General features: G+C 70.3%; 49 protein-coding genes, 2 tRNA genes and 2 pseudogenes (2 of these 53 running past the window's edge). 34 read left to right on the plus strand and 19 right to left on the minus strand.

Annotation, left to right across the window (positions count from 1 at the left end):
* The 8 genes from LDL48_RS07800 to LDL48_RS07835 form a co-directional block, all read left to right on the plus strand.
* Nucleotides 1–631: the 3' portion of a sulfurtransferase gene (locus LDL48_RS07800; protein WP_225254338.1), read on the plus strand. 269 nt of this gene lie to the left of the window's left edge; only the last 631 of its 900 coding nucleotides appear in the window; its start codon lies beyond the left edge, outside the window; it ends in the stop codon at nt 629–631.
* A 73-nt stretch (nt 632–704) separates the two neighbouring features.
* Entirely contained in the window at nt 705–1,307 is a 603-nt protein-coding gene (locus LDL48_RS07805) for a TetR/AcrR family transcriptional regulator (RefSeq protein WP_225254339.1), read from the plus strand.
* Between the two features lie 13 nt (nt 1,308–1,320).
* Entirely contained in the window at nt 1,321–2,658 is a 1,338-nt protein-coding gene (locus tag LDL48_RS07810; protein WP_225254340.1) for an acetyl-CoA carboxylase biotin carboxylase subunit, read from the plus strand.
* On the plus strand, nt 2,655–3,536 hold the full coding sequence (locus LDL48_RS07815) for a hydroxymethylglutaryl-CoA lyase (RefSeq protein ID WP_225254341.1): 882 nt from the start codon (nt 2,655–2,657) through the stop codon (nt 3,534–3,536). The genes LDL48_RS07810 and LDL48_RS07815 overlap by 4 nt, the downstream gene beginning before the upstream one ends.
* 638 nt (nt 3,537–4,174) lie before the next feature.
* Nucleotides 4,175–5,320 (plus strand): chaplin family protein, encoded by a 1,146-nt coding sequence (locus LDL48_RS07820; RefSeq protein ID WP_225254342.1) that lies wholly within the window; start codon nt 4,175–4,177, stop codon nt 5,318–5,320.
* Between the two features lie 229 nt (nt 5,321–5,549).
* On the plus strand, nt 5,550–7,079 hold the full coding sequence (locus LDL48_RS07825; protein ID WP_225254343.1) for an acyl-CoA carboxylase subunit beta: 1,530 nt from the start codon (nt 5,550–5,552) through the stop codon (nt 7,077–7,079).
* 11 nt (nt 7,080–7,090) lie between these two features.
* Nucleotides 7,091–8,248, plus strand: coding sequence for an acyl-CoA dehydrogenase family protein (locus LDL48_RS07830; protein WP_225254344.1), 1,158 nt, complete (start codon nt 7,091–7,093; stop codon nt 8,246–8,248).
* An 81-nt stretch (nt 8,249–8,329) separates the two neighbouring features.
* Entirely contained in the window at nt 8,330–10,774 is a 2,445-nt protein-coding gene (locus LDL48_RS07835) for an ATP-binding protein (protein WP_225254345.1), read from the plus strand.
* A 228-nt stretch (nt 10,775–11,002) separates the two neighbouring features.
* Here LDL48_RS07835 and LDL48_RS07840 read toward each other — a convergent pair whose 3' ends face one another.
* Nucleotides 11,003–11,494 (minus strand): MarR family winged helix-turn-helix transcriptional regulator, encoded by a 492-nt coding sequence (locus tag LDL48_RS07840; RefSeq protein WP_225254346.1) that lies wholly within the window; start codon nt 11,492–11,494, stop codon nt 11,003–11,005.
* A 101-nt stretch (nt 11,495–11,595) separates the two neighbouring features.
* Here LDL48_RS07840 and LDL48_RS07845 point away from each other — a divergent pair, with 101 nt between their 5' ends.
* Nucleotides 11,596–12,174: a YceI family protein gene (locus LDL48_RS07845; protein WP_225254347.1), complete on the plus strand. Its 579-nt coding sequence runs from the start codon at nt 11,596–11,598 to the stop codon at nt 12,172–12,174.
* Nucleotides 12,175–12,338: 164 nt separating this feature from the next.
* A complete protein-coding gene (locus tag LDL48_RS07850) occupies nt 12,339–13,817 on the plus strand; it encodes a glutamate-cysteine ligase family protein (RefSeq protein WP_225254348.1) in 1,479 nt (492 codons plus the stop codon).
* 138 nt (nt 13,818–13,955) lie between these two features.
* Here the strand turns inward: LDL48_RS07850 and LDL48_RS07855 are convergent, their stop codons facing one another.
* Nucleotides 13,956–15,947 carry a hypothetical protein gene (locus LDL48_RS07855; protein ID WP_225254349.1) on the minus strand — a complete coding sequence of 664 codons (1,992 nt, stop codon included), beginning with the start codon at nt 15,945–15,947 and terminating at the stop codon, nt 13,956–13,958.
* Nucleotides 15,948–16,098: 151 nt separating this feature from the next.
* Between LDL48_RS07855 and LDL48_RS07860 the strand changes: the two genes are divergently transcribed.
* On the plus strand, nt 16,099–17,034 hold the full coding sequence (locus LDL48_RS07860; RefSeq protein ID WP_225254350.1) for a PASTA domain-containing protein: 936 nt from the start codon (nt 16,099–16,101) through the stop codon (nt 17,032–17,034).
* 9 nt (nt 17,035–17,043) lie between these two features.
* On the opposite strand, the gene LDL48_RS07865 is transcribed toward LDL48_RS07860, so the two are convergent.
* Both LDL48_RS07865 and LDL48_RS07870 read right to left on the minus strand, forming a co-directional pair.
* Nucleotides 17,044–17,343 (minus strand): hypothetical protein, encoded by a 300-nt coding sequence (locus LDL48_RS07865; protein WP_225254351.1) that lies wholly within the window; start codon nt 17,341–17,343, stop codon nt 17,044–17,046.
* Nucleotides 17,344–17,596: 253 nt separating this feature from the next.
* Complete coding sequence (locus LDL48_RS07870) at nt 17,597–17,830, minus strand: hypothetical protein (RefSeq protein ID WP_225254352.1); 234 nt, start codon at nt 17,828–17,830, stop codon at nt 17,597–17,599.
* Between the two features lie 327 nt (nt 17,831–18,157).
* Here LDL48_RS07870 and LDL48_RS07875 point away from each other — a divergent pair, with 327 nt between their 5' ends.
* The gene (locus LDL48_RS07875) at nt 18,158–18,382 is read left to right on the plus strand and encodes a DUF397 domain-containing protein (protein WP_372472073.1); all 225 of its coding nucleotides are present in this window, start codon (nt 18,158–18,160) and stop codon (nt 18,380–18,382) included.
* 156 nt (nt 18,383–18,538) lie between these two features.
* Nucleotides 18,539–19,000: a hypothetical protein gene (locus LDL48_RS07880; RefSeq protein WP_225254354.1), complete on the plus strand. Its 462-nt coding sequence runs from the start codon at nt 18,539–18,541 to the stop codon at nt 18,998–19,000.
* 6 nt (nt 19,001–19,006) lie between these two features.
* Here LDL48_RS07880 and LDL48_RS07885 read toward each other — a convergent pair whose 3' ends face one another.
* From LDL48_RS07885 to LDL48_RS07900, 4 genes are all read right to left on the minus strand, one after another.
* The gene (locus LDL48_RS07885) at nt 19,007–19,600 is read right to left on the minus strand and encodes a hypothetical protein (RefSeq protein WP_225254355.1); all 594 of its coding nucleotides are present in this window, start codon (nt 19,598–19,600) and stop codon (nt 19,007–19,009) included.
* Nucleotides 19,601–19,853: 253 nt separating this feature from the next.
* Nucleotides 19,854–20,660, minus strand: coding sequence for a WecB/TagA/CpsF family glycosyltransferase (locus tag LDL48_RS07890; RefSeq protein WP_225254490.1), 807 nt, complete (start codon nt 20,658–20,660; stop codon nt 19,854–19,856).
* Complete coding sequence (locus LDL48_RS07895; RefSeq protein WP_225254491.1) at nt 20,657–21,730, minus strand: NAD-dependent epimerase/dehydratase family protein; 1,074 nt, start codon at nt 21,728–21,730, stop codon at nt 20,657–20,659. Before LDL48_RS07895 ends, LDL48_RS07890 begins: the two co-directional genes overlap by 4 nt.
* A 347-nt stretch (nt 21,731–22,077) precedes the next feature.
* Nucleotides 22,078–22,160 (minus strand) — tRNA-Leu (locus LDL48_RS07900).
* A gap of 166 nt (nt 22,161–22,326) precedes the next feature.
* On the opposite strand from LDL48_RS07900, the gene LDL48_RS07905 reads away from it, so the two are divergent.
* The 7 genes from LDL48_RS07905 to pknB all read left to right on the plus strand — a co-directional run bounded on the left by LDL48_RS07905 (nt 22,327) and on the right by pknB (nt 31,225).
* On the plus strand, nt 22,327–23,112 hold the full coding sequence (locus tag LDL48_RS07905; RefSeq protein ID WP_225254356.1) for an FHA domain-containing protein: 786 nt from the start codon (nt 22,327–22,329) through the stop codon (nt 23,110–23,112).
* A gap of 5 nt (nt 23,113–23,117) precedes the next feature.
* The gene (locus LDL48_RS07910; RefSeq protein ID WP_225254357.1) at nt 23,118–23,600 is read left to right on the plus strand and encodes an FHA domain-containing protein FhaB/FipA; all 483 of its coding nucleotides are present in this window, start codon (nt 23,118–23,120) and stop codon (nt 23,598–23,600) included.
* Nucleotides 23,597–25,021, plus strand: a complete 1,425-nt coding sequence (locus LDL48_RS07915) for a protein phosphatase 2C domain-containing protein (RefSeq protein WP_225254358.1) — start codon at nt 23,597–23,599, stop codon at nt 25,019–25,021. Before LDL48_RS07910 ends, LDL48_RS07915 begins: the two co-directional genes overlap by 4 nt.
* Before the next feature lie 82 nt (nt 25,022–25,103).
* Nucleotides 25,104–26,558: an FtsW/RodA/SpoVE family cell cycle protein gene (locus tag LDL48_RS07920; protein WP_225254359.1), complete on the plus strand. Its 1,455-nt coding sequence runs from the start codon at nt 25,104–25,106 to the stop codon at nt 26,556–26,558.
* A complete protein-coding gene (locus LDL48_RS07925; RefSeq protein WP_225254360.1) occupies nt 26,555–28,057 on the plus strand; it encodes a penicillin-binding transpeptidase domain-containing protein in 1,503 nt (500 codons plus the stop codon). Before LDL48_RS07920 ends, LDL48_RS07925 begins: the two co-directional genes overlap by 4 nt.
* Before the next feature lies 1 nt (nt 28,058).
* A complete protein-coding gene (locus tag LDL48_RS07930) occupies nt 28,059–29,414 on the plus strand; it encodes a serine/threonine-protein kinase (protein WP_225254361.1) in 1,356 nt (451 codons plus the stop codon).
* On the plus strand, nt 29,411–31,225 hold the full coding sequence (pknB, locus tag LDL48_RS07935) for a Stk1 family PASTA domain-containing Ser/Thr kinase (RefSeq protein ID WP_225254362.1): 1,815 nt from the start codon (nt 29,411–29,413) through the stop codon (nt 31,223–31,225). The genes LDL48_RS07930 and pknB overlap by 4 nt, the downstream gene beginning before the upstream one ends.
* 173 nt (nt 31,226–31,398) lie before the next feature.
* Here the strand turns inward: pknB and LDL48_RS07940 are convergent.
* From LDL48_RS07940 to LDL48_RS07970, 6 genes and pseudogenes are all read right to left on the minus strand, one after another.
* Nucleotides 31,399–31,751 (minus strand): annotated as a pseudogene (locus LDL48_RS07940) (transposase); the annotation flags it as partial.
* Nucleotides 31,752–31,767: 16 nt separating this feature from the next.
* Nucleotides 31,768–32,989: pseudogene (locus LDL48_RS07945) on the minus strand (IS110 family RNA-guided transposase).
* Nucleotides 32,990–33,936: 947 nt separating this feature from the next.
* Nucleotides 33,937–34,587, minus strand: coding sequence for an aminodeoxychorismate/anthranilate synthase component II (locus tag LDL48_RS07955; protein WP_225254363.1), 651 nt, complete (start codon nt 34,585–34,587; stop codon nt 33,937–33,939).
* A 4-nt stretch (nt 34,588–34,591) separates the two neighbouring features.
* Nucleotides 34,592–34,885, minus strand: coding sequence for a hypothetical protein (locus LDL48_RS07960; RefSeq protein WP_225254364.1), 294 nt, complete (start codon nt 34,883–34,885; stop codon nt 34,592–34,594).
* A 5-nt stretch (nt 34,886–34,890) separates the two neighbouring features.
* Nucleotides 34,891–35,880 carry a class E sortase gene (locus LDL48_RS07965; protein WP_372472066.1) on the minus strand — a complete coding sequence of 330 codons (990 nt, stop codon included), beginning with the start codon at nt 35,878–35,880 and terminating at the stop codon, nt 34,891–34,893.
* Nucleotides 35,881–37,979: 2,099 nt separating this feature from the next.
* Nucleotides 37,980–38,789 (minus strand): DUF881 domain-containing protein, encoded by an 810-nt coding sequence (locus LDL48_RS07970; protein WP_225254365.1) that lies wholly within the window; start codon nt 38,787–38,789, stop codon nt 37,980–37,982.
* Between the two features lie 199 nt (nt 38,790–38,988).
* Between LDL48_RS07970 and LDL48_RS07975 the strand changes: the two genes are divergently transcribed.
* The 5 genes from LDL48_RS07975 (at nt 38,989) to LDL48_RS07995 (ending at nt 44,982) form a co-directional block, all read left to right on the plus strand.
* Nucleotides 38,989–39,252 (plus strand): cell division protein CrgA, encoded by a 264-nt coding sequence (locus LDL48_RS07975; protein WP_225254366.1) that lies wholly within the window; start codon nt 38,989–38,991, stop codon nt 39,250–39,252.
* Nucleotides 39,253–39,432: 180 nt separating this feature from the next.
* Entirely contained in the window at nt 39,433–41,559 is a 2,127-nt protein-coding gene (locus LDL48_RS07980; protein ID WP_225254367.1) for a (Fe-S)-binding protein, read from the plus strand.
* A gap of 123 nt (nt 41,560–41,682) precedes the next feature.
* A complete protein-coding gene (locus LDL48_RS07985) occupies nt 41,683–43,014 on the plus strand; it encodes a hemolysin family protein (RefSeq protein ID WP_225254368.1) in 1,332 nt (443 codons plus the stop codon).
* Entirely contained in the window at nt 43,007–44,038 is a 1,032-nt protein-coding gene (locus LDL48_RS07990) for a hemolysin family protein (protein WP_225254369.1), read from the plus strand. The genes LDL48_RS07985 and LDL48_RS07990 overlap by 8 nt, the downstream gene beginning before the upstream one ends.
* An 83-nt stretch (nt 44,039–44,121) precedes the next feature.
* The gene (locus tag LDL48_RS07995; RefSeq protein ID WP_225254370.1) at nt 44,122–44,982 is read left to right on the plus strand and encodes a LamG-like jellyroll fold domain-containing protein; all 861 of its coding nucleotides are present in this window, start codon (nt 44,122–44,124) and stop codon (nt 44,980–44,982) included.
* Nucleotides 44,983–44,985: 3 nt separating this feature from the next.
* On the opposite strand, the gene LDL48_RS08000 is transcribed toward LDL48_RS07995, so the two are convergent.
* Entirely contained in the window at nt 44,986–46,521 is a 1,536-nt protein-coding gene (locus tag LDL48_RS08000) for an MSCRAMM family protein (protein ID WP_225254371.1), read from the minus strand.
* Nucleotides 46,522–46,663: 142 nt separating this feature from the next.
* Between LDL48_RS08000 and LDL48_RS08005 the strand changes: the two genes are divergently transcribed.
* From LDL48_RS08005 to LDL48_RS08045, 8 genes are all read left to right on the plus strand, one after another.
* Nucleotides 46,664–47,944, plus strand: coding sequence for a hypothetical protein (locus tag LDL48_RS08005; protein WP_225254372.1), 1,281 nt, complete (start codon nt 46,664–46,666; stop codon nt 47,942–47,944).
* 348 nt (nt 47,945–48,292) lie between these two features.
* Nucleotides 48,293–48,754, plus strand: a complete 462-nt coding sequence (locus tag LDL48_RS08010; RefSeq protein WP_225254373.1) for a hypothetical protein — start codon at nt 48,293–48,295, stop codon at nt 48,752–48,754.
* A gap of 80 nt (nt 48,755–48,834) precedes the next feature.
* Nucleotides 48,835–49,239, plus strand: a complete 405-nt coding sequence (locus LDL48_RS08015; protein WP_225254374.1) for a hypothetical protein — start codon at nt 48,835–48,837, stop codon at nt 49,237–49,239.
* Nucleotides 49,240–49,433: 194 nt separating this feature from the next.
* Nucleotides 49,434–49,910, plus strand: a complete 477-nt coding sequence (locus LDL48_RS08020; protein ID WP_225254375.1) for a sugar O-acetyltransferase — start codon at nt 49,434–49,436, stop codon at nt 49,908–49,910.
* Nucleotides 49,911–50,186: 276 nt separating this feature from the next.
* The gene (locus LDL48_RS08025; protein ID WP_225254376.1) at nt 50,187–51,467 is read left to right on the plus strand and encodes an MFS transporter; all 1,281 of its coding nucleotides are present in this window, start codon (nt 50,187–50,189) and stop codon (nt 51,465–51,467) included.
* A 434-nt stretch (nt 51,468–51,901) separates the two neighbouring features.
* Nucleotides 51,902–53,374 (plus strand): hypothetical protein, encoded by a 1,473-nt coding sequence (locus LDL48_RS45435; protein ID WP_504785485.1) that lies wholly within the window; start codon nt 51,902–51,904, stop codon nt 53,372–53,374.
* A 960-nt stretch (nt 53,375–54,334) separates the two neighbouring features.
* Nucleotides 54,335–54,715, plus strand: a complete 381-nt coding sequence (locus LDL48_RS08040; protein ID WP_225254378.1) for a hypothetical protein — start codon at nt 54,335–54,337, stop codon at nt 54,713–54,715.
* Between the two features lie 139 nt (nt 54,716–54,854).
* Nucleotides 54,855–55,478: a TetR/AcrR family transcriptional regulator gene (locus LDL48_RS08045; protein ID WP_225254379.1), complete on the plus strand. Its 624-nt coding sequence runs from the start codon at nt 54,855–54,857 to the stop codon at nt 55,476–55,478.
* 530 nt (nt 55,479–56,008) lie between these two features.
* On the opposite strand, the gene LDL48_RS08050 is transcribed toward LDL48_RS08045, so the two are convergent.
* The 4 genes from LDL48_RS08050 to LDL48_RS08065 all read right to left on the minus strand — a co-directional run bounded on the left by LDL48_RS08050 (nt 56,009) and on the right by LDL48_RS08065 (nt 57,547).
* On the minus strand, nt 56,009–56,374 hold the full coding sequence (locus tag LDL48_RS08050; RefSeq protein WP_225254380.1) for a DUF5615 family PIN-like protein: 366 nt from the start codon (nt 56,372–56,374) through the stop codon (nt 56,009–56,011).
* A complete protein-coding gene (locus LDL48_RS08055; protein ID WP_225254381.1) occupies nt 56,371–56,598 on the minus strand; it encodes a DUF433 domain-containing protein in 228 nt (75 codons plus the stop codon). Before LDL48_RS08055 ends, LDL48_RS08050 begins: the two co-directional genes overlap by 4 nt.
* 226 nt (nt 56,599–56,824) lie before the next feature.
* Nucleotides 56,825–56,895 (minus strand) — tRNA-Gly (locus tag LDL48_RS08060).
* Between the two features lie 145 nt (nt 56,896–57,040).
* Nucleotides 57,041–57,547: a pyridoxamine 5'-phosphate oxidase family protein gene (locus LDL48_RS08065; protein ID WP_225254382.1), complete on the minus strand. Its 507-nt coding sequence runs from the start codon at nt 57,545–57,547 to the stop codon at nt 57,041–57,043.
* A 75-nt stretch (nt 57,548–57,622) separates the two neighbouring features.
* Between LDL48_RS08065 and dcd the strand changes: the two genes are divergently transcribed.
* Nucleotides 57,623–57,671 carry the beginning of a dCTP deaminase gene (gene dcd, locus LDL48_RS08070; RefSeq protein WP_225254383.1) on the plus strand. The gene runs 530 nt beyond the window's last position, so only the first 49 of its 579 coding nucleotides appear in the window; it begins with the start codon at nt 57,623–57,625; its stop codon lies beyond the right edge, outside the window.

Here is a 57,671-nt window from a genome sequence, read left to right on the forward strand (position 1 = left end):
CGACACCGTGGTGTTCTACGGCGACAACTTCAACTGGTGGGCGGCGTACGCACTCTGGGTCTTCAGCCTGTTCGGCCACGCCGACGTGCGGCTGCTGGACGGCGGCCGGCAGAAGTGGGCGGCCGAGGGGCGCGACCTCACCCGGGAGAAGACGGTCCGCCCGCCCGCGTCGTACCCGGTGCCGGAGCGCCACGACGCTGGCATCCGGGCGTTCCGCGATCAGGTGATGGGGCACATCTCGAGTGGCCGGCCGCTGGTCGACGTGCGCTCGCCGCAGGAGTACACCGGCGAACTCACCCACATGGCGGCGTACCCGCAGGAGGGCGCGTTGCGCGGCGGGCACATCCCGGGCGCGGTCAGCAAGCCGTGGAAGTCCGCGGCCAACGAGGACGGCACGTTCAGGCCGGCCGATGACCTGACCCGGATCTACCGCGACGAGCTGGGCCTGGACCCGTCCGACGACGTGATCGCGTACTGCCGGATCGGCGAGCGTTCCAGCCACACCTGGTTCGTGCTGCATCACCTGCTCGGTTACCCCCAGGTGCGGAACTATGACGGTTCGTGGACGGAATGGGGCAACCTGGTCCGGGCCCCGATCGTCCGCGGCACCGAGCCGGGCGGGCTGGGCTGACCCCGCCGCGGGCCGTCAAGGTCGACTGAACGTACGTTAAGTGCCCGGCTTGACAGCAGGTTAGAGTCTTTTCGTGACGGTAGAGCAGCAGCATCGGACCGGACCCCCCGCGCCGCGCCGTCGGTCGCGCCGGGACGAGATTCTGGAGATCGCGGTCGGTCTCTTCGCCTCCCGGGGTTACCACGGCGTTTCGATGGACGACATCGGCTCCGCCGCGGGCGTGACCGGCCCGGCGCTGTACCACCACTTCGCCGGCAAGGAGGCGATGCTGGTCGCGGCGCTGATCCCGGTCAGCGAGGGCCTGCTGCACGGCGGTCGGGAACGCGTCGCCCGGCACTCCGGTGACGCCCGCGCCGCGCTTGCCGACCTGATCGACTTCCACGTCGAGTTCGCCCTGGAGAATCCGGCGGTCATCGCGCTGCACCTGCACGAACTCGACCGGCTGCCGGAGGAGCCGCGCCGGCAGATCCGCCGCCTCCAGCGGTTGTACGTGGAGGAGTGGGTGGGTGTGCTGGCCACGCTGCGTCCGAAACTCGAACCGGCCGAGGCACGGGTGCTCGCGCACGCCGCCTTCGGCCTGATGAACTCCACGCCGTTCCTCGGCGGCGAGGTCGACCGCCGGCGGCGCGCCGCCCTTTTGCGGGATGCCGCGGCATTCGCCCTCGAAGGCAGATAGTAGAAAGGTGCCCATGATCGACTCGCTGCTCATCGCCAACCGGGGCGAGATCGCCCGCCGGATCGTCCGCACCACCAAGCGCCTCGGGATCCGGTCGATCGCCGTGTACTCGGAGGCGGACGCCGGCATGCCGTTCGTCACCGAGGCCGACGAGGCGGTGTGCGTCGGCCCGGCCAACCCGGCGCAGAGTTACCGCAACACCGAGGCGATCCTGGCCGCGGCCAAGTCCACCGGCGCGCAGGCCGTGCACCCGGGCTACGGCTTCCTCAGCGAGAACGCCGAGTTTGCCCGCGCCGTCGAGGCCAACGGCCTGATCTGGGTGGGCCCGTCGGCCGAGGCGATCACCGCCATGGGTGACAAGATCAACGCGCGCAACCTGATGGCCGCGGCGGGCGTGCCGGTCGCGCCCGGCACGCAGGACCCGGCCGCGACGGTCGAGGCGGCCCTGGCCGCCGCCGAGGACATCGGCTTCCCGGTGATGGTCAAGGCCGCGGCCGGTGGCGGCGGCATGGGCATGGCGGTCGCCGCCGACCCCGACGCGCTCCGCACCGAGTACGACAAGGTCCGCGCGTTCGCCGAGCGGATGTTCGGCGACGGCTCGGTGCTGATCGAGCGCTACTTCCCCCGGGTACGCCACGTCGAGGTGCAGATCCTCGGCCTGGCCGACGGCCGGGTGGTGGCGCTGAGCGAGCGGGAGTGCTCGGTGCAGCGGCGCAACCAGAAGCTGGTGGAGGAGGCACCGTCCCCGGCGGTCTCGCCGGAACTGCGGCAGCGCTTCCTGGCCGCCGCGGTCAAGGCCGGCGAGGCGGTGCGGTACCGCAACGCGGGCACCGTCGAATGCCTGCTCGATCCCTCGACCGGGGAATTCTTCTTCCTGGAGATGAACACCCGGCTGCAGGTCGAGCACCCGATCACCGAGCTGATCCACGGCCTCGACCTGGTCGAGGAGCAGCTGCGGATCGCGTCCGGAGAGGCGCCGACGTTCGACCCGGACGCCCTCACCACCACCGGTCACGCCATCGAGCTGCGGGTCAACGCGGAGGACCCGAAGCGGTTCCTGCCCGGCCCCGGCAAGGTGGCCACCTGGGTGGAGCCGTCCGGCGACGGGGTACGGGTCGACTCCGGCTACGCCCCGGACACCACGGTCACGCCGTTCTACGACTCGCTGATGGCGAAGCTGATCGTGCACGGCAGCGACCGCGCCGACGCGATCGCCAAGGCCCGTGCCGCGGTGGCCGGGTTCGAGATCGTCGGTCCCAAGAACAACCTGCCGTTCTTCGCCGAGCTGCTGGAGAACCCGGAGTTCCTCGGCGGCGACTACGACACGGGCATCGTCGCGCGGATGAGGTGAGGTCGATGGTCTCGATCCGCGAGGTGGCGCCGCGGGACGGCCTGCAGAACGAGGAGCCGATCCCGACGGATGCGAAGGTGCGTCTCATCGACGCGCTGAGTGGCACCGGCGTCCGGCGGATCGAGGCCGTCTCGTTCGTCCACCCGAGGGCCATCCCGCAGATGGCCGACGCGGACGACGTCTGGGCCGGGATCACTCGCAACCCGCGGGTGCGCTACTCGGCCCTGATCCCGAACACCCGCGGTGCCCAACGGGCGATCGCCGCCGGGTTCACCGAGATCGAGGTCGTGGTGTCGGCCAGCGACACGCACAACCGGCGCAACCTGAACCGGTCGACGGACGAGTCGCTGGACGACATCACCGGTCTGATCTCGCTGATCCACCAGGCCGGCGCCACCGTCGAGGTGATCGTGGCGACCAGCTTCGGCTGCCCGTTCGAGGGGGACGTGGCCCCGGCGCGGGTGGCGTCCATCGTGGAACGGGTCCGCGCGGACGGCGCGGACCGGATCGCGTTCGGCGACACCACCGGCATGGCGACCCCGCGCCGGGTCCGTGACCTGCTCGCCGAGGTACGCCCGGACCTGTTGCACTTCCACGACACCCGGGGCACCGGCCTGGCCAACATCATCACCGCGCTGGACCTCGGGGTGACCGAGTTCGACGCCAGCGTGGGCGGCATCGGTGGCTGCCCGTACGCGCCGGGCGCCTCCGGCAACGTGGCCACCGAGGAGGTCGTGCACATGCTGCACGACATGGGCATCGACACCGGTATCGACCTCGATGCGCTGATCGAGGTGGCGGAGCTGGCGGAGAAGCTGCTGGGGCGGATGTTGCCGTCCGGAGTATTGCGCGCCGGGCCGCGTACCCGACTTGTTTGATCATTTAGTAATTGCTCTGCCGAATATTCTTTCCCATTCGTCGGCGTGACCCTGACTGAGTCGCTTCGTTACCAGTACCGAGTGGCCGATATCGCCTAGTCCTTTCGACGGCGATTGGTCACCGGGTCGGAGTCGACGACGAAGGGTTGGACCAATGACGGGATGGACGGTCGAGCGCATGCCGCGCACGGCGTTCCCGTCACCGGGTCCGCGGGTCGGCGCTCCCCCGGCACCGACGCGGCACCGGGTCCCACAGGCGGCCGCCCGGCCGCTGGTCCCGGATCGTCCAGCCGGGCCGCATCACCGTCACCGACCGGACCCGGACCGAGGCTGGTCCCCGGCGGCACGGCGCGGAGGCACCGACCGTCTCACCCGACCAGTGGCGGCCGCCGGCGTTCGGCACCGGCACGCCTGAACAGGCGGATCAGGCCGGATTCCTCCACCCGTTTGCGCACAAGCGGCGAATCCCGTACGGCCTCATCCATGACGCACCGCTGTGGGCGCACGTCGACAAGCGGAGTCCGGTCACGCGAAATCACGCCAGGCTCCGCTGCGCCCTGATGCGCCGCGTTCCGGAAAGCCCAACCGCACAGCCGTACTCAATTCTGCTGACATTTCTGAAAGGCTTTTCCATCCTCATGAAGACTTGGGTTCGCAAGACTCTCAGCGTCGGTGTACTGGCCGCCGGCGCCCTGCTGTTCGCTCCGGCCGTCGCGCAGGCCGACGCGTCGCAGCACTCGTCCGACAACAACGGGCTGGCCAACGGCGCTCAGATCATCGCGCCGATCAGCATCCCGGTGAACGCGGTGGGCAACGCGATCGGGGTGGCCGGCGAGGCCAACGCGGCCGGCTCCGGTGCCAACTGGCTGGGCGGGAGTGGCCAGGGCGCGCACCAGTACTCGTCGGACCACAACGGTGCGCTGAACGGGACCCAGGCGTACCTGCCGATCGACGTGCCGGTGAACGTGGTCGGCAACGCGGTCGCGCTGCTCGGTGAGGCCAACGCGGCCGGCGCGGGGCTGAACGGCCGGCCGCACACCGAGAGCGCGCGCACCGAGACCGGCGGCGGCGACGGCCAGCACTCGAACGACCACAACGGTGCGCTGAACGGCACCCAGCTGTACGCGCCGGTCGACGCCCCGATCAACCTCTGCGGCAACGCGATCAGCCTGCTCGGCGAGGCCAACGCGCAGGCGGTCTGCGTCAGCGCCCACGGCGGCGCGGAGAGCGGCGGCGCGGCCCAGCACTCGAACGACCACAACGGTGCGCTGAACGGCACCCAGGCGTACGCGCCGGTCAGCATCCCGCTGACCGTCGCCGGCAACGCGATCGGCGTGGCGGGCGAGGGCAACGCGGCCGCCGCGACGGCCGGCGAGTCCGGCCACGCCGGCACGGTCGGTCAGCACTCCACCGACACCAACGGGGCCGGGAACGGCACTCAGATCGCCGCGCCGGTGCAGGTGCCGGTCAACGTCTGCGGCAACGCGCTGAGCGTCCTGGGCGAGGCCAACGCCTCGGCGGCCTGCGCGACCGGCGGGGCGACCGGCGACGGCGCCGAGAACCCGCACCAGCCGGGTACCGGTGACGACACCGAGGTCGACTCCGGCCAGGGCGGCACCGACGACGAGGGCGACGCGCCCGGCTACGGCGACCGGGTCCGCACCCGGACGGCGACCGAGGCGACCCCGCTCGACGGTGTCACCCGGAACCTGACGGACGCCGGTGGCCTGAACCCGGGTGGCCTGAACGCGGGTGGCCTGGACGTGCTCCGCACCCTGCGCTGACCTGGGGAACGCGGGTTCGCGGGCTGCGCCGTCCCGGGCGTGACCCGCGCCGACGCCATCCGGCGTCGGGCACCACCGGCGCTCCTCCACAGCGCCGGGAGTAAGGAAACGGACGGGAGTCTCCGCCATCGGCGGCGGCTCCCGTCCGCGTTTTCCGGACCGCTGGTCGGGCGGTGCGCCGATGCGCTACCCTAACGATCGTTCAGGCGCGACGACGCGGGGAGACGACGTGACGGTGGACGGCGAGGCGCTGGCCGCGGTGCACAAGCGCGTGCTGGCCGGCGGGGCCGAGCGATACCACGCCGCCAACGCCGCGAAGGGCAAGCTGTTCGCCCGCGAGCGGATCGCTCTGCTGGCCGACGAGGGCTCGTTCGTCGAGGACGGGCTGTATGCGAACAACCTGGCCGACGGGCTGCCGGCGGACGGCGTGATCACCGGCAACGCCCGGATCGGCGGGCGGGACGTGTGCATCATGGCGAACGACTCCACGGTCAAGGCGGGTTCGTGGGGCGCCCGCACGGTCGAGAAGATCATCCGGATCATCGAGCGGGCGTATGCGAACGGCGTACCCATGATCTATCTGGTCGACTCCGCGGGCGCGCGCATCACCGACCAGGTCGACCTCTTCCCCGGCCGGCGGGGTGCCGGCAAGATCTTCCACACCCAGGTCCGGGCGTCCGGCTCGATCCCGCAGGTCTGCGCGCTGTTCGGGCCGAGCGCGGCGGGCGGGGCCTACATCCCGGCGTTCTGCGACGTGGTCGCCATGGTCGACGGCAACGCGAGCATGTATCTCGGCTCCGACCGCATGGTCGAGATGGTCACCGGCGAGAAGACCACGCTCGAGGCGATGGGCGGTGCCCGGGTGCACTGCGCGGAGTCCGGCGTCGGGCACTTCCTCTGCAAGTCCGAACAGGACGCGCTGGACGTGGTCCGCGACTACCTGGCCTACCTGCCGGCCAACTGGCAGGGCGCACCGCCGGTGGCCGCGGCCGCCGAGCCGCCCGAGGTGGACCTCGCCGCGCTGGTCCCGGCGAGCGAGCGCCAGGCGTTCGACATGCGCCGCTATGTCAAGGGCATCCTCGACGTCGGCTCGTTCCTGGAGATCCAGGCGCTCTGGGCCAAGGAGCTGACCATCGGCTTCGGCCGGTTGAACGGCGAGGTGGTCGGCGTCGTCGGCAACAACTCGATGTTCAAGGGCGGCGTGCTGTTCGTCGACTCGGCGGACAAGGCGAGCCGGTTCGTGCAGCTCTGCGACGCCTTCAACGTGCCCTTGCTGTTCCTCTCCGACGTGCCCGGGTTCATGGTCGGCACGGCGGTGGAGAAGCAGGGCATCATCCGGCACGGCGCCAAGATGATCAGCGCGATCTCCGAGGCCACCGTGCCGAAGATCTGCGTGGTCGTCCGCAAGGCGTACGGCGCCGGGCTGTACGCGATGGCCGGTCCCGGCTTCGACCCGGACGCCACGCTCGCCCTGCCCACCGCGAAGATCGCGGTGATGGGCGCGGAGGCCGCGGTGAACGCGGTCTACGCCAACAAGATCGCCGCCATCGCGGACGAGGCCGAGCGGGCCGCGTTCGTCGAGGCCCGGCGCGCCGAGTACGAACGCGACATCGACCTCATGCGGCTGGCGTCCGAGCTGGTCATCGACGCGGTGGTGGAGCCGGCCGACCTGCGCGGCGAGCTGATCCGCCGGTACGCCGCCGCCAAGGGCAAGGACCGCACCTTCTCCCGGCGCCGGCACGGCGTCACCCCTGTCTAGAAAGGACCGTCATGGTCGACTTCCGGCTCAGCGAGGAGCAGGAGGCGCTGCGTACCAGCGTGCGGGACTTCGCCCGCGAACAGGTCGCGCCGGTCATCGCCGAGCACTACGAGCACAAGACCTTCCCGTACGACCTGATCCGGCAGATGGGCAAGATGGGCCTGTTCGGCCTGCCCTTCGCCGAGGAGCACGGCGGCATGGGCGGCGACTACTTCGCGCTCTGCCTGGCCCTGGAGCAACTGGCCCGGGTGGACTCGAGCGTCGCCATCACGCTGGAGGCGGCCGTCTCGCTGGGTGCGATGCCGATCTACCGCTTCGGTACACCGGCCCAGAAGGCCGAGTGGCTGCCCCGGCTGACCAGCGGCGAGGCACTGGCGGCGTTCGGGCTCACCGAACCGGGCACCGGCTCGGACGCGGGCGGCATCACCACCCGTGCGGTCCTCGACGAATCGACCGGGGAGTGGGTGATCAACGGGTCCAAGGCGTTCATCACCAACTCCGGTACCGACCTCACCTGCCTGGTCACGGTCATGGCGGTGACCGGCCGCAACCCGGACGGCTCCAAGGAGTTGTCCACCATCATCGTGCCGTCCGGCACCCCCGGCTTCAGCGTGGCGCCCGGCTACTCCAAGGTGGGCTGGTGCGCGTCGGACACCCACGAGCTGGCGTTCGACGACGTCCGCGTCCCGGCCGACAACCTGCTCGGCGAGCGCGGCCGGGGCAACGCGCAGTTCCTCCGGATCCTGGACGAGGGCCGGATCGCCATCGCCGCGCTCGCCACCGGCCTGGCCCAGGGCTGCGTGGACGAATCGGTGAAGTACGCCCGGGAACGCACCGCGTTCGGCCGGCCGATCGGCAACTACCAGGCCGTCCAGTTCATGATCGCGGACATGGAGGTGCGGGCGCACACCGCGCGGCTGGGTTACTACGACGCGGCCGCCCGGATGCTCGCCGGCGAGGACTTCAAGCGGTACGCCGCGGTCGCCAAACTGCACGCCAGCAACGCGGCGATGGACAACGCCCGGTACGCCACCCAGGTGCACGGCGGCTACGGCTTCATGAACGAGTCCGCGGTCGGCCGCTTCTACCGGGACGCCAAGATCCTCGAGGTCGGGGAGGGCACTTCGGAGGTCCAGCGCATGCTGATCTCCCGCGGCCTGGGTCTGTAGCTTTCGGCACGCTCCGTCCGATGCCCGACAGTCGGGTCTCTGAGCTGGGCGTTCGTCGGCCTGGTTGCTTAGCTTCATGCAATGACGTCTGATCACCGGGCGGACCGCAGCGGTCCGGGATTCGACGCCGTGCTGCGCCACCACCGGTTGCGCGCCAACCTCACCCAGGACGAACTCGCCGCGCTCGCGCACGTCGGCGTCCGGACGGTCCGCGATCTGGAACGCGGCCGGGTCGCCCGGCCGCAACGCACCACCGCCGGGCTGCTCGCCGACGCGCTCGCCCTCACCGGGGCGGACCGGAACGCGTTCCTCGCCGCGGCCCGCGGGCAGCCGTCCACTCCGGCCCGGCCGGCTGCCGCGGCGACGACGCCCCCGCGGTACCTGCCGCTGCCGCCGGCCACCGACCTGATCGGCCGCGACGCCGACGCCGACGAACTGGTCGCGCTGCTCACCACGCCGCTGCCGGCCGGCCCGCGCGGCGTGACGCTGGTGGGTCTGGCCGGCGTCGGAAAGACCGCCCTGGCCCTGGTGCTCAGCCACCGCATCGCGGCGGCCCATCCCGGCGGCGTGGCCGGCATCGTGGTCACCGAGGGTTTCACGGCGGGGGAGATCCTCGGTACGGTCGCCGCGGTGTTCGGCCTGGGGCGCGCCGACGACCTGCCGTCACGGTTCGCCGGCACCTCGGGGATGCTGCTGGTCGACGCGGTCGAGCGGTCCCCGGAGGCGGTGGCCGAGGTGCTGTCCCGGCTGCTGGAGCGCATTCCTACGCTGCGGTTCCTGGCCACCGGCCGGCATCCGGTCGGCCTGCCGGCGGAACGGGTCTGGCCGCTGGCGCCGCTGGTGGTTCCACCGGCGGACGCGCCCACCCGGCCGGCCGACGTGGTCCGGTACCCCGCGGTGGAGCTGTTCCTGGACCGCCTCGCCCGGGTCCGCCGCACGCCGCCCGAGCCCGAGGAACTGACCGCCTCGGCCACCCTGGTGCGCCGGCTCGGCGGGATGCCGCTCGCCATCGAACTGGCCGCCGCCCGGGGCCGGGTGCTCACCGTCCCGGAGATCCTCGACCGGTACGGCAACCGGGTCCTGGATCTCACCGGCCGGCCCGGCGACGCGATGGTCTCGCTCCGGGACGCGGTGGCCGCCAGCTACCGCCTGCTCTCCCCGCCCGAGCAGTACGGCCTGCGCCGGCTCGCCATGTTCCGGTTCCGCTGGTCGCTGGCGCTGGCCGAGCAGATGATCGGCGACGACGCCGACGTGGTGCTTCTGCTGGACCGGCTGCTCGAACTGGGCCTGCTCAACGTGCGGGGAAACCGGGCGTTCCGGTTCCGCCTGCTCGACGTGGTCCGCGACTACGCCACCGAACGCGCCGCCGCCGAGGGGGAACTCACCGCCGGGCGGCGCCGGCACGCCCTGGTGCTGGCGGACCTGGCCGAGCAGATCGCCCCGGACCTGGCCGGCGCGAACCTCGCGGAGGCGGCGGCCCGGCTGGACGTGGTGGCGGGTGACCTGGGCGCGGCCCTGACCTTCGCGGCCACCGAGGACCCGCACACCGCGCTGCGCGTCGCGACCGCGTTGCCCCGCTGGTGGCGGTTCCGCGGGCGGGACGTCACCGGGCGGCAGTGGCTGCGGCGGTTGCTGGACGATCCGCGTACCGCCGACGCCGATCCGTTGCGGCGGGCCTGGGCCAAGGTGGGCCTGGCCCAGCTGGCCCGGGAGCACGGCGCCGGTGCGGAGGAGATCGCCTCGGTGACCACCGCGCTGTCCGACTTCCGCCGACTGGGCACCGTGGACGGACAGCTCACCGCGCACACGCAACTGGCCGGGTTGTGGATGAGCACCGGCCGGTACGACGAGGCCCGCCGCCACGGCGAGGCGGCGCTGGCACTGGCCCGCGACAGCGGCCGGGTCCGGGACATGGCGGTGGCCGAGAACAACCTGACCTGGCACGAGATCCGGGAGGGCAATCTGGCCGCCGCGCGCAGCCGGCTCGCCGCGGTGGACCGGCACGCCGCGCGCAGCGGGGAACACCGGTTGCGGGCACTGGCGGTGGCGAACCTGGCCGACGTGGAGCGGCTGGACGGTCATCCGGAGAAGGCGATCCTGCTGGGCCGCCGGGCGATCGCCGAACTGGAAGGTCTCGGTGATCCGAACCACCGGCGCCGGGTGCTGGCCATCGTGGGTCTCGCGCTGGCCGAGACGGGCCGGGTGGCGGAGGCGGCCGAGGTGCTCGACGAGCTGCGGCCCTCCTCGGAAGCGGACGTTCCGCCGGACGGACCGGCCGCGATGGTGGCGGGTGCGGTGGCGCTCCGGCGCGGGGAGCCGAAGCAGGCCGCCGAGAGCTTCGCCCGGGCCGCCGAGGCGTACGCGGGCGGCCTCGATCCCCGCGACGTGGTCGCGGCGCTGGTCGGACTGGTGATCAGTGCGCCGGACCGGGACGTCCGGCAGGACGCGCTGCGGCGCCTGGACGAGTTCTGCGAGGCGGGCGGAATCGTGCTGCTGCCGCGGGAGCGGGCGCTGCTCGGCCGGTAGTGGCGTGGACGACCGGCGTGCGTGCCCCCCACGCGCCGGTCGCCGCAACGCCCCACCGGTGTTACACGGCGAGAACGATGGCTCCCCCGTAACCGTGCACATCGCCTCGGTCGCGCCGCGTCCCCCTGCGTGATCACTTTAGCGACGTGGGATGGGTGGTTTAGGGGGGTACGAGTGCTTTCGGGCTAAGCGATCCGGGTGTTTCTGCCGGTACTTCTGCCGGTTCTGTTACGCCGCGTTTTCTGACTCATCCGTACCGCTGCCGGCGGTGGCGCACGGGTTGACCGCGTCGCGGATCAGCCGCAGCGACTCCAGCATGTCGGCGAGCTGCGCGGGGGTGAGCTGGCCGACGAACCACTGCTGCACAAGCTCGAGGTGTCCGGGCAGCACCTCGTCCAGCCGGGTCAGGCCGGCCTCGGTGATCACCGCGTACGAGCTGCGCCGGTCGCTCGGGCACGCCTCGCGCCGGACCAGGCCGTTGCGGTCCATGCGGTCGACGACCCGGGTCACTCCGCTGGTGGACAGCGTGGTCTGGCCGGCCAGGTCGGTCATCCGGAGCCGGCGCCCCGGCGAGCGGGCCAGCCGCATCAGCACCTCGAACTCGACGGCGGAGAGGCGGTGCTCGTCGAACTGGGCGTTGAAGCGTTGCTGCAGCCCGGTGAACGCCTCGGCGAAGAGGCCGGCGGCGGTGAAGCGCGGGTCGTTCAGGTCGGTACGCACTCCACCATGGTAGCAGCGGTCACTTGACAAGCGGAATATTGCGCTGCGTATAATTGCTACGTCAGACAACATTCCAGCACCGCTTCTTGAGAGGAACCGTCATGACCGACTCCATCGCCGCCACCCGCGAGTACCAGGGCCTGCAGATCCCCGCCGCCGGCACCTACCTGCTCGACGCCGCGCACAAGCGCGTCGGGTTCGTGGTGAAGCATCTGATGGTGTCCAAGGTCCGCGGACAGTTCGCCGAGGCCGAAGCCACGATCACCGTGGGCGAGGATCCGCTGCAGTCCTCCGTCACCGCCACCATCCAGACCGCGAGCGTGCACACCGGCCAGGCCGACCGCGACACCCACCTGCGCAGCGGTGACTTCTTCGAGGCCGAGAAGTACCCGACCATGGAGTTCCGCAGCACCGGCGTCACCTCGTTCGAGGGCAACGAGCTCGTCCTCGCCGGCGAGCTGACCATCAAGGACGTCACCCGTCCGGTCGAGCTGCTGGTCGAATTCGAGGGCGCCGGCCGCAGTCCGTACGGCTTCGACCTCTTCGGCTTCAGCGCCACCACCGAGATCGACCGCGAGGACTGGGGCCTCACCTGGAACCAGGCGCTGGAGACCGGTGGCGTCATGGTCAGCAAGAAGGTCAAGATCGAGATCGAGGGCGAGGCCATCCGTCAGGCCTGATCATCATCGATTTAGCAGTAAGGCCCCGTCCGGTCCGGACGGGGCCTTTGCCGGGTCCGCCGGACCGGTAGCGCGGTGCCCCCAAGGATGGCAAGGTGGACCGAGCGCGTGCGCCCGGTCACGGAGCGGTGATCGTTGCGCGGCCGTATCCGCCGGGAGGATTGATGGGCAAGGACCTCGCCGAGGTCGTGTTCTCCGCGCAGGACCGCACGTTCTACCGGCAGAAGGTACGCCGCTGCCTCGACGTGCTCGCCCTGATGCTCGACGACGCCACGTTCGACACGGAAAGCCGGATGACCGGGCTGGAGATCGAGCTCAACCTGATGGACGCGGACGCCGAGCCCGCCATGCGGAACGCCGAGATCCTGGCCAACCTCGCCGACCCCACCTTCCAGACCGAACTCGGGCAGTTCAACCTCGAACTCAACGCCCGGCCGCGGCTCATCGCCGGTGCCGGATTCGCCGACTACGAGTACGACATCCTGGCCAGCCTGGCGCGGGCCGAGGACCGGGCCGGCAAGTCGGACAGCACCATCGTGCTGATCGGCAGCCTGCCGACGCTCACCCGCGAGCACCTGGTCCTGGCCAACCTGTCCGCCAACGAGCGGTACCGGGCGCTCAACGACCAGCTCGTCGGCGCCCGCGGCGAACAATTCCAGGTGGACATCCGCGGCGTCGAACGGTTGCAGACCGCGAACGACTCGATCGCCCCCGAGGCCGCGTGCACCAGCGTGCAGTTCCACATGCAGGTGCCGCCGGACCGGTTCGCCGCGCACTGGAACGCCTCCCAGGCCGTGGCCGGGATCCAGGTCGCGCTCGGGGCGAACTCGCCGTACCTGCTCGGCCGCCGGCTCTGGGCGGAGACCCGGATCGCGCTCTTCGAACAGGCCACGGACACCCGTCCGGACGAGCTCAAGACCCAGGGGGTACGCCCGCGCGTCTGGTTCGGCGAACGGTGGATCACCTCGGTGTTCGACCTGTTCGAGGAGAACGTCCGCTATTTTCCGCCGCTGCTCCCGGTCCTCGACGACGAAGATCCGATCGCCGTGCTGCACGCCGGCGGGGTACCGCGCCTCGGCGAGTTACGCCTGCACAACGGCACCGTATACCGCTGGAACCGGCCGGTGTACGACGTCATGAACGGCCGTCCGCACCTGCGCGTGGAGAACCGCGTACTGCCGGCCGGGCCCACCGTCGCCGACATGCTGGCGAACGCCGCGTTCTACTTCGGGCTGGTCCGGCAGCTCGCCGAGGAGGACCGCCCGATCTGGTCCCAGTTGCCGTTCGCCGCGGCGGAGGACAACTTCCACGCCTGCGCGCGGCAGGGCATCGAGGCGATCGTGTACTGGCCCCAGACCGGCGAGGTGCCGGTCACCGACCTGGTGCGGGACATCCTGCTCGCGAAGGCCCATGCCGGCCTGGCGAAGTTCGGCGTCGACGCCGCGCAGCGGGACCGGCTGCTGGGAATCATCGAGGAGCGTTGCCGGCTCCGCCGCAACGGCGCGACCTGGCAGACCGAGATGGTCGGGGCGGCCGAGCACGGGCGCGGGCGGGACCGGGGCGGCGCCCTGCACGACATGTTGCTGCGCTACAGCGAACTCCAGCGTAGCAACGCCCCGGTGCACTCCTGGCCGGTCGGCTGACCCTCGCTTGTGGAGATCTGTGGTCAGCTCCGCGCCAGAGGTGCACACACCAGCGGTCGCCTCGTGACGCGTGGGGAGTTTCGGTGCGCTCCGAGCCGGATTTCCCCACGTGTGCCGGGCGTCGCCGCCTGGTGATGATTAGCCGGCGTCCGGTTCGGGCGATTTTGTGCGCCTGCGCGGGGCGGGTGGGGGCGGCGGGTCGGCTGCGCGCGGTGGATTGATCTCGGCCACCGGCGGCTTCGCGGGCGGGGCACTGACCGTGGAGCGTCGCGCGGGGGCCGGTTGTGCCGGCGGTTCCACGGGTGCCACGGGTGCGGGCGTCCGGCGTGCCCTCGGCGTTCGCGCGCCTCTGCTGCTGGACGTCTCCGATGCCGCGTCCGTTCCCTGCCTCGCCGCGCTGCCTGCGCCCGCCGCGCTGCCTGCGCCCGCCGCGCTGCCTGCACCCGCCGCACCGCCTGCGCCCGCCGCACCGCTCGCGCCCGCCGCACCGCCTGCGCCCGCCGCACCGCCTGCGCCCGCCGCACCGCCTGCGCCCGCCGCACCGCCTGCGCCCGCCGCACTGCCTGCACGCGCCGCACTGCCTGCACCCGCCGCACTGCCCGGCTGTGCCGCGTCGCCCGGTCGCGCTGCATTACCTGGCCGTGCCGCGCCCGGCGCCGCCGCTTGGCTCGGCCGAGCTGCGCCGGGGCCTGCCGCTTCGCTCGGCCGTGCCGCGCCGGGGCCCGCCGCTTCGCTCGGCCGAGCCGCATCGCGTTCACGACTGATGGGCTGATCTGGTCGGTCCGCGGAGCCGGCTGTCCGCGGCGTGGGGGTGAACTGGTCCGGTCGAGCTGCGGTTGCGCTGGTGTTCCGCGACGGAGAGTTCGGCCGGTCCGGTCCGCTCGCGGTCAAACCTGCGGCCCGGGTCGACGGCGTGTCCCGGTCGGGTCGGACCGCGGTTGCGCCCGCGGTCCGGGGCGCCGGCCTGGTTTCGTCGGATCGGGCGCCGGTGGTTCGGGTTGTTGGTGTGGGTTCGTGGGATCGGGCGCTGGTGGTTCGGGTTGTTGGTGTGGGTTCGTGGGATCGGGCGCTGGTGGTTCGGGTTGTTGGTGTGGGTTCGTCCGGGCGGGCCGCCGCCGTTGCGCCGGCGTTGCCGGAACGCGTGTCGCCCGCCCCCGGGCCGATCTCCTCGGTCGGCTCATCGGCCGCTCCGGCACCGTCTCCACCCAGATCGTCCGCGGGCGCCGGATCGCCGCCCCCGCGCCGGACCCGCCCGCCCCGGCGGCGTTCCGCCCGCCGCCCGGCCGCGACCGCCAGCGCCGACCCGGCCAGGCCGGCCAGCACCCCGTAGGGCGCGATCAGGTAGGCCGACTCCAACTGTCCCATCGCCCGGGTGAGCTGCGGCGCCAGCGTGAGGAACGCGGCGGCCACCAGCAGCGGGCCGACCGCGCCGGACACCGCGGTGCCGAGTCCGAGTTCGCCGCGCCGGGCGGCCGGCCAGGCGGCCACCGCGCCGAGCAGCAGCGCCACCAGCAGCGTCAGGAGGGCGCTCGGCCAGTAGATCGTGCCGTACCGCAGATTGCCGTCCAGCTCGGCGAACTGCCAGCTGTTCAGGTAGGTGGCGGAGGGTCGGCCGGCGAACAGGTCCACCGCGATCGCGGCCGCGGCGAGCAGCCACAACCAGACCGCGGTCGCCACCAGGTTCGCGGCGACCGGACGGGACACCACCGCCCAGTACGCCACCACCAGGCCGAGTGCGATGCCGGCCAGGGCGTACCCGGCGGCCATGGCCTGGGGTGTCGCGGCGTCGGCGCGTACCGCTGCTCCGCGGGCCGGCAACGCGATCAGCGCGACCGTCAGGAGCGCGCCGATCGCCGCGGCGGCGGCGACGGCGAACCGCCACAATCCGCCCGGCCGGCCGGTCCGGGTGTCGCGGAGCCGGCCGGCGACGACCGCGCCGATCACCGTCGAACTGGCCGCCGTCCACGTCGCCCAGCTCAGGCTGCCCAGCCAGACGCTGTCGTCGGCGCCCGGGATCTCGGGCCACACCACGACGCCCAGGCCGTAGCCGAGGCCGAGCTGGGCCGCACCCGCGCCCGCGGCCACGGCGGCGGCGGCGCCCAACGACGTGGTCCATTCCTTCCCGGCCATGGCGGGCACTGTAGCCCTCCCCGACGACACCGGCGAGCCGATGGACGCAGCGTGAGGGGCATGCGCCCGGACGTGGGCCGCCGGGCGGGGATCCCACGGCTCCGTCAAGATTGGATACGTTGACCGGCGAGCGCGAGCGAGAGGATCGGCGATGTCCGACGAGCACGAGCAGCGTCGCGATCCGGCCCGGGGCGGAGCCGAGCCGGACGACACGCGGCAGTTCTCCCCGTTCGACAACGAGCCGCAACCGACCGCGCCGAATCACCCGAACGGTGACCCTCAACCGGGCGAGCCGGCCGGGGACGAGACCCGATGGGTACCGCCGGCCGACGATGCGACGGTGGTCACGCCGGTGCCGCCGGCCGACGATGCGACGGTGGTCACACCGGTGCCGCCGGCCGACGATGCCACGGTGGCCACGCCGGTGTCGCCGCCGCGCGACGCCACCGCGGTCATGCCGGCGGCGGATGGCGGGGCGGCCGACCCGGTGTGGGCCGGGCGGGCCGAGGTGCGCCCGCCCGGGCCGGCCCCTCTCGACGACACCGCGGCGGACTGGAGCACGGTGTCGCCGGCGGAGCCGACCGGGAAGTGGTGGATGCCGATTCTGGTGGGGTTCGTGGCGTTGGTCCTGCTCGGCGCGATCATCTGGGGCTTTTATCTGATCGCGCAGAACATGGGCGACGACGACCCGGCGTCACCCGCGCCGGCGTCGGCGCCTGCGGTGCCGCTGGTGCCGACCACGACCGAACCCACCACCACGCCGCCGACGACCACGCCCACCACCACCGAGCCGACCGGACCCACCGAGGTGACCGTGCCGGCGCTGATCGGACTGTCCCGGGCGGAGGCTCAGCAGGCCCTGGAACGCCGCGGGCTGTCGTTCCGGGAAATCGTCCGGCCGAGTGACGCGGCGCCCGGCACCGTGATCGACAGCGATCCGACGGAGGGCCAGGAGGTGCCGCCGGACACCCTGGTCACGCTGGTGATCGCGGCGGAGCGGACCACGACGGCCACGCCGCCGACCACGACTCCCACCACCACGCCGCCGGGTGGGTCGGACGAGTCGGACGAGTCCGGCGAGAACTGAGCGACGGACTCAGCGGTTGGCGCGGAGCGCCCGCACCTGCATGCCGCCGGTCTTGAGGCCGTGCGGCCGGTTGTTACGGGTGCGCGGGTCGGGCGCCTTGCCGATCTGGCGAAGGCCGCTGACCTGCACGAAGATGGATCGTCGCTCCACGGCGTCGCCGGTCGAGTTGAGTTCGTAGCCGTCCAGCCAGATCCAACCCTCGTACGTCGGCCAGTCGTGGACCCGGATGACGCGGAAGAGCATCGGCGCCGTGAACTGGACGCTCGCCGCCTTCGTCACGTGAATGACATCACCGGACCGAGGAAGCACGTCATCTCCTGTCCTGGAACTCGTGTCGGCTGAACTTGTGGGCATGGCCGTCGTTGATGCACCAGTCTGCCCGGCTCGTACACCTTTGTAACCTTCCGATGGTGCCAATCATCGGGAAGGTCTCGGCGAACGTCTTCATGCCGACCCCTTCGCCGGCGCCACTCCAACGTGGACGCGCGGCGGAACGGCGCCCCCCGCGATGTGGCGTCGCTTTTGGTGTGTTGCGTCAGGTTGGCTCAGTCGCTCAAGAACATTAAGTGACGTGGGCCATACGGAAAGGTTGCACCAGTAGCGCCATCGATGCAAGTTGCATGTCAGCCGTCCGTGACTGGTTGATCACCGTCAACGGAAGAACGACGAAGGCGTCGATGAAGAAACTGGTCTTTTTGATGATCTGTCGTACGCCGGATCGTTCGGCCTGGTTGGAGGGCGACTGCCCGCTCCGCGGCAGACCGTCCATCGTGGCCGGTTGCGGGGCGTGGTGCATCTATCGGCAAGATCACCTTTAACTCGCTAAGGGATTATTTAGGACATTCACGGCGTCATACCTTTTCGGTCGAATCTGCACAACCGAAAGGTCATCGGTGTTCATCGAATGGCTTTCCGGGTACGCAGCGTATGCGGCCACGAGCCAGACGTAGTTCTGCGGCAAATAGGTGTGGATGACCCTCGATTGAGCGACACTTCGGCGGAATGGCGTACCGGAGGCACGTCCCTCTTGGCGCGGCCGTCGTTATTGATTCAGGATGATCCATCGTTCCGGTCGCACGAGCGGCAGTCGCCGTCGGCCGGGTGGATGACCGAAGGAGCCATGGTGGAAGTCGTGACCAAGGGGTACCGGATCGACCTGAGCAACGCCCAGTGGACCAAGAGCACGCGCAGCGACCCGGGCCAGGACAACTGCGTCGAGGTGGCGTTCGTCGAGGACGCCATCGCGGTACGGGATTCGGAGCGCCCGGACGGTCCGGTGCTGATCTTCACGCCGGCGGAATGGGACGCGTTCGTCGGCGGCGCCAAGGACGGCGAGTTCGACCTCTAAGGACGCACTCGCGGCCGGTTGCGCGTACGAATGTTACGCATTTCGCCCCTTTTTGCCGTCGCCCGCGGGCGATCGCCTCGTTGAAAGCTCTAGGCGCGGACCGGGACCGCGCGGACCGGGCGGGGACGAACACTTCAGCGAGGCAAGGCGAGACAGATGACGATTGGTTCCGAAAACCTCAGCAACGGGTCCTCCTCCGCGCAGGACCGGTTCAGTGGGGGCGTGAGCGCGTACCGGCAGAACCGGCGGGAGGCCATGACTTCCGACAACAGCGACGCGGATCTGATCTCCCGTCGAGACAGCTCGCCGCTGCCCACCCGGTCGCCGGGTCTGTCGCCGCTGTCCGGCAGCCTCGAGCCGACCGGCCCGCTGGACCGCGCCGCCAAACTGCCATCGCTCGACCTGCAGGGACTCACCGAGCCGGTCTTCTCGCCGAGCAGCTGGGCGGACACCGGCACGTCCACCTCGATGGCCGACCACCCGCTGCTGCGCGGGCTGCTGCTGGAACTGCCGGCCCGCGGCACCATGCCGCCGTCGGACTGGCTGGACCGCTGGTTCGAGGCGGCCCGGTCGATCCTGGAGCTGCTCTACGTGCAGGAGGCCAAGCGCAAGAACTGAGGGCGGTCAGCCGGCCTTGCTCAGGCTCCGCGGGGCCCGGGCGAGCGGGGCGACCACCCGCAGGCTCAGCCGGCTGTGCCGCAGCGCGTGCCGGATGCCGATCGCCAGCACGCCCAGGCCGACCAGCGTGATCGCGATGCCGGCCAGGTCGGCACCGGGCACCGTGACCACCCGTCCGGCGATCGGCAGGCCGACCAGTGCGGCCAGTCCGGTGATCTGCAGCGGCGCGCCGATCAGCGGGTGCGCGGCGGCCGCGCGCAGGCCGGGCGGTACCGGGGTCAGCGGCGCGGTGGCGAACGCGCCCGCGCCGAGGCGGACCTGGGTGAGGCGGCGCCGGGTGGCGGTCAGCACGACCAGCGCGGGTACGGCCGGGAGCAGCGCCGCCATCGGTGCGGCCGAGGTGCCGGTGAGCGCGCCGGCCACGACCGGGACGGCCACGAACACCGCTGCGCCGCCACCGACCAGGTAGGACAGGAGGCCGGCACGCCGGCGCAGCTCGGCGGCTGTCCGGGCGACCGGCAGGCCGTCCGCCAGCAAGCCGGCGGTGAGCCAGATCGCGGCGAGCGCGCCGATGAGGATGAGGTCTGCAGCGGTGTTCACATTGAACAGCGTTCACCGATCGCGCAACTCGCAAAACCGGGTTATCACCGGAATCCCGCCCCGTAGGGGTTGGGACGTCACGCACAGTCAGGCAATAGGTGCGGATCGTTTTCACACCGCCGGGCGAAGGGGACATTCACCCTGTTGCTGTGGTGACGCGCATCCTATTGTCTAGTCACGGACTCGACCTGGGGAGGTCGGCCGGGGTCCCGGCGACGGGGCCCCGGCGCCAGGTCGAACCGGCGCGATCCGGTCAGACCGGAAAGGCATCCAGGGGTACGTGCGCCGGCTCCGCCGGGGTCGCCTTCCACGCGCCCGACTTCTGCGCCGCCAGTCTGGCCAGATAGGCGGGGTTGAGCAGGACGTACCGCCGCCACAGCCGCTTCGGCTCCAGGCCGAGCCGCCACAGCCATTCCAGCGCGTACTTCTGCATCCAGGCCGGCGGGTTCCGCAGCAGGCCGGCGTGATAGTCGAAGGCGGCACCCACCGCCAGCAGCGGCATGTCGAGCAGCGGGCGCATCGCGTAGGTGAAGATCTCCTGGCGGGGGCAGCCCAGGCCGACCAGCACGATCCGCGCACCGGACGACTTGATCCGTTCGGCGATCTCGGCCGCCTCGCCGGGCTGCGCGGTGCGGAACTTGGACGCCTCCACGCCGGCCAGCTTCAGCGCCGGGAACATGGTCTCCAGCGCGGGCACCAGTTTGTCCAGCGTCGGCTGGGTGGAGCCGTACAGGTAGACGGGGAGGCCCTCGGCGGCCGCCGCGCGCAGCACCCGCAGGGTCAGTTCCGGGCCGTAGACGCGATCCGCCAGCGCCGCCCGGTGCAGCAGGTTGAGCGCGCCGCGTACCGGCTGGCCGTCCGGGGTGACCAGGTCGAACGAGTTGAGCCGGGCGTTGTGTGCCGGGTCCTGGACGCCGGTCATCACCCCGTGCACCGCGAGGGCGGTGACCGCGTACGGCCGCCGCTCGCGGGCCGCCGCGAGGATCTGCGCGGTGGCGGCCTCGTAGTCCACCGCGTCCACCAGGACGCCGAGGACGTTGCGCTTGCCCTGCGAGATCATGCCTGCGGTACCCACCGCTCGACGTTGGCCTGGTAGATCTCCCGGAGGATCATCGGCACGTCGTAGACCTGCTTCCAGTCGGGGTAGTCGGCCTGGAAGGCGGCGTTCGAGCCGATCCACCACTTGTGGTCGCCGACCCGGTTCTGGTCGACGTACTCGGTGATCATCTCTTGGCCGCTGATCTCCTGGGCGATGGCGAACGCCTCCAGGTGTGAGCTGTTCGAGAACCGCCCGCCGCCGAGGTTGTAGACCGCCGCCGAGCGCGGGTTGCGGAAGAACGCCTCGAACGCGGTCAGCACGTCGTGGCTGTGGATCGAGTCACGCACCATCTTCCCCTGGTACCCGAAGATCTTGTAGGTGCGGCGCTCCATGTTGCAGCGCATCACGTAGCCGAGGTAGCCGTGCAACTCGGTGGCGGAGTGCGCCGGGCCGGTCAGGGTGCCGCCGCGGAACACCGCCGTCTTCATGTCGAAGTAGCGGCCGTACTCCTGGACCATGATGTCCGCGGCCACCTTCGACGCGCCGAACACCGAGTGCAGGCACTGGTCGATCGACATGTCCTCGGTGATGCCGTTGAAGTAGGGGTGGGCCGGTTCCAGCTCCCAGCGGGTCGGAAGCTCGACGTACGGCAGCGAGTTCGGCCGGTCGCCGTACACCTTGTTGGTGGAGCAGTGGATGACCGGCGCCTCGATGCAGTGTTCCCGCACGTTCTGCAGGACGTTGAGGGTGCCGACCGCGTTCACGTCGAAGTCGGTGAACGGGTCCCGCACCGCCCAGTCGTGCGACGGCTGCGCCGCGGTGTGGATGACCACCGCCACGTCCCGGCCGTAGTTCGCGAAGATCTTGCCGAGGGCGTCCCGGTCCCGCAGGTCGATGCCGTGGTGCGTGTACGTGTCGCCGAGGTCCTCGGTGAGCTGCCGGACGTTCCAGGCGGTGGACGCCTCGGGCCCGAAGAACTCCTGCCGCATGTCGTTGTCGATGCCGACCACATCGAGACCGAGGCCGGCGAAGTGCCGGACCGCCTCGGAGCCGATCAGTCCACCGGATCCGGTTACCAGCGCGACAGCCACGTACGACACTCCAGGGTCCTAGGCGACGAAATCAGCCGCGAGCATAACGCGACCCCGGTCACGCAGACGGTTTCACCCGATGGAGCAGACCCAGCCGCCCACCCACCGCGGGCCGACCCCAACACCACGGGTTGCGGGTTGACCGCAACCACGCGGGTGGCGGGTGGACCGCAACCACGCGGGTGGCGGGGTGACCGCAACCACCGCGGGTGGCGGGGTGACCGCAACCACCGCGGGGTGACCGCAACCACCGCAACGTGGGGCTTCCGGGGGCTCGGCCCCCGGAGCCAACATGACGAGGCGACCTGGGTTCGCGCTTTCCGCGAACACAGGCCGCCGTCGACTCGTGGGGATGGGGGGAGTTGAACCCCCACGTCCTTTCGGACACACGGACCTGAACCGTGCGCGTCTGCCATTCCGCCACATCCCCGTGGCTACTCACTGGCTGCGACAGACTACGCTGTCACAGTCACATCGCGAGCATAGAACGCCTCGCGACGCCGAGAAGACTAACACGGCGCCGCAGGCGGCTATACGAGGGTCAGAAGTGCCGGCGGCTCTTCGCAGAGATGCGCAAGCGGCGGCCGGATACCATCATGTCCTCGGAACCCGAGGAGGAGCCGGTGAGCGTGCTGCAGCGCTTTGAGAAGCGGTTGGAAGGCCTGGTCGAGGGGGCCTTCGCGAAGGTGTTCAAGGGTGTCGTGCACCCGGTGGAGATTCTGAATGCCATGCAGCGGGAGGCTGAGGCACACAAGGCTATCCTCGCTGGTGGTCGCACCCTGGTGCCGAACCGTTACGTCATCGACCTGTCGCCGTACGACCACAGCAGGCTGGCGCCGTATGCCGCCGCGCTGGCCCAGGAGCTGGCCCAGTCGCAGGCGGAGTTCATCGGCGAGCAGGCGTGGACCGTGTACGGCGACGTGATCGTCGAGATCGAGCGCGGTGACGGGCTCGACACCGGCATGTTCCGGGTGACCGCGGAGGTCTACACCGGCGGCGAGGTCGCCCCGGTGCAGCAGCCGGCGTACGACGCCGGCCCGCAGTACTCGCCGTACGACCAGCAGCCGGGTGGCGGCTACCCGCCGCACGGGGTGAACGGCCGGAACGTCGGCCTGGTCTCCGGCGACGGGCGGACGTACCCGTTGCAGATGGGATCGACGGTGATCGGCCGCGGCGATCAGGCCAACCTGCGCCTGCCCGACGTGGGCATCTCGCGCCGGCACGCCCGCCTGGACTACGACGGCAGCCAGGTGGTGCTGACCGATCTCGGGTCCACCAACGGCACCATGGTCAACGGCCAGCGGGTGTCGGCCGTGGCGCTGAACCCGGGCGACATGATCCAGTTGGGCACCACCACGCTCACGTTCCGAGTGGACGGTTAGCCACCTTGCCCGAATTTGTCCTGACCGTCGCCCGGTTCGGGTTCCTCGTCCTCCTGTGGATTTTCGTGTTCACGGTGGTCGGCGTGATCCGCCGGGACCTCTTCGCCGGGACCCGGTCCAAGAGTCTCGTCGCGGCACCCCGTGGGGTGGGCGGCGCGGTGATGCCGGGTCGCCCGGCGAAGGCGAAGCGCGGTAAGGCGGCGCGACAACTGGTCGTGACCGCTGGTCAGCTGGCCGGCACCCGGATCACGCTCGGTGAGGCACACATCACGATCGGTCGGGCGGAGGACTCCACGCTCGTCATAACGGACGACTACGCCTCGGCCCGGCATGCCCGGCTCGTTCCCCGGGACGGCCAGTGGTTCGTGGAGGACCTCGGCTCGACGAACGGGACCTACCTTGATCGGGGTAAGGTCTCCGGACCCACTCCCGTCCCCCTCGGCGTGCCGATTCGCATCGGCCGCACGTCTCTTGAGTTACGGCCATGACCCTGACCCTGCGCTATGCGGCCCAGAGCGACCGCGGTCTGATCCGAGACGGAAACCAGGACTCCGTCTACGCCGGACCGCGGCTCCTTGCTGTCGCCGACGGTATGGGCGGCATGGCAGCCGGTGACGTCGCCAGCAACATCGTCATCGCGGCCATGGCGCCGCTCGACGAGGACGTCCCCGGCGATGCGCTGGTCGACGCGCTGAGGCACGCCGTCGGCCAGGCGAACCAGCAGCTGCGCGACACGGTCGACGCGAACCCGAGCCTGGAGGGCATGGGTACGACGTTGACCGCGGTGCTCTTCTCGGGCAGCAAGATCGGCATGGTGCACATCGGGGACTCCCGCGCCTACCTGCTGCGCAACGGCGAGTTCGCCCAGATCACCAAGGACGACACGTACGTACAGATGCTGGTCGACGAGGGCCGGATCAGTCCCGAGGAGGCGAGCAGCCACCCGCAGCGGTCGTTGCTCACCCGCGCGCTGGACGGCCGGGACATCGACCCCGAGTACTCGGTCCGCCAGGTGCTCAAGGGCGACCGTTACCTGCTCTGCAGCGACGGCCTGTCCGGCGTGGTGAGCGCCGAGACCATCGGCGAGAGCATGCGCGACATCGTCGACCCGAGAGCCTGTGTGGAGCGGCTGGTCCAGCTTGCGCTGCGTGGCGGCGGCCCGGACAACATCACCGTGGTGATCGCGGACGCGACCGACGCGGACATCGTCGAGCAGGCGCCGATCGTGGGTGGCGCGGCCGCCCGGGACCGCGGCAACTCCACCGTCGCGGACAGCTCCAGCGCCGCCGCCCGCGCGGCCGCCCTGCAGACGCCGCGCCCGGCCCAGCCGGACTCCCCGGCGTACGAGCGCGACGAGCCGGAGCCGAAGCGGCACCCGATCCGGACCAGCCTGCTGGTGCTCCTGCTGCTCGGGGTGCTCGGCGGCGGCCTGTACACCGGCTGGCGGTACACCCAGGGCCAGTACTACGTCGGTGCCACCGAGTCCGGGCAACTGGCCGTCTTCCAGGGCGTACCCGGTCAGATCGCCGGACTGGACCTGTCCAGCATCAACGAGACCAGCCCGGCCCGCCTGGACGACCTCACCTCGGTCGCGCAGGACCGGGTCAAGCAGGGCATCCAGGCGGACAGCCGGCCGGATGCGCAGCGCCGGCTCGCCGAACTGACCAGCGACGTCCCGTCCAACCCGAACCTCAAGCCGATCTGCCTGCCGTCCGGCACGCCGCCGTCCGTACCGGCGCCGACGGTCGCGCCGACGTCCGTGCCGTCCCTGGCCGGACGTACCTCGACACCTCCCGGTCGGACCGCCTCCTCGGCACCGGCTACCGCGCCTGCCATCTCGCCGGACGCTCTGCCCTCCGACCCCGCCCCGCCGCTCAGCGAGCCGGTCGGGTGCCGGAACGTCGACTGAGCGTCCCGCCCGACCGAAGTCTGGGGACCCCTTCTTGACCGCGCCCGCCGTACCGACTCCCACACCCGCCACCACGGGTGAGATGTCGCGTATCCCCGGGGTGAAGACCCGACGCAACGCCGAGCTGGGACTGCTCGGGTTCGCGATGGTGCTGGTCGCCATCTACGGGGCCACGGTCGAGGCCAACCAGCTCGACAGCATCTCGCCGTCGTTCTGGGTACCGGCCGCGCTGCTGAGTGTGCTGTTCTTCTGCCTGCACCTGGTGGTGCGGTTCACCGCGCCGTACGCCGATCCGGTGCTCATCCCCGCGGTCGCGCTGATCAACGGCCTGGGTGTCGGCTTCCTTCGCCGGCTGGACATCGCCCGGGCGCTGGCCCGCGACGAGCCGGTGCCCGGCATCTTCGCCGGTACCGGCGGCCGTCAGCTGGCCTGGACCCTGGCCTCGCTGATCCTCGCCGCGGTCCTGCTGGTCGTGGTCCGCGATCACAAGAGCGTCTCCCGGTACGCCTACACGCTCGGCCTGATCGGCATCGTGCTGGTGATGATCCCGGCCGTGCTGCCGAGTAGCATCTCCGAGGTCAACGGCGCGAAGCTGTGGATCCGGATCGGCTCGTTCTCGATCCAGCCCGGCGAGTTCGCGAAGCTGGCGCTGGTCTCCTTCTTCGCGTACTACCTGGTCCGCAAGCGTGAGGTGCTGTCGCTGGCCAGCCGCCGGTTCCTCGGCGTCGACTTCCCGCGCGGCCGGGACCTCGGCCCGGTCGTCACGGTCTGGCTCCTCAGCCTCCTGGTACTGGTCTTCGAGAAGGACCTGGGCACCGCGCTGCTCTACTTCGGCCTGTTCGTGGTGACGCTGTACGTCGCCACCGAACGGGCCAGCTGGCTGATCATCGGCCTGCTGCTCTTCTTCGGCGGCGTCTACCTGGCGTACGTGCTCGGTGCGTCGGTCGGCGGCCCGTTCGCCAACTTCTACGACCGCGCCGAGGTCTGGCTCGACCCGTTCGACAGCGACCAGTACGAACGCATCGGCGGCAGCTACCAGCTCGTGCAGAGCCTGCTCGGCCTCGGCACCGGCGGACTGTTCGGCACCGGGCCGGGCGCCGGCTCGCCGCTGCTGGTGCCCGAGGTCCGCACCGACTTCATCTTCGCCGGGATGGGTGAGGAGATCGGTCTGTTCGGACTCACCACGCTGCTGGTGGTCTACCTGTTGATCGTCGAGCGGGGTCTGCGGGCGGCGATCGGGGTGCGCGACTCCTTCGGCAAACTGGTCGCCGGTGGGCTCGCGTTCACCCTGGGCTTGCAGGTCTTCGTCATCGTGGGTGGTATCAGCGGGCTGATCCCGCTGACCGGACAGACCACACCGTTCCTGTCCGCCGGTGGTTCCTCCCTGATGGCGAACTGGCTGCTGATTGCGATGCTGCTGCGAATCTCGGACGCGGCCCGCCGCCCGGCGTCCGGCGGCCCGGCCGAACGGAGCGCCGGACCGAAGCAACCCCCCGCCCAACTGCACGGCGCCATGACGGAGGTGATCAAGCCGTGAACGCACCTCTGCGCAAGGCCGGCGTGGTCCTTCTCGTCCTGTTCGGGCTGCTCTTCGCCAACCTGAACTGGGTACAGGCGTACAAGGCGGACGACTACCGCACCAGCGACTACAACCGCCGGGTGCAGGTCGCCGAGTACGAACGGCCGCGCGGTGTCCTGGAGGCGGGCGGCAAGGCGCTGGCCCAGAGCAAGCTCACCGACGGCACCCTCAAGTACCTCCGGACGTACCCGGAGAAGTTGAAGTATGCGCACGTGATCGGCTACAAGCCGGTCAACAACGCGGAGACCGGCCTGGAACGCAGCGAGGACGACTTCCTGGCCGGCACCAGCGACAAGCTGTTCGCGGACCGGCTCAGCGACATGTTCACCGGCGACAACACCGGCGGCGGCAACGTCATCCTCTCGCTGAAGACCAAGGCCCAGGACGTGGCCTGGAAGGAACTCACCCAGAACGAGCGCGGGGTCAAAAAGGGCGCCGCGATCGCGATGGATCCGCGTACCGGGGCGATCCAGGCCATGGTGTCGATGCCCAGCTACGACCCGAACCCGCTGGCCAGCCACGACGAGGACACGTTCGACAAGGCGTTCGACAAGCTCAACGACGACCGCGACAAGCCGCTGCTGAACCGGGGTATCGCCGACACCAAGCCGCCCGGCTCGACGTACAAGGTGCTGATCGCCGCGGCCGCGCTGCAGGCCGGCCGCACCCCGGAAACCTCGATCAAGGCCGGTCCGAGCTACACCGCACCCGGCACCGGCACCCCGATCCGGAACTCCAGCCCCGGCGTGTGCCCGGAGGACCAGAGAACCCTGAAGGAGGCGCTCACCGAGAGCTGCAACACCGGCTTCGCCCGGCTCGGCGTCGACCTCGGCGCGGACGCGGTCAAGAAGATCTCCCAGGATTTCGGCTTCGGCCAGACCGACCTCACCGTCGGCAACCTGCGCGGTGGCGGGCTCCCCGTGGCCAGCAGCGACACCGGGCCGATGACGAACCCGGACGGCGGCGTCGACCGGGCCGCGCTGGCCCAGTCGTCGATCGGCCAGCGGGACGTCCGGATGACCGTGCTGCAGGGCACGATGATCGCGGCGGCGATCGCCAACGACGGCAAGCAGATGCGTCCCTACCTGGTGCAGCAGCTGCTCAGCGCGGAGCGCCGGCCGATCTACAACGCCGATCCACAGGTGCTGCGGACGCCGGTCAGCAGCCAGGTGGCCGGCGACCTGCGGGAGATGATGGACAGCGTCGTGGAGAACGGCACCGGCCGCGCTGCGCAGGCCGAGGGCCTGAAGATCGGCGGCAAGACCGGTACCGCCGACAACGCCGAGGGCGCCGAGCCGCACGGCTGGTTCCTCGCCTACGCCTTCAACGACAAGGGTGAGCCGGTCTCCTCGGTCTGCGTCATGCTGGAGAACGTCCCCGGCGGCCACGCCAGCGCCGAGGCCGCCCGGATCGCCGGGCTCATTCTGAAGGCGGCGGCCGGCGGGGGAAGGGACTGACATGATCAGCCCTGGAGTGACCCTCGGCGGCCGGTACCGCCTGGACGAGCGGATCGCCGGCGGCGGCATGGGTGACGTGTGGCGCGGCACCGACGAGGTGCTGGGCCGGACCGTCGCGGTCAAGATCCTGCTGCCCGCGCTCCTGGACGAGCCCGGCTTCGCCGAGCGGTTCCGCGGCGAGGCGCGCACCATGGCCACCATCAACCACCCCGGCGTGGTGGACGTCTACGACTACGGCAGCGACAAGCAGCTGGCCTTCCTGGTCATGGAGTACGTCGAGGGCGACGCGCTGTCCCGCACCCTGAGCCGGGTCGGCCGGCTCACCCCGGCGCGGACCATGGCGCTGGTCGCCCAGGCGGCCGACGCGCTGCAGGCCGCGCATGCGAACGGCATCGTGCACCGCGACGTCAAACCCGGCAATCTTCTGGTACGCCCGAACGGCACGCTGGTGCTCACCGACTTCGGCATCGCCCGTTCCGCCATGGTCGGGCAGCTCACCGTGGCCGGCTCGGTGCTCGGCACCGCCTCGTACATCTCGCCCGAGCAGGCGTCCGGTGCGGTGGCCACGCCCGCCTCCGACGTGTATGCGCTGGGCGTGGTGGCGTACCAGTGCCTGTCCGGACACCGGCCGTTCGACGGCGCCACGCCGCTCGAGATCGCCATGAAGCACGTGCGCGAGGCGGCCCGCCCGCTGCCCGGCGACATCCCGCCCCCGGTCCGGGCCATCGTGGAACGCGCCATGGCCAAGGACCCGACGTCGCGCTGGCCCACCGCGGCGGCGATGGCCGGGGTGGCCCGGCAGGCGGCGTCGTCGTTGACCACGTCCGTACAGCAGCCGGTGGTGAACGGTGCGCAGTTGAACCGGCCGCACTCCGGTGGCCCCACGATGAACCGGCCGCACCCGGCCGCGCCCGCCTCCGGGCCGCCCGGCCACCCGGCCGCCGGTCAGGCCCGGCCGCCGTACCCGCCGGTGCCGCGACCGGTCTCCGGCGGACAGGCCCGCGGCGCGGCGTCCGTGCCGCCGGCCCAGCAGCAGCAGCCGTACCGGCACCCGTCGGCGCCGCCGATGGGCGCCCAGCCGATGGTGCAGCAGCCGGTGCCCGGCAAACCGGAGAGTTCCGGCGGCCGGCAGGTGCTCATCGTCCTCGCGGTCGTCCTCGCACTCCTGGTCCTGCTGTGTGCGGGTGTGATCTCGTTCCTGTTGAAGCAGAGTGACACGACTGCGCTCGGCTCTTCTCCGGCACGAGCCACGGGCGTGGTCGACGAGGGAACGTCGGCGGCGTCGTACCGTCTTAGAAAGCAGGTTGGCGCACCGCGCTACCCGGACCGGACGAGCGAAGGACGACAGACGCTATGACGGCGCAGGCCCGCCTGCTCGGAGGCAGGTACCAGGTCGGCGAGCTCCTGGGCTACGGCGGCATGGCCGAGGTGCACCGGGGGCGCGACCTTCGACTCGGCCGCGACGTGGCGATCAAGATGCTGCGGACCGATCTCGCCCGCGACGCCACGTTCCAGGAGCGGTTCCGCCGCGAGGCGCAGAACTCCGCGGCGCTCAACCACCCGGCCATCGTCGCGGTGTACGACACCGGCGAAGAGGTGTCGGCGGCCGGTGAGAAGCAGCCGTTCATCGTCATGGAGTTCGTCAACGGCCGCACCCTCAAGGAGGTGCTCGCCGCCGAACAGCGCATCCAGCCACGTCGCGCGCTGGAGATCATCGCGGACATCTGCGCAGCCCTGGAGTTCAGCCACCGGCACGGCATCATCCACCGGGACATCAAGCCCGGCAACGTGATGATCACCCAGAACGGCCAGGTCAAGGTGATGGACTTCGGCATCGCGCGGGCGCTGGCCAGCGGTGCCACCACCATGACACAGACCAGCGCGGTCATCGGTACGGCCCAGTACCTCTCCCCGGAGCAGGCGCGCGGCGAGTCCGTCGACGCCCGCTCGGACGTCTACGCCGCCGGCTGTGTGCTGTTCGAGCTGCTCGTCGGGCACCCGCCGTTCGTCGGTGACAGCCCGGTCAGCGTGGCCTACCAGCACGTCCGGGAGGACCCGCGCTCCCCGAGTTCGATCAACCGTGAGGTGCCGCCGGACGTCGACGCCATCGTGCTGAAGGCGCTGGCGAAGAACCCGCTGAACCGCTACCAGAGTGCGCAGGAGATGCGCGCCGACGCGCTGCGCGCGGTGGCCGGGCGCCCGGTCATGGCCACGCCGGTGATGAGCGAGGCCGAGACCATCGCGATGTCCGGGCCGGGGTCGCGTCAGCCGATGGCCGCCACCACGATCACCCGCCCGGTGTCCGGTGGCCCGCCGCCTCCTCCGCCGGAACGTAAGTCGTCGTCCTGGGTGCTCGCCGTGCTGGCCGCGCTCGGCGTCCTGGCCGTGGTGGCGCTCGGGGTCGGGCTGGCGCTCTCCCGCGGCGGTGACGAAGAGCCCACGACGCCGCCGGTCCAGACGGTGGCGATGCCCAAGATCACCGAGTTGACCGCGGAAGAGGCGCGGGACCGGCTGGGCGAGCTGAAGCTCACCAACGTCGACGCCGGCGAGCCGGTCGAGGACGAGGACTGCCCGGACCCGCCCACCGTGGCCAAGCAGAGCCCGGCGCCGAACACCCAGATCCCGATCGAGCAGCAGGTGTCGTACCAGCTGTGCCGGGGCCCGAAGCTGGTGCGCGTGCCGTCCGACCTGGAAGGCAGCACCGAGCAGGCGGCCCGGCAGGCGCTGGAGGCCGTCGGCCTGAAGGTGAGCGTCGACCCGGTGGACAGCGACCGGCCGGCCGGCCAGGTGCTTGAGGTGGAGAAGGCCGGTGAGCAGGTCGAACCGGACGAGACCATCACCGTGAAGACGTCGCGCGGCAACCTGGTCGAGGTGCCTGACGTTTCTGGCCGAACGGAGGAGGCTGCTAAGGCGATCCTCAGTGAACGCGACTTCAACGTCAGCGTCGTGGGGGTTCAGCGTGAGGACGGCGTTGTCGGCAACGTGGTAGACCAGAACCCGGCAGGGGGCGAGAAGCGGAAGCGCGGAGCGAAGATCACCATTACTGTGATTGCGGAGCCCGATCCGGATCCCGACAACACCGGCGATCCGGACCCCACCGGAACCACTACGCCACCTGACGGCGGCGCCGGATCTGAGGGCAGCATCGGCAGCGTGCTGGGCGGCTAGCTGGGCAAAGCGTTTATCGCTAGGTCGGGCGGCGTCGCTAGACAGACTGTTGGTGGGCAGTGCGTCTACTCTTGAGTCGATTGCGAGACAGGGTCGATGCCCCCAATACAACCGTCTACCCTGGAGCTGGCTGAGCTTTAGTGGTGTTGCCGCGTGTCTAGTGTCCTGGGTGCGCGCACTGAGCGGTGGGTGCTGCGTTGTAGTTTCTTGGTGATCTGTTCCCCGAGCCAGGGCTAGACCAGGTTCAGTCACGACGAGCTGGTCGGGTGAAGTGCAGGACGAAGCGTGGGTGCGCGGCGAGTCAGCGTTTGATGGCTGGGGTTTTGTGGGTGGAGGCGTTGTCCAGCACTACGTGCACGTCCAGGCGTGCGGGGACTTCACGGTCGAGGGTCTGCAGCAACTTCTTGAACTCGATCGCCCGGTGCCGGGCATGCAGACTGCCGATGACTTTGCCGGTGGTCAGGTTCAGGGCAGCGTAGAGGCTGGAGGTGCCGGCGCGGACGTAGTTCGTGGCTGGCGCGGGGGTGTCCCTATGGTTTCTGTCAAGCAGCCAACGCGAGCTTTTCTGCTGGTTTACGCTGGTAAGGCGTATGGGTGCGGAGCATGGCGTGCAGGACGTCGACGCGGCGGCGGGCGAGGCAGATGAGGGCTGCGTTGTGTTTCTTGCCTTCGGCTCTCTTGCGGTCGTAGTAGGCCCTGCTGGCCGGGTCGGCCAACGCTGCGAACGCGGACAGGAAGAACGCGCGTTTGAACTGCTTGTTGCCGCCTTTGGGCGGGTGCTCACCTCGGATGCTGGTGCCGGAACGGCGGGTGACCGGTGCCAGCCCGGCGTAGGCGGCCAGGTGACCGGAGGTCGGGAACGAGGCGATGTCGCCGACTTCGAGCAGGATCCGGGCCGCGGTCCTGACCCCGACGCCGGGCATCGAGATCAGGATCGGGGAAAGAGGGTGAGCATCAAGCATCCCTTCGACCTGCTCAGCGATCTGTTCGCGCTGTCTCAGCAGGTCACGTAGGCTGTCCGCCAAGCGAGGCAGGATGGTCTCGGCCGCAGTGGTGCCGGGAACGACCACGGTCTGAGCGTCCAACGCCGTGAAGATCTGCTCAACAAGGCGAGCACCCATGCGCGGCGCCTGGGGCTTGACGAGCTCGGCCAGCTTTGACCGGCCGGCCTTGCGCAGCCCGGCCGGGCCCCCGCATCGCGACTACAGCTCCAGTACGGCGGCGTGCTGCACCTTTCGGGCCCAGCACGCGCTCCAACGGCGGGTGGATCTGGGTGAGCAGGCCGCGGATGCGGTTGGCGATGCGGGTGACCTCGCCGGCCAGGTCGTCGTCGTATCCGACCAGGACTTCCAGCTCGGCGAGGGTGTCGTCGCCGGCGTCGACCCGGCGCAGCGTCTGCGGCAGGGTCCGCGCGGCGTCGGCGATCACGTAGGCGTCGCGGGCGTCGGTGTTGGCGGTGCCAGGGTGCAGGTCAGCGAGCCGGCGCATGACCAGGCCGGGCAGGTAGCCGACCTGGTGCCCGCAGGCGCGGGCGACCGCGACCGGCAGGGCGCCGATCGAGGCGGGCTGGTCGACCACGGCCAGGATCCGGCCGTGCCGGCCGAGCTTGTCGAACAGTTTCCGCAGCCCGGCCTCAGTGTTCGGCAACGCCGCGTCGTGCAGCCGCTTGCCCGCCGGATCCAGCGCGATCGCGTGGTGATCGGTCTTGCCGACGTCCAAGCCCAGGAACACGCCGTACTCGTCGTGCACGTCTCGCCTCCCCATGGTCCATCATCGGCTCGGCCGCTGGTCAGAGCGTCGGACTGCCGGCAGCCACGTTACGGAGAGACCTACCCGAGGGGTGGCCGGGTCCCTATCAGCGGTCCGCCGACGCCACTCGGCCCGGCGACAACACCCCCCGGATCATGCGTACGACAGGGGCAGTAAGTCATACCGGACCGAGCGACCGAGCAGTCCCCGGCTGGGGACGATCAAAAAGGTAACGGGACAGTCAGAACCCCGACTCGGCCAATAGTCAGCAATCTATGGACCCTTTACCACTCATCGACTAAAGTTTGCCTCGGCATACCGCCCGGCTGAGTTCGCCAGCTCCGATGCGGTCGGATGCCATCAGGCTGCGATAGCATTCAATTCGCTCTATCGGAAAGGAGTCGGAATCTGGTAAGTTCCCTTTCTAGAAGCTTTCCAGCGAGAAGGGGAATTACGTGGCCAAGCTCCGATTTCTTTCTATGGCGGGCGCGTCTTTAACGTTGGTTGCCACAACACTTGCGCTTGGCGCTTCACCGGCCCAAGCGGCGCGGAGTCAGTGCACACTACAGGTGGGCTTGGGGGGTATGTGCACCTGGAGCGGTTTTGACTACTCGGGAACGTTCCGGGTCCTCTTCACTAACGGTACTCAAACCAATTGCGCACGCGACCTCCCAGCTTTTAAGTCGTATCAGAACCTTGCCGGGCGTAACATTCGGATCTATAGCGGAACTGCTTGTGGTGGCACCTATACAACCGTGCCGCCCAATCAATACTCCGGGAATTTCGACTTTACTGCCCGTAGTTCCCGGTGGGTTTGATGAGTTGATTTAGGGTTGTCGTGGGGGCTGAAGGGCCGGCTGTGCGCGGCGCTTCAGTCTCCGTCCGTACCGGTGTAGCGCCTATGGTTCTTGGTGTCTACTGCACCGTCATGACATGGTCCTGTGGATCAACGCAGAGGACGATCAGGCGGTGGCGAACGCGGTGCGGCGGCGGGCCTCCACCTCGGCGGCCAGTTCCGGTGCGCGTGTCAGCGCCTCGGGCAGGCCGCACGAGGCCAGCCAGTTCGCGAGCATGGTGTGGCCGCCCTCGGTGAGCACCGACTCGGGGTGGAACTGCACACCCTCGATCGGCAGGTCGCGGTGCCGCATCGCCATCACGATGCCGGACTCGGTGTGACCGGTGACCTCGATGTCGTCCGGCAACGTCTCCGGCAGCACGGTGAGCGAGTGGTACCGGGTCGCGGTGAACGGGTCCGGCAGCCCGGCCAGCACGCCGGCGCCCCGGTGGTGCACCTCGGAGGTCTTGCCGTGCAGCAGTTCCGGGGCGCGGGCCACGGTCGCCCCGAACGCCGCCCCGATCGCCTGATGCCCCAGGCACACCCCGAACATCGGCAGCCGGCCCGCGTACTCGGTGATGACGTCCATCATGATGCCGGCCCGTTCCGGCGTACCCGGACCGGGTGAAAGCAGGACCCCCGCCGCGCCGAAGCGGCCGACGTCGCCGACCGTGATCTCGTCGTTGCGCCGCACCTCGCACTCGGCGCCCAGCTGGCCGAGGTACTGGACTAGGTTGAACACGAACGAGTCGTAGTTGTCGATCACCAGGATGCGCACGGCGTCACCTGTCCGGGGTGCTGGAGGGGTGTGGTTCGTTGGACTCCACGCTGTACGGGATCTCGTCCGGCGCGTTCTCCTCGCCCGGAAGCACGGCGTCCGGGTTCTGCCCCGGCGGCCCGCCCTGCTCGACGCCGGTCTCCGTGCCCACCTGCACGTCGTCGAACGGCAACAGCGGCGTGGCCCACGGGAAGATCACGAACCACAGCAGGGCGCCCAGGGCGCCGGCCAGCACGATCGAGCCGGTCAGCTTGCCGGGGAAGCCGAACGGGAGCTTGCGCCAGATCCAGGCGTACATCGGGGTCAGGCCTTCATCTCGGCCGGCATGCCACCGTCCGGCGCGTTCTTGTCCCGCGGCGCGGTGTCGGTCAACTCGGCATGCACCACGAGCCGCTCGTAGTTGTTGAACTTCGGATTGCAGGTGGTCAGCGTGAGCATCGCCTTCTTCGCCTTCTGGCGCGGCTTGTTCGGCACCGCGGCGACCACCTCGACCGCGCTGGGCTGCACCACATGCACCCGGGTGACCCGGTAGACGTACCACTTGTCGCGGGTCTCGACGCCGATCACGTCGCCGTCCTTCATCTCGTCCAGGCGCCAGAAGATCTTGCGGATCCGGTGCCCGGCCACGGAGAAGTTGCCCACCTGACCCGGCAGCGCGGTGTCCGGGTAGTGCCCGGGCGCGTACCGGATGTCCTTGGGCGTGACGCCGTTGACGACCACCCACTGCTTGTCCAGCTTCGGGATGTACATCCGGCCCACCAGGTTCTTACCCGGAGCGGCCGGCGCCTTGGGCCCGGCGGCGCTGGGCGCCACGGTCGGATCCGCCCACTGCTGGGCGAGCGCATCGTCCAGGCTGTTCTGCTCGGCCTGCACCTTCGCCGAGTTGCCGAACACCTCGTACCCGGCGAACAGCAGCACGATGAGCCCAAAGGTGATCATCAGCTCGCCGGAGACGCGGACCGCTCCCCGGATGCGGGAGCCCAGCGTGGGACGGGTCAGTTCGGAATACACGCTCTTGTAGCCCTCGTCGGTCTGTTCCGGACGCAGCTTGACGACCTTCTCGCCACGCCGCGGCTTGACCTCTTCCTCGTCGAGATCCGGCAGTGGCCCGCCCGCGGACTGGGCGACGGCCGGGACCGCGGCGGCCCCGACGGCCACGTCCTCCCCGTCCGCCGCGGCCTTCTTGCCGGCGGCCCTGCCCGGCTCGGCGTGATCCGGGCCGGCGGTGACGGGTGGGTCGGCCGGGCGCACGGTGGGCAGCAGACCGGTCGGCACATCCGCGGTACGGATCACGGCGGTCGCGGACGGATCCTGCAGCGGTGTCGACCACGGCCGTTGCTCCGGATGCGGTCCCGGTTCCGGCGTCTGTGGCCGGCTGGGGGGTTCGCCGAGGGCGGTGGGTGGCCGGGCCTCGCCGAACTGGTCCGATCCCGGGCTGAACTGGTCCGATCCCGGGCTGAACTGGTCCGATCCCGGGCTGAACTGGTCCGATCCCGGGCTGAACTGGTCCGATCCCGGGCTGAACTGGTCCGATCCCGGGCTGAACGGTGCTGGTTCCGGGGATCGGCCGGTGCCGAACGGGTCTGGTCCCGGGGGTCGGCCGGTGGCGAACGGGTCTGGCTCCGGGGGCCGGCCGGTGGTCCGGGCCCTGCTCGTCGGGTCCGGTGCCGAGGGTCGGGTCGGTGGCACGCCGATGGCGGCGGATGGCCCTGCCGTGCCGAACGGATCCGGCGCCTGCGTCCGGCTCCTCGGATCGCCGAAGGCGGCACGTGGTCCGGGGGCCGGCTCCGGGTCCCAGCCCTGCCCGCCCTGCGGAAGGTGAGCCAGGTCGCGCTGTTCCCGACGCACCGGTCCGGCCGAAGGCCGCTCCGGGAACGGCTGCCGGGGGCCGAACGACCCGGCCGCGTCGTCGTGGACGTGGCCGTTGCCCGCGACCTGGGAGCGGTTGACCTGCCAGTCGCTGGTTCGCGGGGTGGGCGTCGCGGGGCCGGACGGAGGTTCCGTCGGTGAAGGGGCCATGCCGGCGCGCGCGACGGCCGGCGTGGCCGGGCGGGTCACCGCTGGGGCGGCTGGTGGCGCGGCTGGGCCGGCCTGAGATGGCACGCCGGGGTAGCTCTGCCGGTATGCGCCCGGTCGGTCCGGCGTGCCGGTGCCGGAGTGTGGTCCGGCGATCCCGGGGTGCGGTTCGGCCCTGCCGAGGTGTGGTGCGGGGCTGTCGGGGTGTGGTGCGGCCATTCCGGGGTGTGGTGCGGCGCTGCCTGGGTGCGGTGCGGCCATTCCGGGGTGTGGCGCGGCGCTGCCTGGGTGCGGTGCGGCGCTGCCGGGCTGGGGAAGGGCGGTGGGGCTCAGCGGCTGGGCGGTGGGGTTCAGCGGCTGGGCGGTGGGGTTCAGCGGAGGCATGGCGGCGCGGCGGCCAGGAGGGCTCACGGCCCGGTTGCCGGGCTGCGAGCCGTCGGCCCAACCCACCGGCGGACGGGCTTCGTCTCGGCCCGTCGGCGCTGAATGGTCGGCCCGGCCCACCGGCGGGGGAAGGGTAGACCGATGAGGTGGCACGGCCGCGGCCCCGACCGGTGGCATTGCAGCACCTGCGGTAGGCGGCACCGCGGCACCTGCGGCCGGCGGCATTGCGGAACCCGCGGCCGGCGGCACGGCGGAACCCGCGGCAGGCGGCACGGCGGAACCCGCGACAGGCGGCCTAGGGCTGCGCGCGCCAGGCGGCGTGGCCCCGCCCGCCTGAACCGCGTCTTCACCCATCGCGAAGAAGTCGAACTCCGACCCGGCATCGCCCGGGGCGGCCCGGCGGTCGCGCCCCACCCGCTCGTCGGGACGCGCAGACCCGGACGAACCTCCCGGCCTCCGCATCTCGCCCGCCCAGGGCGAGACCGGCCGGGAAACACCCGACGCGGGCCCTGAGGAGGCCGCAGACGGATTAGATCCCACCCGACCGGGTGAACCCACCGGCAGAGACGACCCGTGACGACCCGGCGGAGGCTGAGGCGGCGAGACCGGCGGCGGCACCGGCGGCGGCGCAAAAGCCGAGACCGCCCCGGCCGAAGACTGCCCGAACTGGACCGGCCGAGCGGACCCCGGCTGGACCGGCGGAGCGGACCCAGGCTGGACCGGCGGAGCGGACCCAGGCTGGACCGGCTGAGCGGACCCCGGCTGGACCGGCTGAGACGACCCGGGCGGGACCGATCGAGGTGACCCCGGCTGCGGCGATTGGAGAGAGGACGCCGCGCCGCCCAGGCCGATCGGTGGGTCCAGCGGTCCACCAGGGACACCGTCCGGGGACGCGTCGCTGATGCGCGGGATGTAGGCGGTCTGCGCGTCGCCGTCGGGTGCTCGGTGCCGACCGGAATTGCGCGCGCTCTCCGGGGTCTCCGGGGGCACCATCACTCGACAACCCGTGCGGATCGAAGGTCACTCGAGCCGTCGTACGCCCGCACTGTCACGTTCCTCTCGACGGTTTCCTGGTATCCGAGGCCGTAGTCGGCGACCGCAGCGCGGAACTGCTGGACACCTCCCGCGGACTCCAACGCCCGATGCAGCGCCGTGGGTTCGCCGATTGCCGTGATCTTGAACGGCGGCGAGAAGGGCTGGCCGTGAAGGAGCAGGGTATTGCCGACACAGCGTACCGCGCTCGTCGAAATGACACGGACATCCATGATTGACATGGCCTCGGCGCCGCCGGCCCAGAGGGCGTTGACCACGGCCTGTACGTCGCCCTGGTGCACGACCAGGTCGTCGTTCCGGGGGTTGTTCGGGCCGCCGTCGCCGACACGCCGGGACGAGTCGTTCAGCACGACGGTGAGGCCGGGGCCACTGAGCGCGGTGAAGCCGGCCGGGCCGCGCATTCCGTCGACGCGCTGCCGGGCCAGTTTGACCGGCTCGTCCACCTCGGCGAGCCGTGCGGTGTCCTGGTCCACCTCGCCGCGCAGCACGGCGGCGCGGTCCTCCCGATCGGCCAGCCGGTCGCGTTTGTCCGCGATCAGCTGGGCGAGTTGCGGACGGCGGTCGTCGCGCAGCGCCGTACCCCCGGCGGTGGTGGCCGTGGTGGTGAACAGCAGCCCGGCGGCGAGCGCGATCAGCGGCACACCGATCGACCACCCGCGCTGCCGCTGGCCGGGCCGGCGCGGGCGGAGGCCACCGAGGGCACGTTGCAGGACGAGGCGCCACGAGGGCGCGCCGGTGGTGTACTCCACGCGTTGCCTCCTTCGCCGACCCGTCCGCCAAGTCGGGGCAAATGCCCCGTCCAGCATCTTCCTACCCCGGCGGGTGCCCTTCTGCGCGCCGCCTTGACTACGCTAGCTGTCGAACAGTATTCGCCACGGGCAGCAACCGGGGTCCCCGGAGCCGCTCAGCGGTGGTTTGTTCGCCACTTGTTGCCCTCAGGAGAGCGCCGTGCCGAAGTCGCAGGTCCGCAAGAAGAAGGTCTACACCCCGCCGACGGACATCCGCCCCGCGGCGAATGCCGCGTCCCGGAAGCCAAGTCCGGTGTGGCTGCCGATCAGTGCCGTGTCACTGATCGTCTTCGGCATCGGCTGGCTGGTGGTGTATTACCTGTCGGAGCAGCAGTACCCGGTCGCGGCCTGGGGCTACTGGAACCTGGCGGTCGGGTTCGGCTGCATGGTCGCCTCGCTGGCGATCCTCGCGCGTTGGCGCTGAGTTCCGGACCCACCGGGTAAGGTCGTTTCGCCCGATTTGCTCGACAGCGCACTCCGGCATCGGTGCCGGAGTGCGCTTCGGCGTGAAAAAGCCATGTGAGAAATCCCGGCGCCGCCATCCCATTACTCGTGGGTAACATTGGCCCGCGGGCAACGCCGGATCCCAGGAGGCACAGCGCAGATGGGCACCGCTCAGATCATCGCCACCGCGCTCGCGGCCGTCGTCACCCTGGTGGCCGTCGGCCTGGCCGTGCGTGCCGTGCGCCAGATGACCGCGGTGATCCGCCTCGGCGGGCCCGACCCCGCGCGCTTCACCGACAAGGGCACCCGGGCCAGGACCATGCTGGTCGAGACCGCGGGCCACACGCGGATGCTCAAGTGGAGCGTGGTCGGCGCCGCCCACTGGTTCGTGATGGTCGCGTTCGTGGTGCTCTCGCTGCTGGTGCTCGAGGCGTACTTCGAGGTGGTGGATCCTGATCTGGGTTTGCCGGTGATCGGTCACTGGACGGTGTTCGGACTGGTCACCGAGTGGATCGGCGTCCTCGGCATGGTCGGCATCCTGGTGCTGGTGGTGATCCGGCAGCGGGCCCGGCGCGCGCCGCGCAGCCGGTTCACCGGCTCCACCATGTGGCAGGGGTACTTCGTCGAGGCGATCATCGTCGCCGTACTCGTCTGCGGGTTCCTGATCCGGGGTTTCAAGGTCGCCACCGACCACTTCGAGTACCCGGTCTGGGCCACTCCGGTCAGCCACGCCGTCGGCGCGGTGCTGCCGGCCTGGTCGGACGGCGCCACCTGGACCGCGCTGGTCAAGATCTGCATCTCGATGGCCTGGCTGATCACCATCTCGCTCACCGTGACGATGGGTGTGGCCTGGCACCGGTTCCTGGCGTTCCCCAACATCTTCTTCAAGCGGGCGCCGGAGAAGCCGGCCGGCTCCGGCCTGGGTGCGCTGCGCCCGATGATGAGCAACGGCGAGCCGCTCGACTTCGAGGAGGCGGACCCCGAGAAGGACCAGTTCGGCGTCGCGCAGGTCGAGCAGTTCACCTGGAAGGGGCTGCTGGACTTCTCCACGTGTACGGAGTGCGGCCGCTGCCAGTCGCAATGCCCGGCCTGGAACACCGCCAAGCCGCTGTCGCCGAAGCTGCTCGTGCTGTCCCTGCGTGACCACGCGTACGCGAAGGCGCCCTATCTGCTGGCCGGCGGCGGCAAGGACCTCACCGGCGAGGAGAAGGCCACCGAGGCGCAGCTGGCGCACATGGACGTCCTGGCGCTGGCCGAGGGCAACCGCCCGTTGATCGGCACCGAGGCGGAACAGGGCGTCATCGACCCGGACGTGCTCTGGTCCTGCACCACCTGCGGCGCCTGCGTCGAGCAGTGCCCGGTGGACATCGAGCACGTCGACCACATCGTCGACATGCGGCGGTACCAGGTGCTGATCGAGTCCAGCTTCCCGGCCGAGGCCGGCGTCATGCTGCGCAACCTGGAGAACAAGGGCAACCCCTGGGGCGCGCCGCAGAACACCCGCGAGGACTGGACCAAGGGCCTGGACTTCGAGGTGCCGCGGGTCGGTGAGAAGGACTTCGAGTACCTGTTCTGGGTGGGCTGCGCGGGCGCGTTCGAGGACCGCGCGAAGAAGACCACCCGGGCGGTGGCCACGCTGCTGCACGAGGCCGGCGTCGACTACGCCATCCTCGGCGAGGGGGAGACCTGCTCCGGCGACCCGGCCCGCCGGATCGGCAACGAGTTCATCTTCCAGATGCTGGCCCAGCAGAACGTGGAGACCCTGCAGGAGGCCGGCGTCAAGAAGATCGTCGCCACCTGCCCGCACTGCTTCAACACCCTGGGCAACGAGTACGAACAGCTCGGGCTCAAGGTCGAGGTGGTGCACCACACGCAGCTGCTCGCGCACCTCGTCAAGGCCGGCAGGCTCACGCCGGTCCAGCCGATCGAGGGCGACGTGACGTACCACGACCCGTGCTACCTGGGCCGGCACAACCGGGTCTTCGACGCTCCCCGCGAGGTCCTCGGCGAGGCGGCGACGCTCGTCGAGATGCCGCGGAACTCGGAGCGCTCCTTCTGCTGCGGCGCCGGCGGCGCCCGCATGTGGATGGAGGAGAAGATCGGCAAGCGGATCAACGTGGAGCGCACCGAGGAGGCGCTGGCGACCGGCGCCAAGACCATCGCGGTCGGGTGCCCGTTCTGCTACACGATGATCGGCGACGGCGTGACCGGCAAGGGCGAGCAGGAGAACGTCGAGGTCGTGGACGTCGCGACGGTCCTGCTGCGGTCGCTCAAGCAGGACGCGTAACCGCCGCCGTCCGGTCACCGGCGCTGACTCAGCGGCGCCGTTCACCCGCCGACCGTAACCGGCGGGCGGAAGCACGCGCGGGATGCGCCATTCCGGCACAATGAGGGCCGAGGTGACCCGATCATGGACGGCCTGTTCCTGACCGCGCTGCTCCCGTTGGCCGTGTTCGTTCTGCTGACGGCGGGCAACGCGTTCTTCGTGGTCGCCGAGTTCGGGCTGGTCACCGTCGACCGGGTGGAGATCGACAAGCGCGCCGAGGCGGGCGACCGGCGGGCCGGTACGGTCCGGGACGCGCTGCACGAGCTGTCCTTCCAGCTCTCCGGTGCCCAGCTGGGCATCACCATCACGGCGCTGCTCACCGGCTATCTGGCCGAGCCCGCGCTGTCCCGGCTGTTCACGCCGGCGGTCGAACCGCTGGCCGGCGACGCCACCGACGCCGTCACGCACGCGCTGGCGCTGGTGCTGGCCACGCTGGTGTCGATGTTGTTCGGTGAACTCGTACCGAAGAACGCCGCGCTGGCCCGTCCGATGCGGGCCGCGCTCGCCACGGCCGCGCCCCTGCGTACCTTCGCGCGAACCTTCAAATGGCTGATCGGCGCGCTCAACGGCTCGGCGAACTGGCTGGTCCGCCGCCTCGGCATCGAGCCGCAGGAGGAGTTGGCGAGCGCCCGTTCCCCGGAGGAACTCGGTCTGCTCGCCGCGATCAGCGCGCGCGCCGGAGCCCTCCCCGCGGAGACCGCGACGCTGCTGCGCCGCACCATCCGGTTCGGTGAGAAGCGCGCCGCGAAGGCGATGACCCCGCGCGTCGACGTGGTCGGCCTGACCCCGACGGCGAGCGTCGCCGACCTGATCCGGATGTCCCGGGCCACCGGACACACCCGGTTCCCGGTGTACGAGAACACGCTCGACCTGGTCACCGGCGTCGCCGGGGTGCCGGACGCGCTGGGCGTGCCGCCGGAACGCCGGGCCGCCACGCCGGTGTCCGTGATCGCCCGGGAACCGGTGTACGTACCGGAGAGCCTGAGCCTGGACAAGGTACTGGCGGCGTTGCGGGCGGCCGACGCGGATCTGGCCATCGTGGTCGACGAGTACGGCGGCACGGACGGCGTGGTCACCGTCGAGGACCTGATCGAGGAACTGGTCGGCGAGATCTCCGACGAGTACGACCTGGACGTCCTGGACTCCGGCACCGACGCGGTCACCGCGCCGGGCGGCGAGCGGACGTACCTGGTGGACGGCCTGCTCCGGGAGGACGAACTGCACGAGCAGACCGGCTTCGAGCTGCCCGAAGGCCCGTACGAAACGCTGGCCGGGTTTGTCCTGGCCCGCCTCGGCCACATCCCGGTGGTCGGCGAGACGGTGGTCGAGGACGGCTGGACGTTCACCGTGGTCGAGGTGGACCGGCACCGCGTCGGTCAGGTGCGCGTCGTAGCGCCGGAGTCCGCCGATGGTTGAGCTGGTCGTCACGGCCGTGCTGCTGCTCGGCAACGCGCTCTTCGTCGGTGGCGAGTTCGCGTTGATCGCGTCCCGGCGTACCGCGCTGGAACCGCTCGCCGCCACCTCCCAGCGCGCCCGCTGGGCGCTGTCCGCGATGAACCAGATCCCGCTGATGATCGCCGGAGCGCAGCTCGGCATCACGATCTGCTCGCTGGGCCTGGGCGCGATCGCCGAGCCGGCGCTGGCGCACCTGATCGAGGTGCCGTTCGCGGCCGCCGGCCTGCCCGACGGCGCGGTCCATCCGGTGGCCTTCGTGCTGGCGCTGGGTGTGGTGGTCTTCCTGCACACGGTGGTCGGCGAGATGGTGCCGAAGAACATCACCCTGGCCGGTCCGGAACAGTCCGCCCTGATCCTGGGCCCGTTCATGCTGGCGTTCTGCACCGCGACGAAGCCGGTGCTCAGCGCCATGCGATGGGCGTCCCGGCACGTGCTGTCGCTGTGGAAGATCGAGGCCACCGACGCGGTGAAGACGGTCTTCACCGCCGAGGAACTGGCCGGCATGGTCACCCAGGCGCGCACCGAGGGGCTGCTCGGATCGGAACAGTACGCCCGCATCCACGCGGCGCTGGGTCTCAACGACCGCACCACCGCGGACACGCTGCGCCCCTGGTCCCGCGTGACGACGGTGGTCGACGACGTGACGCCCGCGGCGCTCGAGGCGATCTCGACCCGGACCGGGCGGTCGCGGTTTCCGGTGGTGCACCACGAGACCCGGCGCGTGCTGGGCTTCGTGCACATCAAGGACATTCTCGGGTACGAGGGGGAGCAGCGCCGCCGCCCGATCCCGCCGGGGATCATCCGTCCGCTGGCGGTGGCGCCCCCGGACCGTACGCTCGCCGACCTGCTCCTCACCATGCGCCGCGACCGCCACCACATCCTGCTGGTCAGCGACGGGCGGCGCCCGCTGGGCGTGGTGACGCTGGACGACGTGCTGCACGCGGTCGTGGGCGAGCCGGTGGCCGCCCGTCCCCGATCGGGTTAGCGCTTACGGGTGCTTTTTCAGACTTATGCCTTCTGGCGGGGTTGCGAACCGGCTACGGCACCACTGATCCGGACAATGGACCCATGTCTGACAACCGGCGCATCGTTCCCGTCGGCGCGGCCGTCGCCGCCCTGACCCTCGGCGCCGGCGTCTTCGGCGCCGTGCACGTCGCCACCGACGACCCCGCACCCTCGGACGGCCGGCAGCCCGCGTTCGCGGTGCTGCCGCCGCCGAGCGCCGGCCCGCTGCCCAACGCCGGATCTACCTCCGCCACGAAGACCACCACGAAGATCCGGGTGGCCGCCGCCCCGATCACGGTCCGCTACACCTTCGACGGCGGCGTCGACAAGCCGATCGTCGACACCAACGGCCGCCACCCGCTGCAGCCGCTGGCCCAGAACGGCGGCAACCTCGCCCTGGTCCCGGAGGGCGCCGGGCTGGCCGTCGACTTCCCGGAACGCTGCACGCTCCCGCGCGAGCGCGACTGCCCCCGCGCCATCCTGGAGGGCAGCCGCGACGACGCCCTCAACCCCGGTACCCGGCCCCTGCGGTACGGCGCGTCGGTCCGGATGACCCGCGAGGACCTGGCCGACGGCGCCAACGTGGTGCAGAAGGGCTACTCCGTCGGCGGCGTCAGCCAGTTCAAGCTGCAGGTCGACCACCGACAGGGCCACCCCAGCTGCGTGCTCGCCGGCCACTCCCGGATCTACCGCGCCGAGCCGGCCCTCGACATCGCCGACGGCACCTGGCACAACGTGAGCTGCGCCCGCACCGGCTCGCGCCTCACCATCACGGTCGACGGTGTGGAACGGGCGTCGGTGCCGGTGCCGGCGTCGATGTCGATCGCCAACGCGGAGCCCTTGCGGGTCGGCGGCAAGGGCCCCAACAAGGGCAACGACCAGTACGCCGGCCAGGTCGACAACGTCTTCCTGGCGATCGGCTGACGGTCAGTTCCCGGGCAGCAGCGTGACCGTGACCCGGGTGGGTGCCCCGGGCCGGACCCGCTTGGTGGTGGCGGTGGCGAAGTTCGTGCCGCCGTGCCAGCCGTCCCGGAAGTCGTCGACCGCGTACTTGATCCGTACCGGCTGCTCGGCCACCCCGGCCAGGCCGCGCGAGGTGGAGTCGAACTCGCCGACATAGTCGCCGGTCCGGGCGTTGTACGCCTCGGCCCGCAACCACCCGCGGTACGGCTGCCCGTCCGGCTCCACGACGTGCAACCGCATGCCCTCGCCGACCTCGCGCAGCCGGCCGTCGAGCACCGCCGGTTCGTCCACGCCGGCCCGGACCAGGGTGGCCGCCTTCCGGTCGGCCGCCCCGCCGGACCAGACCACGGCGTGGCCGCTGCGGTACGGCGAGAACCGCACCGGCCAGTCGTAGGGTCCGAGCGTGTCGATGGCGTAGCGGCCCTCGCCCTCCCACTGGGTGCACGACGCACCCAGGGCGGGATCGCCCAGGCCCAGGCTCGGCAGCACGGTGGCGCAGGCGTAGAGCAACGGCTCGCCGCTGTCCGCGTCGGTGATCGTGCCGCTGATCGTGGCCCGCGGATCGAGCCGGATCGGGTCGACGGTGCTCACCCGGCGCGCCTCCGCGGCGATCCGCAGCGCCCGGTACTGGCTGCCCACACCGCCGTCCGGCCCGACCCACTGGATGCCGTACGACCCCCGCCCCGGCACGGCCAGCAGCGTGTACTCGCCGGGCGTCAGCTCGCCGAGCAGGATCTCGCCGTTGTCGTCGGTGTGGTTGCGCGACCAGTCGCAGGTGTCGTCGTCGACGCCGCCGAAGACCAGCGGCAGCGCGGCGACGCAGACGCCCGGGACCGGTTCACCGGTGGCCCGGTCCACCACGGTGGTGCGGATCGCGGTGGTCGGCCGGAGCTTCACCTCGGCCCGGGTGACCGTGCCGAACGCGACCTCCACGTCGACCTCGGTGCGCGCGTGCAGCCCGTCCGTCGAGGTCACGTAGAGCCGGTGCGGCCCGTCGCCGAGGCCGGTCAGGCGCAGCACGCCGCCGGTGGCACCGCAGTCGGTCGGGACGCCTGCCCAGCGGCCGGCGCAGATCGTGTCCACCGGCGACCCGGTCTCGGCGTCACTCGCCACGATCTCCACGACGCCGGGTTCGAACATGGTGTCGTCCACCACGGTGGCCGTACCCTCGGCGACCTGGATCTCCGTGGCCCGGCTGAAACCGGTCTGCCGGTAGGCCCACTGGAACCGCTCGCCGTGGCCGAACTGCACCTTGTACGCGCCCGGCGCGACCGCGGCGAAGGTGTACCGGCCGGTGTCGTCGGAGACGACCTGCCCGGCGCTGGCGCCCGCGGTGGTGAAGAGGTTCACGGTGACCGCCCCGCCGCCGTCCCGGGTGATCGTCCCGGTGATCGAACCCGTCGTGCTCTCCGCCGCCGACGCCGCGGTCGGCGTGCCCACGAAGGCGGTCAGCGCCGCCAGCGCGAGCACCGCCCGCCCGCCGAATGTTGCAGTGCCCATCGATCCCCGTCCCTCGTCCCCGTATGTCGCAGGCGAGGATTCTGGCACGGGGCACTGTCCGATGTGGTCCCGGACGGGGCGGCGCCCGCGGCGCCGGCTGGCTAGCATGCGCCTACACGGCGGACACCGGGAAGGATCACCGTTGACACTGCGGGGGTTGGGACGGCGGGTGACCGCGGGCTTCACCGTGGTCGCGGCGGTGACCGGCACGGTCGCGCTCGCGGCGCGGGCGGCGGCGGCAGCGGAGCCGCACCACACGGTGACCGAGGCGTTCCTCGCCTACACCGACGCGGCGACGCCGACCGAGACGACGTACTGGCCGGATCGTGACGATCTGCCGGTGGGCGCGGCGCGCGACGAGGGCGGCACCGCGCACACCCACCGCGTCTACGTGGCGTTCGAGATCGGCGGCCTGAACGCGGCCCGGCTCTCCGGCGCGCAGCTCCGCGCCAGCGAGTACGCGGTCGCCGACTGTTCCGTCGAGCGGTCCCTGTCGGCCCGCCCGGTCGTGCCGTTCGACGGTCACACCTGGGCGAATCCGCCCGCGGCCGCCGGCGCCGCGGTCCGCCTGAACGCGACCGGCCCCGGCTGCGAGAGCGGACTCACCGCCGAGCTGACCACGGCACTCGACCGGGCGCTGGCCCGGGGCCAGGACAGGCTGTGGGTCGAGCTGCGGGTGCCGCAACGGCACGAGACCGACCCGCGGTACGGCCGCCGCCTCTACGACGAGGTGCGGCTCGAGGTCACGCTGACCAACCGGCCGCCGGACCAGCCGACCGGCCTGGCCGTGGGGAACCCCGACATCCGGTGCTCGGACGACTTCGCGGTGAACGCCGACTTCAGCGTCTTCGCGACCATGACGGATCCGGACCGCGACCCCGACGACCTGCTGACGCCCGAGTTCGAGTTCTGGAACACCGCGACCCCGGGCACCCGCATCGCGATGAACACCGGCGTCTCCAGCGGGTCGGACCTGCGCGGGGTCGGCGACGTACCCACACAGACCCTGCCCGACGGCAGGTACGCCTGGCACGCCCGCGTCTTCGACACCCGCGCCCACTCGCCGTGGAGCGACCCCTGCCACTTCACCGTGGACCGGACGGCACCCGGATCGGCGCCCACCGTGTCCTCCCCGGAATACCCCGAGGACTCCCCGGTCCCCACCGGCCAGGTGGACCAGCGGGGCACGTTCCTCTTCACCGCCAACGGCGTACCCGACGTCGCGGCGTTCGAGTACGGCCCGGACCGGTGGTCGCTGCGCCGGGTCGCGGCGGACCAGCCGGGTGGCGCGGCCACGGTGCGCTGGGCGCCGGGCCGGACCGGCGTGCAGAGCCTGATCGTGCGCAGTATCGACCGGGCCGGCAACCGGTCGCCGGAGCGGACGTACCGCATCAACGTGCGCGGACGTTCCGTCGACCGGTAATCGCGCTGACGATTGACGGGCCGAAGCTGAACGGCGCACGACGCTTTGCGGTATCCCGCACATTGGCGGCGTAATGCGTGCGGAACCGCCGAAGATAATGCCCGAACGCCGGGCTTTCCCGGCACATAGTCCCTGCTCGCGGCGCTCCACGCCAAGAATTGTGGGTTAGGAACCAGTTCCAGTGCAGCGAAAAGGGTCGATGCGGCGTGGCCTTTCTTGCTAGGCTCCTAATCGTTGCGCAACGCTCGTCCTAATCCATTATGTGATAGGAGCCCGTCCGCCGATCAATGGCGGAACCAGCAAACCGGTGAGCTCACCCCATCATGCGAATGCCTTTGTATCGATCTGTTGTCGCGCCGTGGCACGGCCGTGCAACCGATTCGAAAGACGTACAAGGAAGAGGAAGTCATGAGAAAGAGTTTCCGGGCAGCTGTGGTCGTCGCGGGGGTTGCGGTGTCGGTCCTGGCCACCGCGCCGATCGCCCAGGCCGCCACGCCGGCTCCGGCCGCGTGCATCTCGGCCAGCGAGGAACGCGACTGGGGCCGAGGTGAGATCACCGCGTGTCCGCTGGGCAACGGACGGACGCAGCTCACCGGGTGGGTGGAGGACCTCAAGCCGGGCGGCGGTTGGGTGACTCCGGACGGATACTGCGTCGCCTGGTGGCTCGAGACGGGCCCGAACGACGGCACGCACGGGGTGGTCTTCTGCCCGCACATCGTGCCGGGTGGCGAAACGCGGCGGGATTTCGATTACCCCGTCACCACCGCGCGGCCGGTGACGGCCCTCCGGCTGAACATCGCCGCCTTGTGAGCTGAGCCTGCTCCGGCCGGTCGACGCCGGCCGGCCGGAGCAGGCGCGGCGCCCGTTCGGATGCCTGCAGAAGGAGGGTCATGAGAAAGAGTTTCCGAGCGGCTGTGGTGCTCGCGGCGATTGCGGTGTCGGTGCTGGCCACCGCGCCGGTCGCCCGCGCCACCACGCCGAGTTCGTCCACCTGCATCTCGGCCAGCGGGGAACGCGAGTGGGGCCGAGGTGAGATCACCGCGTGTCCGCTGGGCAACGGGCGTACCCAGCTCACCGGGTGGTTGGAGGATCTCCTGCCGGGCACCGGCTGGTGGAATTCGCCGGACGGATACTGCGTCGCCTGGTGGATCAAGGCCGGCCCGAGCAACGGCTGGCTCGAGGTCGAGATCTGTCCGCACTTCGCACCGGGCAGCGAGACGCGGCGGGATTTCGACTATCCCATCACCACCGCCCATCCGGTGACGGAAGCGAAGCTGAACCTCACCTCCTGGTGACCTGAGCCTCGCCTGGTCCGGCCGACGCCGCCCGGACCAGGCAGGCCAGGACCCGGGCCGGCGGACGGGCCGCAGGCTGGTGTCGCCCGCCGGCGCGGCAACCGGCCGTGCCAGCATCGCCTGTGCGCAACGAGCAACGACTACCGACACGTACGCCGGAATCCCGGGCCTTCGCGGAGCGCGTACCGGTCGTCATGACCCTGACCGCCCGCCTCAACATGCTGCCGTTCGACGACCTGGACGCGCGCCGGACCCTGCTCACCGAGATCTTCGGCGGACCGGTCCCCGACTCACTGTCCATCCTGCCCCCGTTCTACTGCGACTACGGGCTGGGCGCCGCGTTCGGCGAGCGGGTCTTCATCAACCAGGGATGCTTCTTCCTCGACTTCGGCGGCATCACGGTCGGCGACCGGGTCCTGATCGGTCCCCGGGTGACGCTGAGTACCGCCGGACACCCGGTAGAACCCGACGAGCGGTACGACTTCATCACCCATGCGCCCATCGTCATCGAGGACGACGTGTGGATCGGCGCCGCGGCCACCGTCACCCCCGGAGTCACGATCGGCCACGGCTCGGTGGTCGGTGCGGGTGCCGTCGTCGCGACGGACGTACCACCGCTGAGCGTGGTCACCTCGGCCGGCGCCGTCGAGCGCAAGCGCCTGGGCGGCTGAGGCTAGACCGCCGGGCCGCAACCACGGACACGCCGGACTCCGCTGCGCTAGAGTCGTCGGCTAGCGGATCAACTGCCGTCCAGGAAGTGAAGGAGCACCCATGGCCATCTCGTCAGCTGGAGCCTCCCTTCGCCCCTCGGCGACCGCAGCAGCAGGCGTCTGACGCCGCTCAGGTAGCGCAACCAGCACACCTCCCGGTCGCCGGGGCGAGGTGACACGTGTCACCGGCCCTCGGCGTCTTCTGGCGTCGTCCTTCGCCCTTCCGGGAGTTCCGCTGTGTCCAAACGCCGTCATTTTCTGCTGCCGCGCGCCCGGTCGACATCGCCGTCGACCACGCCGACCCCCGCCGACCGCATCGTCAGCCTCAACGTCCGCCTGCTGAGCTGGTTCAACTTCCTCGGCGACTTCCGCATGTACGGACCGATTCAGGTCATCTACTTCGCGCAGGTCACCGGCTCGTACACCGCCGCCGCCAGCCTCCTGGCGATCAAGAAGCTGTCCACGGCAGCATTCGAGGTCCCCACCGGCGTCCTCTCCGACCGGCTGGGCCGGCGCGGCACGATCATCGCCGGCGCCGTCGTCATGGTGGCCGCCCATCTCGGGTACGCCGGCGCGCCGGGCTACGCCCTCCTGGTGGCGGCCGTGATTCTGGAAGGGCTGGCGAGTGCGCTGTGGAGCGGCAACAACGACGCCCTCCTGTACGACACCCTGCTCGAAGCCGGCCGGGAGGACGAGTTTCCGCGCCACTCGGGCCGGGTGAACTCGATGTTCCAGATCGCGCTCGCGTTGTCGGCGGCGCTGGGTGGCTGGATCGCCGGTGCCTGGTCGCTCCGAGCGGTGGTCGTCCTGTCCGTCGTGCCGCAGATCCTCTGCGTGCTCGTCGCCTGGTGGGTCCGGGAACCCCGGGCGCACGGCCCACTCGAAACCAACGTGCTGGCGCATCTCGGATCGGCCCTGCGCGGAATCCGCGACAACTCGGTGCTCCGGCGGATGACCCTGGTATCGGCGCTTCGCTTCAGCGGCGAGAGCGCGGCCCAGTTGTCGCCCGTGTTCGTGGCGGGGCTCTGGCCGTTGTGGGCCCTCGGCGTGTGGCGCACCCTCGGCCACGGCGTGTCCTTCCTCGGCTTCCGGGTCAGCGGCTGGGTGATCGGCCGGCTGGGCGCGCCCCGCACCCTGCTGTTCGGCGAACTCTTCGACAACGTCCTGAACGTCGTGGCCCTGATCCGGCCGACGGTGGTGTCGCCGCTGCTCCTCGGGTCCCCGACCTACGGCATGTCCACGATCGCCCAACAGACGCTGCTGCAACGGGAGTTCACCCACCGGGAACGCGCAACGATGGGCTCGCTCGGCTCCCTGCTCGGCAGCGTCCTGTACGCGCTGGCCGCCGTGGGCGCCGGCCTGGTGGCGGACCGCTGGGGCATCGTCCCGGCGTTGTTCGTGATCCAGGCAATGGTGGTGGTTGCGCTTCCGCTCGCATGGTCGGTGCACGCGGGCGCCGCCCGCACCACTGCCCACCAGCGGGCCGGCTCCACCGACGGGCCCGCGGATCAGCGATGACCTGTCCGGTCCTCCACCGGCGACGCAGGCCCTCCGGATGAAGGCTGCAGCGCCCGCTGAGTCAGATCATGGAATCCTCTCCCGCGACACCTGAGCTTGCCTGTTGACGAGGAGCGTATTGCGGCACCTTTGTCGGAGCGTTAAGGTTTGGATGCGTCAAGTGACGGTGACTTGGACAAGCAGGTTCTGCCTGGGAGGTCGTGAGCACACCAAACTTGACGGGTTGCCTTGCATAGCCCTTAGCGGTGCGGGGACGCGAGATTTGGCCTCGCGACCCAACCGAGTCCATCGGTGCACTCATAACGCCCGGTGGTGGCAGATGCCCGGGCAGCCTTTGGGGCGTTCAGCCTCGGGGTGCCGGGCTTCAAGTGAGGCGGGACCCCTCAACGTTCGTCGTTGAGGAAGTCCTGCCATGTGGCCGTCGGACGGTGTTGGTGTTTGTTTCGGTCCAGTTCCCGCTAGCGGATCTGCGTCCGTTCGTGTCTGACGAAACGGGTCGGCTCAGCGCGCCGCCATGGCCCCTTATTGACCCGGCTCGGCATTTTGTACGCTCGATCGGGGGTGCCCGGGAGCGTCCGAGAGGTGGCGTAGCAGAGTGGCTAGGTGAAGGGGTCTACTGCGACGCTCAAAAGGCCATCAGGTTTGAGACCAACGCGGAAAGCCGCCCTCTTGCGGGTGTGACCCTCAGGCCGTTGCCGCGCCGACTATTCGTCACAGGACACCCCAAATGGGCTGGCGCAGCGGTCCGACTCGACGTGAGTTTCCGCATTCAGCCGAAGAGCCCTCGCCGACGCGGGAGTGATCTGCAGCTGGACCCACTGGGTGTCGCCGGCGCAGTGCTCCAACTCCCTGTCACCATCCTTGACAGGCCCGAACATCCCATACCCTTGATGATGGCTGGGAAGGGCATAGCAAAGGCGCTACTTCACTGCACGACGTCCACCTCCAAAATATCCGATACTCTGGAGTGGTGGCTGCGGCCCGGTAGGCCCCTCATATTGGTGGAGCGTACGGCCGAGGTCCCCTTCATTGATTCCCAGCCTGCACACAGCGATGGTCCCGTGGTCGCTCGCCATGCAGCCGCCACCTTCACGTCGGCGCGCCAGCGTGTGCCCATCTGGATTGTTGACTACATGCCCTGGGCAGAAAGGCGCGATGTGCGGCGCCTTCGGATACATCTATGGCGTCTACACCAGGAGCGAGAGATTCTTCGGCTGGTGCTGGCGGCGTGTATCGAAAAGCGATTGGATCCACATGGAAACGACGCCCTGAAGGACTATTTAGCACGACAGAGCGACCGGTTGCGTCGTTCCAGGTTGGGAGGCGTACCCCAAAAGAGTCTACTGACGTACGCGAACGCTCTTGACTCATTGGTGAATAAGGAGGACCTCGACACGCTCCACGAGGTCCTCGATTCCTTCGGCCCAGGCCTGAAATACTCGGTCATGGATCTTGCTCGCTCTGCCGACGCCGGCAGTGGTGGTACAAACATTTTCTATATGGAAAGCGGAAAAATGATGGTGAGCGACAGCTCTCAGCACATCAGTGGCGACGCTACCGTCGGTGCGGTCGTCGGCGGATCGGCTAACGTGTCCGGCGGGAACTTCCAGGGCAGCGGCATCCAGCAAACCAGCCAGGAATGGGATCGCCTGATCACGACCATAGACTTGAGTCGCTTGTCGGAGGAATTGGATAAGCTTCGCGGAAATATGCGTACGACAGCAACTGAGCCGGCACACGACGTAGCGATCGCAGAAGTAGCACAAGCCCAGATCGCGGCGGCCGCCGGCGACCGCGACTCGGTGCGTGATCATCTGGCGAAGGCCGGAAAATGGGCACTCGCCGCGGCGACGGCGGTAGGAACGACGCTGGCAGCTGCTGCGATCAAAGCCGCTACGGGACTGTGACCGGACTACGGCGGCATTACCATCGGCGACCGCGTGCTGATCGGTCCTGGGTCACCCTGAGCACCGCCGGGCACCCGTAGCACTCGACGAGCGGTACGACTTCATCACCCCTGCACCATCGTCATCGAGAACGACGTGTGGATCGACGCCGCGGCCGCGGTCACTCCCGGAGTCACGATCGGCCACGGCTCGGTGGTCGCGCGGGCGCCGTCGTCGCGAAGGACGTGCCGCCGCTGAGCGTGATGACGGCAACCGGGCGTCGTCGAACGAAAGCGCCTCAAGCCGGCATCTACTGCAACCCCTGAAGGCGCGGCTCCACGACCGGCCCGCCGCCACACCGCCGGGGCGTGGGCCGCTTAATCGCTTCAGGTGGCGGACAGGAGTCAGGCTTGGGAGCCACGGAGGGCGGACCACGCCCGGACCAGGACCCCGCAGATCACCACTGAAGCGGCGACTGTGAACGCCCCACGTCCCACCTTGGACATTCCATCAGCAGGTGCAGGTCGCGTGTGGCGCCCCGGGTTTGCTGCGGCGACCTCGTTCCGGTCCGGGGGCTCCTGGTTGATGATCGATCGTGATGTCTCCACCCAGCGCCGATGCCAGGCCGCTTCGTCCCCTCGGCATGCCTTCACGTAGGCGAGGGTCACTTGAAGTGACGGCAGACGGTTGCCTGATGCCGCAGTGGACAGCGTCGAAGAGGCGAAGTGGGTACGTCCTGCCAGTGACCTGTAGCTGGGGTTACCTGCTCGTAGGCGAAGATCCCGCAGTCCCTGCGCGAACTCTGCGACTGCTGCTACGGACGCGTTGATGTCACGCTCTGCTCTTGGCACATCGACCCCCATGATCTCAATGCGGTCCAAAGCATTGATTATGGTCAAAGGAATCAACCAAAGTCATCACATTCGGGGTGAGTCTTGGTCGGCGCGCACATCGGTGCACGTCAACGCAGAGGAGAAGCTCTTGACCAAGATCAGAAATCTGATGCGCCGGGCCACGATCATCTCGGTGGTGACCGGAGCCGTGATCCTCGGAGCGACCGCTACCGCCCAGGCGTCCGAGCCCGCCGGGCCGGCGCCGGCAGCGGTGTCGTCGTCCACGGGCACGTCCGACGCGGGCCAGGACGAAAGTGCCCTGACCAATCGGGGCGCCGGGGAGTGCACCCACTACCTCGAGATCTACGGCTACACGGTCACGAATACGCGGCGTCTGATTTGCTCCGCGGCAGCGTTCCCCATCGGGGCCGTAACAACCCGGATCGCCACCTGCACGGCCGCGCTCATCGCCACCGGTGTGGGTACGGTGGTTTCGCCGATCGCCTGCACGTTGGCTACCGGGCCCTAAGCGGTTTCGGTAAGACCGATACATCAAATCCGGCGTTCCGGTGAGGTGGCCGGTGTGAGGCGAGGGCGTTTCGCACCGGCCACCCGCTGTCGCGGTTGTGCACCCTCATAGCCTCGGCACGGGGCCCAGAGGAGGACTGATGACCGAAACGAATCCCGAACAGCTCCGCCAGACCATCGTGCGGGCGGCCATTCCGCTCATTGGCGAGTACGACACGCTGACCATGGCGCAGATCGCCGGGGCGGCCGGTGTCCGGGAAGCAGATCTCCTGGCGGTCTTCGCGGACAAAGAGGCGGTCATGCAGGCGTGTGCAGCCACGCTGACGGAGGCCGTGGGCGCGGCCATCAATCCCGCCGAGGAAATGCACGAGATAGACGCCATCCGTACGGATCAGCCGCTCGAGTCGCGCCTCGTCAAGGTGATCGACATTCTCGACGCCTACGACCGCCGGATCCGCATCGATCTCGACAGCCTGATACCCCCCAACGTCCCAGCAACTGGCGCGGCGGAGGCACCCGACACCCCACCGCCCGGCCCTCAGGACGAGCTCCGTTCGCTCGGTAGATCGCCCGAGCTCCGGCAAGCCGTCGCGAAGCTGCTGGAACCGGACGAGCAACGTCTGCGCCTTCCCGCTGACATCCTCGCGAAGGCGTTCGTCGGCATGATCTACGGTGGCGTCCGGCCGGTCGGCCCGGACCAGTCACCGCTGCCCGCCGAGGAGGTCGTCCACCTCTTTCTGCACGGCGCCCTGAACACCGACTAGTTTCCGCGGCACCGGCGCGACCCCGCAGGCGAACTGCCTCGGTGAGGAACGCCGGGTCCGTCGGGAGTCCATGGCCGGACGATCTACGACAAGCCTGGGTCCGGCCATACCCACGGACTCCGTCCGCACTCTGCCGGGTCAGGACGAAGAGCCCGGCGGCCGACAAGGTCAGCGGTCGCCGAACTGGTACTCACAACGCCGGCCCGCAGACCGGATCAGCCGAAACGTGCCTCCCATTCCCCGGTAGTGCGCCCCCGATCCAGGGAGGTGATCCGACCGCGAAGGTTGCCACATACTGTCGGAGCGCAGCCGGGAGACGCGGGCCGCAGTGCAAGGCGCCGGGCCGGCTCCGGCTGTCGAGAGCTTCGGCACTTCACCTCATGGCACGACGCCAGCCGACAATGCACCGAGATGACGAACGCCTGACCGGGCCGCGTGTCTGGTCAGGGTGGTCTGCGTTCCCTGCTGTTCTCCGTGGCTCCCCGCCGCTACGGGCACGCAGGGGGCACGGTCAGCATGTCGCCGGGCGGCTATCTGAATGGCAGGGGACGGATACGCATGCGCTCGTCGGTTATCACAACGAAGGCGCCCTTCGCCAGGTCATCCTCGAACTCCGGGAGATTGGCCAGCAGTACGGCGGACAGAGAAGTCGCGGATCGATCGGAGCGGCGGAAGAGAACGACGCTAGGCGTTCCCGCCCCGGAGCGGGCGAGCAACTCGCCGAAGTCCGTGTCGGCGGACAGCAGGACGCGCCCGTCTCCGACGGCACGAGCGAGGACTCTCTCATCGGGCTCACCGGCCAGTTCGCAGTCGGTCACATGGACAGCGTCATGACCGACGTCCGTTAGCAGGGCGGCGACGCGGATCGACAGGCATTCGTCGACCAGGAACTTCACGCCGACATCCGCAGCGGTAGTTCCCGCTCGTCCACGGCCCGAGCGGCGAAGCGCAGGCCGGCCAGGATGTCGTCCTTGGTCAGGGTCGGGTACTCAGCGAGCACCTCTGCGACGTCGTACCCCTGGCCGAGGAGTCCGATGACGGTCGCCACTGGGATGCGGGTGCCGGCGATGCAAGGCACGCCGCCCATGACGCGGTGGTCGATGGAGATCCTGTCGTTCATCGCTCTATCATCTCTCCCGAACGCCGGTCGCCGCTAGAAACGGACAGACGCGGCACACTCGGCGACAGATTCGCGAGGCAGCCGCCATGGCCCGTAGACGGCCCGGGCCGTTGTCGTGGCCGCTCAGACAGACCCTGCACCGTGGGCTTCCGGGGCTCGGCCCCGGAGCAGACATGCGAGGAGCCCCTGGTCCGCGCATTTTGCGGACAAAGGGCTCCCGGAGACGAGCGGGTGACGGGAATCGAACCCGCACTGTCAGCTTGGGAAGCTGATGTTCTGCCATTGAACTACACCCGCGAGCGGCATCACTCTACCCGATCAGCAGGCGTCGTGACGGAGCCGCCCCCGTCGGTCGGGCAGACGCCGGCCGGACCTGGACCGCACGGCTCCCTCCAAGCCGAGCGGTCCCCGCGGGACGCAGACGCGGTGGTCCGGCCGACGCCTACGACATGGCGGCTGCCAGGGGGCGGCCTAAGTGGGCGGCGGGGTCGCGCCACGTCTGGGTGACGGGTGGCATGAGGATGGCCAGCGGGATGGCGCCGGTCTGGCCGTGGCGGCGGAGCATGGCGACGTCGATGGACAGCTCGAACAGGCGCCAGTCGACCTGGGTGGAGGCGCGCAGGGCGTCGGCCAGGTGGGCGACGACGAGTGGGTCGTGGACCTCGGTGGCGTGGCCGGAGACATACGCCTCGTCGTCGTTGTCCTCGGGTGGGTAGGAGTGCAGGGCGTAGCGGCCGTCGCGCTCGAGGTCGCGGCGTTTGGGGGAGCCGACGACGAAGCAGTAGAGGCCCTGGTCGGTGATGACCGGTGAGACGGGATGGACGCGGGGTCCGCCGTCGGGGCGCACGGTGGCCAGGTAGCCCATGCCCGGGCCGTACTGCTGCAGGAGTGCGCGGATGCCTGCCGCGAGGGCGGGCTCGGCGGCGGCGAACTCGGACCAGGAAGCCATGGCAACATCATATCGAACATATGTTCTAGGAGGCCACCGAACACACCCGAAAGTGCAGGTCGGTATGGTGTCCCGATGCTGCTCTCCGACCGTGACCTGGTCACCGAGATCAAGGCGTCGAATC

Origin of the sequence: Jidongwangia harbinensis, from assembly GCF_020216025.1 — a bacterium.
GTDB classification, from domain to species: domain Bacteria; phylum Actinomycetota; class Actinomycetes; order Mycobacteriales; family Micromonosporaceae; genus Actinoplanes; species Actinoplanes harbinensis.

Bases quoted from the DNA above. Each gene is read 5' to 3' on its own strand.
- LDL48_RS07960 (WP_225254364.1), bottom strand. From the start codon at position 34,885: ATGTACGCCTGGATCTGGCGCAAGCTCCCGTTCGGCTTCCCCGGCAAG.
- LDL48_RS07810 (WP_225254340.1), top strand. From the start codon at position 1,321: ATGATCGACTCGCTGCTCATCGCCAACCGGGGCGAGATCGCCCGCCGG.
- LDL48_RS07995 (WP_225254370.1), top strand. From the start codon at position 44,122: ATGTCTGACAACCGGCGCATCGTTCCCGTCGGCGCGGCCGTCGCCGCC.
- LDL48_RS07820 (WP_225254342.1), top strand. From the start codon at position 4,175: ATGAAGACTTGGGTTCGCAAGACTCTCAGCGTCGGTGTACTGGCCGCC.
- LDL48_RS07930 (WP_225254361.1), top strand. From the start codon at position 28,059: ATGATCAGCCCTGGAGTGACCCTCGGCGGCCGGTACCGCCTGGACGAG.
- LDL48_RS07920 (WP_225254359.1), top strand. From the start codon at position 25,104: ATGTCGCGTATCCCCGGGGTGAAGACCCGACGCAACGCCGAGCTGGGA.
- LDL48_RS08015 (WP_225254374.1), top strand. From the start codon at position 48,835: ATGAGAAAGAGTTTCCGAGCGGCTGTGGTGCTCGCGGCGATTGCGGTG.
- LDL48_RS07980 (WP_225254367.1), top strand. From the start codon at position 39,433: ATGGGCACCGCTCAGATCATCGCCACCGCGCTCGCGGCCGTCGTCACC.
- LDL48_RS07845 (WP_225254347.1), top strand. From the start codon at position 11,596: ATGACCGACTCCATCGCCGCCACCCGCGAGTACCAGGGCCTGCAGATC.
- LDL48_RS07905 (WP_225254356.1), top strand. From the start codon at position 22,327: ATGTCCTCGGAACCCGAGGAGGAGCCGGTGAGCGTGCTGCAGCGCTTT.
- LDL48_RS07835 (WP_225254345.1), top strand. From the start codon at position 8,330: ATGACGTCTGATCACCGGGCGGACCGCAGCGGTCCGGGATTCGACGCC.
- LDL48_RS08000 (WP_225254371.1), bottom strand. From the start codon at position 46,521: ATGGGCACTGCAACATTCGGCGGGCGGGCGGTGCTCGCGCTGGCGGCG.
- LDL48_RS08055 (WP_225254381.1), bottom strand. From the start codon at position 56,598: ATGAACGACAGGATCTCCATCGACCACCGCGTCATGGGCGGCGTGCCT.
- LDL48_RS07880 (WP_225254354.1), top strand. From the start codon at position 18,539: ATGACGATTGGTTCCGAAAACCTCAGCAACGGGTCCTCCTCCGCGCAG.
- LDL48_RS07855 (WP_225254349.1), bottom strand. From the start codon at position 15,947: ATGGCCGGGAAGGAATGGACCACGTCGTTGGGCGCCGCCGCCGCCGTG.
- LDL48_RS07915 (WP_225254358.1), top strand. From the start codon at position 23,597: ATGACCCTGACCCTGCGCTATGCGGCCCAGAGCGACCGCGGTCTGATC.
- LDL48_RS07870 (WP_225254352.1), bottom strand. From the start codon at position 17,830: ATGCACCACGCCCCGCAACCGGCCACGATGGACGGTCTGCCGCGGAGC.
- LDL48_RS08065 (WP_225254382.1), bottom strand. From the start codon at position 57,547: ATGGCTTCCTGGTCCGAGTTCGCCGCCGCCGAGCCCGCCCTCGCGGCA.
- LDL48_RS07990 (WP_225254369.1), top strand. From the start codon at position 43,007: ATGGTTGAGCTGGTCGTCACGGCCGTGCTGCTGCTCGGCAACGCGCTC.
- pknB (WP_225254362.1), top strand. From the start codon at position 29,411: ATGACGGCGCAGGCCCGCCTGCTCGGAGGCAGGTACCAGGTCGGCGAG.
- LDL48_RS07860 (WP_225254350.1), top strand. From the start codon at position 16,099: ATGTCCGACGAGCACGAGCAGCGTCGCGATCCGGCCCGGGGCGGAGCC.
- LDL48_RS08020 (WP_225254375.1), top strand. From the start codon at position 49,434: ATGACCCTGACCGCCCGCCTCAACATGCTGCCGTTCGACGACCTGGAC.
- LDL48_RS07830 (WP_225254344.1), top strand. From the start codon at position 7,091: ATGGTCGACTTCCGGCTCAGCGAGGAGCAGGAGGCGCTGCGTACCAGC.
- LDL48_RS07850 (WP_225254348.1), top strand. From the start codon at position 12,339: ATGGGCAAGGACCTCGCCGAGGTCGTGTTCTCCGCGCAGGACCGCACG.
- LDL48_RS07890 (WP_225254490.1), bottom strand. From the start codon at position 20,660: ATGATCTCGCAGGGCAAGCGCAACGTCCTCGGCGTCCTGGTGGACGCG.
- LDL48_RS08045 (WP_225254379.1), top strand. From the start codon at position 54,855: ATGACCGAAACGAATCCCGAACAGCTCCGCCAGACCATCGTGCGGGCG.
- LDL48_RS07985 (WP_225254368.1), top strand. From the start codon at position 41,683: ATGGACGGCCTGTTCCTGACCGCGCTGCTCCCGTTGGCCGTGTTCGTT.